This is a genomic window from Pontixanthobacter luteolus (assembly GCF_947494915.1).
In the GTDB taxonomy this organism is placed as follows: Bacteria; Pseudomonadota; Alphaproteobacteria; order Sphingomonadales; family Sphingomonadaceae; genus Pontixanthobacter; species Pontixanthobacter luteolus.
Map to the genome: position 1 here is coordinate 737,342 of NZ_CANLWR010000002.1, position 57,671 is coordinate 795,012.

Annotated in this window: 49 protein-coding genes (2 of these 49 running past the window's edge); 26 read left to right on the top strand and 23 right to left on the bottom strand. The window is 60.2% G+C overall.

Features of this window, described 5'->3' with window-relative positions:
• Positions 1 to 351: the 3' portion of an acyl-CoA thioesterase gene (locus PO778_RS12445; RefSeq protein WP_271439870.1), read on the top strand. 57 nt of this gene lie to the left of the window's left edge; 351 of the gene's 408 nt are visible here — the last part of the coding sequence; its start codon lies off the left edge, out of view; it ends in the stop codon at positions 349 to 351.
• Between the two features lie 2 nt (positions 352 to 353).
• Positions 354 to 1,625, top strand: coding sequence for an NADH:flavin oxidoreductase/NADH oxidase family protein (locus PO778_RS12450; protein WP_271440038.1), 1,272 nt, complete (start codon positions 354 to 356; stop codon positions 1,623 to 1,625).
• A 42-nt stretch (positions 1,626 to 1,667) separates the two neighbouring features.
• Here PO778_RS12450 and PO778_RS12455 read toward each other — a convergent pair whose 3' ends face one another.
• Together PO778_RS12455 and ald are read right to left on the bottom strand one after the other, a co-directional pair.
• Positions 1,668 to 3,389 carry a GGDEF domain-containing protein gene (locus PO778_RS12455; RefSeq protein WP_271439871.1) on the bottom strand — a complete coding sequence of 574 codons (1,722 nt, stop codon included), beginning with the start codon at positions 3,387 to 3,389 and terminating at the stop codon, positions 1,668 to 1,670.
• A 54-nt stretch (positions 3,390 to 3,443) separates the two neighbouring features.
• The gene (gene ald / locus PO778_RS12460; RefSeq protein ID WP_271439872.1) at positions 3,444 to 4,565 is read right to left on the bottom strand and encodes an alanine dehydrogenase; all 1,122 of its coding nucleotides are present in this window, start codon (positions 4,563 to 4,565) and stop codon (positions 3,444 to 3,446) included.
• 241 nt (positions 4,566 to 4,806) lie between these two features.
• Here ald and PO778_RS12465 point away from each other — a divergent pair, with 241 nt between their 5' ends.
• Together PO778_RS12465 and PO778_RS12470 are read left to right on the top strand one after the other, a co-directional pair.
• Positions 4,807 to 6,135 carry an OprO/OprP family phosphate-selective porin gene (locus PO778_RS12465; RefSeq protein WP_271439873.1) on the top strand — a complete coding sequence of 443 codons (1,329 nt, stop codon included), beginning with the start codon at positions 4,807 to 4,809 and terminating at the stop codon, positions 6,133 to 6,135.
• Between the two features lie 85 nt (positions 6,136 to 6,220).
• Positions 6,221 to 7,252 (top strand): substrate-binding domain-containing protein, encoded by a 1,032-nt coding sequence (locus PO778_RS12470; RefSeq protein WP_160730935.1) that lies wholly within the window; start codon positions 6,221 to 6,223, stop codon positions 7,250 to 7,252.
• Between the two features lie 328 nt (positions 7,253 to 7,580).
• On the opposite strand, the gene PO778_RS12475 is transcribed toward PO778_RS12470, so the two are convergent.
• Positions 7,581 to 9,917 carry an FtsK/SpoIIIE family DNA translocase gene (locus PO778_RS12475; protein ID WP_271439874.1) on the bottom strand — a complete coding sequence of 779 codons (2,337 nt, stop codon included), beginning with the start codon at positions 9,915 to 9,917 and terminating at the stop codon, positions 7,581 to 7,583.
• Positions 9,918 to 10,010: 93 nt separating this feature from the next.
• A complete protein-coding gene (locus PO778_RS12480) occupies positions 10,011 to 10,577 on the bottom strand; it encodes a thiamine phosphate synthase (protein WP_271439875.1) in 567 nt (188 codons plus the stop codon).
• On the opposite strand from PO778_RS12480, the gene PO778_RS12485 reads away from it, so the two are divergent.
• Both PO778_RS12485 and PO778_RS12490 read left to right on the top strand, forming a co-directional pair.
• Positions 10,576 to 11,250, top strand: a complete 675-nt coding sequence (locus PO778_RS12485) for a YggS family pyridoxal phosphate-dependent enzyme (RefSeq protein WP_271439876.1) — start codon at positions 10,576 to 10,578, stop codon at positions 11,248 to 11,250. The genes PO778_RS12480 and PO778_RS12485 overlap by 2 nt on opposite strands.
• Positions 11,247 to 11,714 carry a hypothetical protein gene (locus PO778_RS12490; RefSeq protein ID WP_271439877.1) on the top strand — a complete coding sequence of 156 codons (468 nt, stop codon included), beginning with the start codon at positions 11,247 to 11,249 and terminating at the stop codon, positions 11,712 to 11,714. The genes PO778_RS12485 and PO778_RS12490 overlap by 4 nt, the downstream gene beginning before the upstream one ends.
• A 63-nt stretch (positions 11,715 to 11,777) precedes the next feature.
• On the opposite strand, the gene PO778_RS12495 is transcribed toward PO778_RS12490, so the two are convergent.
• The 3 genes from PO778_RS12495 to PO778_RS12505 form a co-directional block, all read right to left on the bottom strand.
• Positions 11,778 to 14,090, bottom strand: coding sequence for a TonB-dependent receptor (locus tag PO778_RS12495; RefSeq protein ID WP_271439878.1), 2,313 nt, complete (start codon positions 14,088 to 14,090; stop codon positions 11,778 to 11,780).
• Between the two features lie 74 nt (positions 14,091 to 14,164).
• Positions 14,165 to 16,924 carry a [protein-PII] uridylyltransferase gene (locus PO778_RS12500; RefSeq protein ID WP_271439879.1) on the bottom strand — a complete coding sequence of 920 codons (2,760 nt, stop codon included), beginning with the start codon at positions 16,922 to 16,924 and terminating at the stop codon, positions 14,165 to 14,167.
• 16 nt (positions 16,925 to 16,940) lie between these two features.
• The gene (locus PO778_RS12505) at positions 16,941 to 18,641 is read right to left on the bottom strand and encodes a class I adenylate-forming enzyme family protein (protein ID WP_271439880.1); all 1,701 of its coding nucleotides are present in this window, start codon (positions 18,639 to 18,641) and stop codon (positions 16,941 to 16,943) included.
• A 159-nt stretch (positions 18,642 to 18,800) separates the two neighbouring features.
• Between PO778_RS12505 and lgt the strand changes: the two genes are divergently transcribed.
• Together lgt and PO778_RS12515 are read left to right on the top strand one after the other, a co-directional pair.
• Complete coding sequence (gene lgt, locus PO778_RS12510) at positions 18,801 to 19,709, top strand: prolipoprotein diacylglyceryl transferase (protein ID WP_438944408.1); 909 nt, start codon at positions 18,801 to 18,803, stop codon at positions 19,707 to 19,709.
• Positions 19,709 to 20,770 carry a class I SAM-dependent methyltransferase gene (locus PO778_RS12515; protein ID WP_160730927.1) on the top strand — a complete coding sequence of 354 codons (1,062 nt, stop codon included), beginning with the start codon at positions 19,709 to 19,711 and terminating at the stop codon, positions 20,768 to 20,770. The genes lgt and PO778_RS12515 overlap by 1 nt, the downstream gene beginning before the upstream one ends.
• 28 nt (positions 20,771 to 20,798) lie before the next feature.
• Here the strand turns inward: PO778_RS12515 and PO778_RS12520 are convergent, their stop codons facing one another.
• The 3 genes from PO778_RS12520 to PO778_RS12530 form a co-directional block, all read right to left on the bottom strand.
• Positions 20,799 to 22,334, bottom strand: coding sequence for an ABC transporter permease/substrate-binding protein (locus PO778_RS12520; protein ID WP_271439882.1), 1,536 nt, complete (start codon positions 22,332 to 22,334; stop codon positions 20,799 to 20,801).
• Entirely contained in the window at positions 22,331 to 23,095 is a 765-nt protein-coding gene (locus tag PO778_RS12525) for an ATP-binding cassette domain-containing protein (RefSeq protein ID WP_271439883.1), read from the bottom strand. Before PO778_RS12525 ends, PO778_RS12520 begins: the two co-directional genes overlap by 4 nt.
• Before the next feature lie 64 nt (positions 23,096 to 23,159).
• A complete protein-coding gene (locus tag PO778_RS12530; RefSeq protein ID WP_160730924.1) occupies positions 23,160 to 24,662 on the bottom strand; it encodes a GAF domain-containing protein in 1,503 nt (500 codons plus the stop codon).
• A 154-nt stretch (positions 24,663 to 24,816) separates the two neighbouring features.
• Between PO778_RS12530 and PO778_RS12535 the strand changes: the two genes are divergently transcribed.
• Entirely contained in the window at positions 24,817 to 25,998 is a 1,182-nt protein-coding gene (locus PO778_RS12535) for an acyl-CoA dehydrogenase family protein (protein ID WP_271439884.1), read from the top strand.
• On the opposite strand, the gene PO778_RS12540 is transcribed toward PO778_RS12535, so the two are convergent.
• Positions 25,999 to 26,763 (bottom strand): hypothetical protein, encoded by a 765-nt coding sequence (locus PO778_RS12540; protein ID WP_271439885.1) that lies wholly within the window; start codon positions 26,761 to 26,763, stop codon positions 25,999 to 26,001.
• A gap of 64 nt (positions 26,764 to 26,827) precedes the next feature.
• Between PO778_RS12540 and PO778_RS12545 the strand changes: the two genes are divergently transcribed.
• From PO778_RS12545 to PO778_RS12555, 3 genes are all read left to right on the top strand, one after another.
• The gene (locus PO778_RS12545; protein WP_160730921.1) at positions 26,828 to 28,438 is read left to right on the top strand and encodes a carboxyl transferase domain-containing protein; all 1,611 of its coding nucleotides are present in this window, start codon (positions 26,828 to 26,830) and stop codon (positions 28,436 to 28,438) included.
• 220 nt (positions 28,439 to 28,658) lie between these two features.
• Entirely contained in the window at positions 28,659 to 29,318 is a 660-nt protein-coding gene (locus PO778_RS12550) for a lysophospholipid acyltransferase family protein (RefSeq protein ID WP_271439886.1), read from the top strand.
• A 32-nt stretch (positions 29,319 to 29,350) separates the two neighbouring features.
• Complete coding sequence (locus PO778_RS12555; protein ID WP_271439887.1) at positions 29,351 to 29,977, top strand: hypothetical protein; 627 nt, start codon at positions 29,351 to 29,353, stop codon at positions 29,975 to 29,977.
• Positions 29,978 to 30,011: 34 nt separating this feature from the next.
• On the opposite strand, the gene PO778_RS12560 is transcribed toward PO778_RS12555, so the two are convergent.
• The 5 genes from PO778_RS12560 to gyrB all read right to left on the bottom strand — a co-directional run bounded on the left by PO778_RS12560 (position 30,012) and on the right by gyrB (position 37,539).
• A complete protein-coding gene (locus PO778_RS12560; RefSeq protein ID WP_271439888.1) occupies positions 30,012 to 31,784 on the bottom strand; it encodes a bifunctional metallophosphatase/5'-nucleotidase in 1,773 nt (590 codons plus the stop codon).
• A 73-nt stretch (positions 31,785 to 31,857) separates the two neighbouring features.
• Complete coding sequence (locus PO778_RS12565; protein WP_438944409.1) at positions 31,858 to 33,042, bottom strand: BaiN/RdsA family NAD(P)/FAD-dependent oxidoreductase; 1,185 nt, start codon at positions 33,040 to 33,042, stop codon at positions 31,858 to 31,860.
• Positions 33,043 to 33,062: 20 nt separating this feature from the next.
• Positions 33,063 to 34,139, bottom strand: coding sequence for an AI-2E family transporter (locus PO778_RS12570; protein ID WP_271439890.1), 1,077 nt, complete (start codon positions 34,137 to 34,139; stop codon positions 33,063 to 33,065).
• 52 nt (positions 34,140 to 34,191) lie between these two features.
• The gene (locus PO778_RS12575) at positions 34,192 to 34,992 is read right to left on the bottom strand and encodes a M50 family metallopeptidase (RefSeq protein ID WP_271439891.1); all 801 of its coding nucleotides are present in this window, start codon (positions 34,990 to 34,992) and stop codon (positions 34,192 to 34,194) included.
• 15 nt (positions 34,993 to 35,007) lie between these two features.
• The gene (gene gyrB, locus PO778_RS12580) at positions 35,008 to 37,539 is read right to left on the bottom strand and encodes a DNA topoisomerase (ATP-hydrolyzing) subunit B (protein WP_438944402.1); all 2,532 of its coding nucleotides are present in this window, start codon (positions 37,537 to 37,539) and stop codon (positions 35,008 to 35,010) included.
• Between the two features lie 98 nt (positions 37,540 to 37,637).
• Here gyrB and PO778_RS12585 point away from each other — a divergent pair, with 98 nt between their 5' ends.
• The 6 genes from PO778_RS12585 (at position 37,638) to PO778_RS12610 (ending at position 45,391) form a co-directional block, all read left to right on the top strand.
• On the top strand, positions 37,638 to 38,339 hold the full coding sequence (locus tag PO778_RS12585) for a ZIP family metal transporter (protein WP_271439892.1): 702 nt from the start codon (positions 37,638 to 37,640) through the stop codon (positions 38,337 to 38,339).
• A gap of 69 nt (positions 38,340 to 38,408) precedes the next feature.
• Entirely contained in the window at positions 38,409 to 39,791 is a 1,383-nt protein-coding gene (locus PO778_RS12590; RefSeq protein ID WP_271439893.1) for an L-serine ammonia-lyase, read from the top strand.
• A gap of 30 nt (positions 39,792 to 39,821) precedes the next feature.
• A complete protein-coding gene (locus tag PO778_RS12595) occupies positions 39,822 to 41,375 on the top strand; it encodes a class I adenylate-forming enzyme family protein (RefSeq protein WP_271439894.1) in 1,554 nt (517 codons plus the stop codon).
• Between the two features lie 504 nt (positions 41,376 to 41,879).
• Positions 41,880 to 43,454, top strand: coding sequence for a glutamine-hydrolyzing GMP synthase (guaA, locus tag PO778_RS12600; protein ID WP_271439895.1), 1,575 nt, complete (start codon positions 41,880 to 41,882; stop codon positions 43,452 to 43,454).
• A gap of 554 nt (positions 43,455 to 44,008) precedes the next feature.
• The gene (locus PO778_RS12605) at positions 44,009 to 44,722 is read left to right on the top strand and encodes an endonuclease III domain-containing protein (RefSeq protein ID WP_271439896.1); all 714 of its coding nucleotides are present in this window, start codon (positions 44,009 to 44,011) and stop codon (positions 44,720 to 44,722) included.
• Between the two features lie 6 nt (positions 44,723 to 44,728).
• Complete coding sequence (locus PO778_RS12610; RefSeq protein WP_271439897.1) at positions 44,729 to 45,391, top strand: endonuclease III domain-containing protein; 663 nt, start codon at positions 44,729 to 44,731, stop codon at positions 45,389 to 45,391.
• On the opposite strand, the gene PO778_RS12615 is transcribed toward PO778_RS12610, so the two are convergent.
• Positions 45,388 to 46,350, bottom strand: coding sequence for an oxidoreductase (locus PO778_RS12615; protein ID WP_271439898.1), 963 nt, complete (start codon positions 46,348 to 46,350; stop codon positions 45,388 to 45,390). The two genes, PO778_RS12610 and PO778_RS12615, sit on opposite strands and share 4 nt — an antisense overlap.
• A gap of 191 nt (positions 46,351 to 46,541) precedes the next feature.
• On the opposite strand from PO778_RS12615, the gene PO778_RS12620 reads away from it, so the two are divergent.
• The 3 genes from PO778_RS12620 to PO778_RS12630 are packed head-to-tail and all read left to right on the top strand — an operon-like array spanning position 46,542 to position 49,085.
• Complete coding sequence (locus tag PO778_RS12620) at positions 46,542 to 47,330, top strand: FkbM family methyltransferase (protein WP_271439899.1); 789 nt, start codon at positions 46,542 to 46,544, stop codon at positions 47,328 to 47,330.
• The gene (locus PO778_RS12625) at positions 47,327 to 48,055 is read left to right on the top strand and encodes a sulfotransferase family 2 domain-containing protein (RefSeq protein WP_271439900.1); all 729 of its coding nucleotides are present in this window, start codon (positions 47,327 to 47,329) and stop codon (positions 48,053 to 48,055) included. Before PO778_RS12620 ends, PO778_RS12625 begins: the two co-directional genes overlap by 4 nt.
• 55 nt (positions 48,056 to 48,110) lie before the next feature.
• The gene (locus PO778_RS12630) at positions 48,111 to 49,085 is read left to right on the top strand and encodes an NAD(P)H-dependent flavin oxidoreductase (RefSeq protein WP_271439901.1); all 975 of its coding nucleotides are present in this window, start codon (positions 48,111 to 48,113) and stop codon (positions 49,083 to 49,085) included.
• 56 nt (positions 49,086 to 49,141) lie between these two features.
• Here PO778_RS12630 and PO778_RS12635 read toward each other — a convergent pair whose 3' ends face one another.
• The 5 genes from PO778_RS12635 to PO778_RS12655 all read right to left on the bottom strand — a co-directional run bounded on the left by PO778_RS12635 (position 49,142) and on the right by PO778_RS12655 (position 52,290).
• Positions 49,142 to 49,549 carry a hypothetical protein gene (locus PO778_RS12635; protein ID WP_271439902.1) on the bottom strand — a complete coding sequence of 136 codons (408 nt, stop codon included), beginning with the start codon at positions 49,547 to 49,549 and terminating at the stop codon, positions 49,142 to 49,144.
• Between the two features lie 13 nt (positions 49,550 to 49,562).
• Positions 49,563 to 49,937, bottom strand: a complete 375-nt coding sequence (locus PO778_RS12640; RefSeq protein ID WP_271439903.1) for a hypothetical protein — start codon at positions 49,935 to 49,937, stop codon at positions 49,563 to 49,565.
• A gap of 123 nt (positions 49,938 to 50,060) precedes the next feature.
• The gene (gene tldD / locus PO778_RS12645) at positions 50,061 to 51,482 is read right to left on the bottom strand and encodes a metalloprotease TldD (protein ID WP_271439904.1); all 1,422 of its coding nucleotides are present in this window, start codon (positions 51,480 to 51,482) and stop codon (positions 50,061 to 50,063) included.
• 17 nt (positions 51,483 to 51,499) lie between these two features.
• Positions 51,500 to 52,030 carry a hypothetical protein gene (locus tag PO778_RS12650; protein WP_271439905.1) on the bottom strand — a complete coding sequence of 177 codons (531 nt, stop codon included), beginning with the start codon at positions 52,028 to 52,030 and terminating at the stop codon, positions 51,500 to 51,502.
• Positions 52,030 to 52,290, bottom strand: coding sequence for a zinc-finger domain-containing protein (locus PO778_RS12655; RefSeq protein WP_160730904.1), 261 nt, complete (start codon positions 52,288 to 52,290; stop codon positions 52,030 to 52,032). Before PO778_RS12655 ends, PO778_RS12650 begins: the two co-directional genes overlap by 1 nt.
• An 88-nt stretch (positions 52,291 to 52,378) precedes the next feature.
• Between PO778_RS12655 and PO778_RS12660 the strand changes: the two genes are divergently transcribed.
• The 5 genes from PO778_RS12660 to PO778_RS12680 all read left to right on the top strand — a co-directional run bounded on the left by PO778_RS12660 (position 52,379) and on the right by PO778_RS12680 (position 57,416).
• Complete coding sequence (locus tag PO778_RS12660) at positions 52,379 to 53,326, top strand: ABC transporter ATP-binding protein (RefSeq protein ID WP_160730903.1); 948 nt, start codon at positions 52,379 to 52,381, stop codon at positions 53,324 to 53,326.
• Complete coding sequence (locus PO778_RS12665) at positions 53,323 to 53,625, top strand: putative quinol monooxygenase (RefSeq protein WP_271439906.1); 303 nt, start codon at positions 53,323 to 53,325, stop codon at positions 53,623 to 53,625. The genes PO778_RS12660 and PO778_RS12665 overlap by 4 nt, the downstream gene beginning before the upstream one ends.
• Before the next feature lie 34 nt (positions 53,626 to 53,659).
• Positions 53,660 to 55,243 (top strand): L-aspartate oxidase, encoded by a 1,584-nt coding sequence (nadB, locus tag PO778_RS12670; RefSeq protein ID WP_271440040.1) that lies wholly within the window; start codon positions 53,660 to 53,662, stop codon positions 55,241 to 55,243.
• Positions 55,244 to 55,245: 2 nt separating this feature from the next.
• The gene (locus PO778_RS12675) at positions 55,246 to 56,187 is read left to right on the top strand and encodes a TraB/GumN family protein (protein WP_271439907.1); all 942 of its coding nucleotides are present in this window, start codon (positions 55,246 to 55,248) and stop codon (positions 56,185 to 56,187) included.
• A gap of 347 nt (positions 56,188 to 56,534) precedes the next feature.
• A complete protein-coding gene (locus PO778_RS12680) occupies positions 56,535 to 57,416 on the top strand; it encodes an OmpA family protein (RefSeq protein ID WP_271439908.1) in 882 nt (293 codons plus the stop codon).
• A 53-nt stretch (positions 57,417 to 57,469) separates the two neighbouring features.
• Here the strand turns inward: PO778_RS12680 and PO778_RS12685 are convergent, their stop codons facing one another.
• Positions 57,470 to 57,671 carry the 3' portion of a DUF6768 family protein gene (locus PO778_RS12685; protein ID WP_271439909.1) on the bottom strand. Its footprint extends 167 nt past the window's final position, so the window shows 202 of its 369 coding nt (coding positions 168-369); the start codon falls outside the window, past its right edge; it ends in the stop codon at positions 57,470 to 57,472.

Consider the following 57,671-nt stretch of genomic DNA (forward strand, 5'->3'; position numbering starts at 1 on the left):
GGTCACGTCAACAATGCGGTGTGGGTGCAGTGGGTGCAGGACATGGCGACCGCACACTGGGATGCGGTCGCTGATCCTGCCCATGCGGCCGAGTTCGTGTGGCTCGTGATCCGCCACGAAATCGATTATCGCGGCAATATCGGACAGGGCGAAACCGTGACCGGGGAAACCTGGATTCCGGATGAGGCCAAGGGCGCAAAAAGCCTGCGCCGGGTCGATTTTCGCAATGCCGATGGCAAGATCATCGTTTCGGCCGCCACCACATGGGCCATGCTGCACCGCGAAACCGGGCGGCTCGCCCGCGTTCGGCCCGAAGTGCTCGCACCTTTCCGCTCCGATCCGGGAGAATAACCATCACCGACACATCGCTTTTCACGCCCCTGACACTGCCCAATGGCAGCACTGTGCCCAACCGCATTTGCAAGGCCGCGATGGAGGAAAACCTGGCCCAGCAGCCTGGCCAGTATCCGGGACAGCGGCTGTTCACGCTGTATGACCGCTGGGCAAAGGGTGGCACCGGATTGATCCTGTCGGGCAATGTCATGGTCGATCCGACTGCACTGACCGGGCCGGGCGCTGTTGTGCTGGAAAAAGGCACCGATCTTGCGCCGTTCAGGAAATGGGCGGAGATCGGCAAATCGGGCGGCGGCCAGTTCTGGTTGCAGATCAGCCACCCCGGACGGCAGCTATACAAGAGCCTGGGCGAAACCGCGGTATCACCGTCGGCTGTCGCGCTGGATCTGGGCAAGTTCTCATCCATGTTCGCGCCGGTACGGCGGCTGGAAGCTGCAGAGATCGAAACGATCATAAACCGGTTTGCCGACACGGCCGAAGCGGCCCAGGAAGCCGGTTTTGACGGCGTGCAAATTCACGGTGCGCACGGATATCTGATCAGCCAGTTCCTATCCCCGCTTACCAATAAGCGGGACGATGAATGGGGCGGCAGCCTGGAAAACCGCGCCCGTTTCCTGATGCGTATTGTGGAGACTGTGCGGGCGCGCGTGAAGCTGTCCTTCGGGGTCGGGCTGAAGCTGAATTCGGCCGATTTTCAGCGCGGCGGTTTCGACGCTGACGACGCAAGGCAGGTGGTCGAGTGGCTGAACGGTCACGGGCTTGATTTCGTGGAGCTTTCGGGCGGCAGCTATGAAAGCCCGGCCATGCAGGGCAATCCGCAGGATGACGCTGGCCCCAAAAATTCGACCGAGGCGCGCGAAGCCTATTTTGTCGATTTTGCGAGAGACATTGCCAAGGTTGCAGACATGCCGATCATGGTCACGGGGGGAATTACCCGGCTGGAAGTAGCCGAGGCAGCACTGGAGCATGACGAGCAAGGCTTCGGCGTTGAAATGCTCGGCATTGCCCGCGCGCTCGCCAGTGATCCGGACTTGCCCAATCACTGGCAAGGCCAGCACAATGCAGATGTCGATCTGCCGCAGGTCGGCTGGTCCAACAAATCCCTGTCAGCCCTCGCGGTAATGGCGCTGACCAAGGCTCAGATCGAACGGATGGCGGCGGGCAAGGAACCCGGCATGGGCGGCTGGCCGGTGAAGGCGCTGATCGCCGACCAGATGCGGGCAGCAAAACGGGCGAAAAATTACCGCAAGTGGCGTGCTGCCCGGTCCTGAAGGGACATCCTGAACCGGCACCCTGAACCAGCAAACTGAGCCTTAGCCGGATGCTGCGCGTCTGCGATCCGGCTGGCGCGGGCTGAACAGACGCAGTTTTTCGAACACCAACCTGTTTCTGCCGCCTTCCTTTGCCTCGTACAAAAGCTTGTCGGCCCGCGAATAGATATCGCTGAAAATGTCCGCTTCCTTGCGGTCTTTGGGCAATACGATCGCCCCGACGCTCGCGGTCAGGATGCGCTCCAACCCGTCGATCTGGCGGGCAACACGCAGGGAAATTGCCTGCCGAAGCTTTTCTGCCCGATCAAGCGAATCGTCGCCTTTCATCACCAGCAGGAATTCTTCACCGCCCAATCTGAAGCCGAGCGATTGATCGTCGGCTGAAAGGATGCCTGCAACCTCCACCAATACCGCATCGCCGCCGGCATGGCCGATAGTGTCGTTGACGGTCTTGAAGTGATCGAGATCAAGCAGAGCAAACGTGTTGAAGCCGTCGGCACGCAGGCTGCCCATGCGAATGTCGAGTGCGCGCCGGTTATACAGCCCGGTCAGCGGGTCGACGCTGGACAGGGCATCAAGCGCTGCGACGCGGTCTTGCGCCTTGTCGCGCTGGCGGCGGATGGCAAGGAACCGGTCGGCCACGCCCAGCGCGGTGGCGAGCGATTCTGTCAGCATCCCGAAAAAGAAGATGGGCAGCGCGTCGTTGGGCGGCGCCAACGGGGTTATGTAGGTGACCAACTGAATGCTGACACCAACGAACAGCGGTGTCCATCCGACCATCTGGAAACGAACAGCACGGCTGCCGCGTCTCCACGCATCGATCATTATCGCCAGTATCAGGATCATCAGCGGTGCCAGGGCAACGCTGTGGAATGACGATCCGAACGGGCGCATGAAGTCGAATGATGCCGCGTGAATTGCCGATGCAATCAGGGCCCATGCGGCCGCATATGGCACCCATCGCCGCATGATCGGACTGATCTTGTCGTATTCGATATAGGAACGGGTGAACATGAACGACACCGCCAGCGCCACCCCGAAGGACATGATCAGGGATCGGCGCCAAACCTCAATCGGCAGGTCGACCATGTGATTGACGAGGCCGGATTGGCTTAGCAGCAGCAACGCGAAAGATCCGATCAGCGCGCTGTGCCACAGCAGGAAGTTCTGGCGCAGGACCCGCCAGAAAACGAGGTCGAAAAACAGCGGGATCAGAATGATCCCGAGCAATCCGGCGATCAGCAATTGATAAGCGATCGAATCCGGATCGAGCGCCGGATCTTCCGCCAGCAGCTTTGCAGCGGTCATCGTGGACAGGTGCAGCGGACGATCGAAGATTACGACAGTCCGGATGCTGCCATCGGCAGGTTGGGGCAGTGCCAGTTTGAAATGCGGGCCGTCGGTCAGGGGCTGCGCATCATTGGCCTTGTGCCGGGAGGTGATCCAGCGGCCCGTCTTGTCCTGACTGGCGAGCGTCACATTGCCGAAATGGCCGATCCGGCTGACCAGAAATTTTGGCTCGCTGGCCTGCACATCGTTCCAGGTCAGGGCGATGCGGTAATTGCCGACCGGGGGGGCACTTTCTTCGCAAGTCCAGGGGCCGAGTTCTGCAAGGTAGTCAGATGCTTGCGCCGATAAAGGCAGGGTTTGCCAGCAGGGGGCAGAGCGGGGTGCCTCCGCCGCATACACAGGGCGCACTGCTGCAAGAATGCAGCACAGCGCGAACGCGAACGCACTCAGCGTGGAACGGGCCCCCCATGTCATGGCCCCGCCAATATCTGCAAACCGGTTAGAACCCGGTTAAAAAATCCAGAAAAATCAGTCCTGGTTCAACACATCTGCGGTCGGCAGATAGTCATGGCCCAATTCGTCAGCCACTGCCTTGTAGGTAACCTTGCCGGCATGGACATTCAGCCCCTCTGCCAGATGCGGGTCGCGGCGCATGGCTTCTTTCCAGCCATTGCGGGCCATGCGCAGGGCGTGGGGAAGGGTCACATTGTTCAGCGCATAGGTGCTGGTGCGGGCCACCGCACCGGGCATATTGGCAACGCAGTAATGCACGATCCCATCAACCGTATAGGTCGGGTCGGCATGCGTCGTGGCTCTAGATGTTTCGAAACAGCCGCCCTGGTCGATTGCGACATCCACCAGCACTGCGCCGGGCTTCATTTCCGAGAGCAGTTCGCGGGTAATCAGCTTGGGCGCAGCAGCACCGGGGATCAGCACCGCGCCGATCACCAGATCGGCCTGGCGCACGGCGTCTTCCAGATTGGTCTTGTTGGAAAATCGGGTGCTGGCACGCGCTTCGAAGAAGGTGCCAACTTTTTCGAGAACTTCGGGATCGCGGTCGAGGATTTCCACATCACCACCAAGGCCGACGGCCATCTGCGCCGCGTTGAAACCCACAACGCCGCCGCCGATGACCACGACCTTGCCTGGCAATACGCCCGGCACGCCGCCAAGCAGAACGCCGCGTCCGCCGTGTTCCTTTTGCAGGGCATTGGCACCTGCCTGAATGCTCATCCGGCCAGCAACCTGGCTCATCGGTTTGAGCAGCGGCAGGCTGCCGCGCGGTCCGGTTACGGTTTCATAGGCAATCGCGGTCACGCCCGATTTGACCAGATCATTGGTTTGTTCGGGATCCGGGGCAAGGTGCAGGTAGGTATAAAGGATCTGGCCCTCGCGCAGTTTCGCGCGTTCTACCGCCTGCGGTTCCTTGACCTTCACCACCATTTCGCACTCGGCAAAAATCGGGTCGGGTCCGTCGACGATCTTGGCGCCGGCGTCGACATATTCAGCGTCGATCGCGCCGATTCCCAGGCCTGCACCGCTTTCGATCCAAACTTCGTTGCCGTCCGCGATTAATTCTCGCGCGCTTTCCGGCGTCAGGCCGACACGATATTCGTGGTTCTTGATTTCCTTGGGACAACCGATGCGCATGGGGGAGAACTCCTGAAATTTCGAAACCGGTTACAAGTGAAACAACTGCGGGGCAAGCGAAGTTCCCGGCTGGCGGCGCTCGGCAGGAGTGTTACGGATAGTCCCGAAACTGTCATATAGCGGACATAAGTGCGTCATGAATGTTTCACTGAACTGTAAAGGTTTGCTCATGTCTTCTCGAAATCGCGCCATGGGTTCGGCGCTTGCGATCGCACTGGGTTGCGGGTGGGTGCAGCCAGCCATGGCTCAAACTGCAAACCAGGCGTCTGTTGCCGAAGAACTTGCTGAAATGCGCGCGCAAATGGCTGCGATGGCAGAGCGTATCAATGCGCTTGAGGGCGAGCTCGCCGAAGCTGACGCCAAGGCCGACTTTGCAATGGCTGCAGCAACCGATGCGGCCACCGCAGAGGCAGAGGAACTGGTGAATGGCGATGGCGCTGCTGACAAGAAGCAGCCTGCAATCGCGTTCAAGGGCGCGCCCGAAATCAAGGGCGAAGGCGGTTGGAGCTTCAAGCCGCGCGGCCGCCTGCAATATGATGCCGGTTTCACCAGCGTGCCTTCCTCAACAGGCCGCAGTGACGGTTTCGGCAGCGAAGCCCGCCGTGCGCGTTTGGGCGTGTCGGGCGATATGCCGGGCGGTTTCGGATACAAATTCGAAGTCGATTTTGCGGGCAACGATGTCGCGGTGACCGACGCACTCATTTCCTACGAAGCAGGTGACGCTGAAATCACCGTTGGCCAGTTCAACAATTTCCAGTCGCTGGAAGAACTCACCAGCTCGCTCCACACCAGCTTCATCGAACGCGCCGCGTTCACCGACGCATTCGGATTTGAACGCCGCGTCGGTGCATCGGCCCAGTTCGGCAGCGGCGACGTGCTGGTGCAGGCCGGTGTCTTTACCGACAATATGGAAGACCTCTCCAACAAGAACTGGAGCGCGGACGGCCGCGTGGTGTTTATGCCAAAGGTCGGCGACACGCAGCTGCACCTTGGTGGTTCGGTCCACTACAGCGACCTCGAAAGCGGCAGCACGGTGCGTTACCGCCAGCGCCCGCTGGTGCATTTCACCGGCGATCGTTTTGTAAACACGGGCGGGCTTGCCGCGACCAGCGAATTCGGTCTGGGCCTGGAAGCCGCCGCGATTGCCGGTCCGCTGCATTTTGCCGCAGAAGGTTTCTGGCAGGAAGTCAGCCGCCCCGGTGCGCTGACCGATCCGACATTCTTCGGCGGCTATGCCGAGGTCGGCTATTTCCTCACATCCGGCGACACACGCGGATACAAAGGCGGCAAGTTCGACCGCACGAAACCGGCCAACCCGGTTGGCGAAGGCGGGGCCGGGTCGGTCCAGGTCAATGCGCGCTATGACTATCTCGACCTGAATGATGGCGGGATACTCGGCGGCAAGCAGAACGGCTTCTTCCTGTCGCTGGTCTGGAAGCCGACCGATTACACCATGCTGCTCGCGAATTACGGCCGATTGAATTACGATGACGCCGCATTCCCGGCTGCGGGCGGAGACACATCCTACGGCGTGGATGTCGTGGGCGTTCGTGCCCAGGTCGACTTTTAAGACGCGAAGCTGACCGGCGTTGTCACAAACGCGTCACACTCAGGCGATAACGGCCAAACCAACATTCACTCAAGGAATAAAACCCATGCGTATCACCACCAAATTCGCACTTGCAGCGGCCTCCGCACTCGCGCTGGCCGGGTGTAACGACACTGCCCCTGAATCGGTTCAGGTCGTTGGCTCTTCCACTGTGTTCCCCTTCGCCAAGGCTGTTGCTGAAAACGCCGCACGCGCCAATCCGGGCATGGCTTCGCCGCTGATCGAATCAACCGGCAGCGGCGGCGGTATCAAGCTGTTCTGTGGCGGCGTTGGTAGTGAACACCCCGATGTTGTGAACACATCGCGCCGCATGAAGACATCCGAATTCGAAACCTGCGCAGCAAACGGCGTAACCGATGTGGTGGAAATCCAGGTCGGCCTCGACGGGATTGCATTCGCTTCGGCCCAAGGCGGCCTGATGATGAACCTTACCCCGGACATCGTTTACCGCGCGCTGGCGGCCAACCCTTATGGTCAGGAACAGACCAGCGAAACATGGGCAGACGTCGATGCCTCGCTGCCTGCTGAACCTATTCTGGTTTACGGCCCGCCTTCGGGTTCGGGCACGCGCGATGCGCTGCAGGAGCTGGTACTCGAAGCCGCGTGCAAGCAGAATGCCGAAATGAAGGCGCTGAAGGAAAGCGACGAAGACGCTTACGACAAGACCTGCACCGAAATCCGTAGCGACCAGAAATATGTCGCTCAGGGCGAACAGGACAATCTGATTGTCCAGAAGATCAGCAGCAACCCGAAAGCAATCGGCGTGTTCGGTTACTCCTATCTCGAAGAGAACGCTGACAAGGTGCAGGGTCTGCCGATGAACGGCAGCGAACCTACCTATGAGAACATTTCCAGCTTCGCATATCCCGGCGCACGTCCGCTGTTCATGTATGTGAAGAAGGCGCATCTCGATGCGATCCCGGGCCTGCGCGAATACGTCGCAGAATGGGCCAAGAGCTGGGACAAGGACGGACCGCTTGCCAAGATCGGCCTCGTCGCTTCGCCTGACGATGTTCGCGCCGCGAACCTTGCCAAGACGACCGAGTTCACAGTTCTGACGGCTGACGAACTGAAGTAATCATAGCCCGGTTCATACCGGAACAGGCGCCGCCCTTGCATCACGCAGGGGCGGCGCTTCGTGTTTCAGGGTGATCGGAAACGGGCGGCGTGGCGGCAGTCGCAGCGATCGCGGCAACCAACAAGCGGGCAGTCCATTGGCGGAAATTCTATTTGCCTGCCCTGATCCTGCCGGTCAGGTGGTATCCGAAACATCGATCGCAGTGATAGGCGCGCAGGGCGACATCTGCCTTCTCCACAGCCTCCCGTGCATCCTCCCGCGTGGGATAACGCCGTTTGGCGGCACAGATGCGCTGGCGGGTGCGCAAGTCAGACCCCTCGCAATCTAACTAGAGTGGGTTGCCATCCTGATCGCGGAAAATCTCTCGCCGGCCAACATGGTTTGCCGGACCGACCAGCCCCTCTTCTTCCATCCGTTCGATCCATTTGGCGGCGGTGTTGTAACCTACGCCCATCTGCCGCTGCAGCCATGAACCGGACGCCTTCTGGTTCTCGATCACGATCTGGCAAGCCTGCCGGTATTTGCGTTCGTTCGGATCATCGCTGGCGGTGAATTCGTCTTCGAACGACAGACCGCCGCCATCTTCCGGTTCTTCCGTCACGGCGTCGACGTAATCCGGCTTACCCTGCGCGCGCCAGTGGTCGGCCACGCTCTCGACTTCCTCGTCCGACACAAATGGGCCGTGCACGCGGACCATCGCCCCGGTGTTGGGCTTGTAAAGCATATCGCCCTTGCCAAGCAGCTGCTCCGACCCCTGCTCACCCAGAATCGTGCGGCTGTCGATGCGGCTGGTGACCTTGAAGCTGATCCGGGTGGGCAGGTTGGCCTTGATCACGCCGGTGATGACATCGACCGACGGGCGCTGTGTTGCCATGATCAGGTGAATACCGGCGGCGCGCGATTTCTGGCTCAGGCGCTGGATCAGAACCTCGATTTCCTTGCCGACCGTGACCATAAGGTCGGCCAGTTCGTCAACGATCAGAACGATCAGTGGCAGCGGTTCGTAGTCCAGCTGCTCTTCTTCATACAGTTCTTCACCGGTATCCGGATCGAACCCGGTCTGCACACGGCGGCCCAGCGGTTTGCCCTTGGCGACCGCGGCCTGCACCTTCTCGTTGAAGCCGCCGATATTGCGCGAATTGACGCTGCTCATCATCCGGTAGCGGCGCTCCATCTCCTCGACCGCCCACTTCAGCGCGCGGACCGATTTGTGCGGTTCGGTAACAACGGGCGACAAGAGGTGCGGGATATCGTCGTACGTCTTCAGCTCCAACACCTTCGGATCGATCAGGATCAGGCGGCATTCGGCGGGGGTGAAGCGGTAGAGCAGCGATAGCAGGATACAGTTGAGACCAACCGATTTGCCCGAACCGGTGGTACCGGCGACCAGAAGATGCGGCATGGCGGCCAGATCGGCGACAACCGGTTCGCCGGCGATGTCCTTGCCCAGAATAATTGGCAGGGCGCCCTTGGCCTCGGCAAAATCCTCGCACGCGGCAAGCTCTTTCAAGGCGACCATCTGGCGGTCGGCATTGGGCAGTTCGATGCCCATCACGGTCTTGCCCGGGATGGGCGACACACGCGCGCTGATCGCGGACATATTGCGCGCGATATCTTCGGCAAGGCCGATAACCCGGGCGGCCTTCACGCCGGGTGCGGGCTCCAGTTCGTACATCGTGACAACCGGGCCGGTGCGCACGGCGGTAATCTCGCCCTTGACGTTGAAATCATCGAGCACGGTTTCCAGCAGGCGCGCATTGCGTTCCAACGCCAGCTTGTCGAGCTTGGGCGCGCTTTCGGCGGGTGGTTCGGCCAGCAGATCCAGGCTGGGTAATTCGAAATCGGCAAACATGTCGCGCTGTTTCGCCTTGGCCAGCGGTGCCTTTTTCGGGGGCCGTGTCGGATCGGTAATAGTCGGTGCACGGCGCGGGGATTCGTCGATCACCGGTTCAGATTTCGCCTCCGCCTTGCGCGCCTTCTTGTCCGGCTTGGGCAGGAATGGAATGCTGGTTTCAGGCAGCGAAGGCCGCCGCTTCAGAAACTCCGGAAGGGTCAGCAATTGCGCCCAGTCGAGCGCGAATACACGCGTCACCAGCGCAACCCCGCCCGCCAGGCTAAGAAGCGCAAGGCCCAGTATCGCCCAGCCGCCCGCGCCTTCGGGCAAGCGCCCGGCAACGGCCTCGATCCCGTTGGCACCAAGCAATCCGGTGATCCCGCCAAGCGACGCTGGCAGCGTGCCGCCAGGTCCGTCGAACGCGAGCGAGAGCACGGTTGCCAGCAGCGCCATGGCCAGCAGCAACATGCCGACGGGTGCCCACCAGCGGGTGTCGTTCTGCACGTCTTCGTCTTCGACATCGCGCCACAGCTTGCGGGCAAACACATACATCAGCGGCAGCAGCAGAATTGCAGGGAGGCCGAACAGGAACAGCACCCGCTCCGATGCCCATGCACCGGCGCTGCCCATCCAGTTTGCCACATCGGTGGATGCCGCTGCGGTGGAGGGGCTGGGATCGGTCTGGGTATAGCTGGCAAGCGCGAGGCCGAGGAACACTGTCCCGCCAAACAGGGCTGCGGCGCCGGTCATCTGCACCGCACGGCGCAGCGAACGCCGGAAAGCGGCGCGCCAATCCGTTGTGTTTGACTTTCCGATGGCGCGGCTGGCCATATTAAACCCCTTTGAACCCGTGAATTTGCACCATGGACTGCGCAGGACTCGTGCGTCAAGAATCCCTGCGACGAACTGCGTAGCGCGGCCTTTCTAGGAGAGGCCGTCTATCGCCGCCCAGCGCGGCCAGCCGAGCCGTTTGGCAGTGTCCCGGTTCATCCCGCCCAATGCGATCACAGGCGCTTTTGCTTTGCGGGCGAGCAGACGGAAACGAACCGGGCCAAGCGGTTTCGCGCCGGGATGCGATGCAGTGGAGAAGACAGGCGAAAGCAGTATCGCATCCGCCCCGGTCCTCTCGGCTGAAACGATCTCCTTGGCATTGTGCGCGGTCGCCAGCTTGAGCAGATCGCCGCCGTGCGGCATCGCTTCAGCCGGGCCATATACCCCGTCGGCACCCCATTTCATCGCCAGAACCGGTGATCCCGAGACGACGACCAGATGCCGCCGTTTGCGCGCGATTTCCTGCAATTGCTGAAATCTCTTTCGCCGCTGCGCCGGGTCCAGATGATAATGGCGAAAGATGAAGCCGGACTGTTCCGGCAGCTGTGCCAGAACCTCGTCCAGGACCGCATCGTTGCGCGCATCACTCAGCAGCCAAAGCTCTGGCAGGGGCCGGGGGGTCTGGTCTTGCGCCACGCGGACGTTATAGCGGCGCGCCATGGACAATACACCCAAATCCTCCGCCAGCCCGCTGGAAACGGTAAATGCAGAAATCGCCAAGACGGCCAGGATCGCCCGCCGCGATACCGATGACATAACCCTGATCGCAGTCAGCAAGACACAAGGGACAGACAAGATCTCGCCGCTACTGGCCGAAGGGCACCGGGTCTTCGGTGAAAACCGCGTTCAGGAAGCGCAGGAGAAATGGCCAGCGCTGAAGCAGGACTATCCCGATGCGCAGTTGCACCTGATCGGGCAATTGCAGTCAAACAAGGCGGAAGATGCCGTCGAATTGTTCGATTGCATCCACTCGCTCGACCGGCCCAGCCTGCTGAAGGCTCTGGCCAAGGCAATGGACAAGACCGGCAAACGGGTGCCGTGTTTCATTCAGGTCAATATCGGTGATGAAGATCAGAAAGGCGGCTGCCCGATTGGCGAACTGTCTGCTTTTATCGAGCAGGCACGCAGCGCAGGTGTTCCGGTCGCCGGCCTGATGTGTATACCGCCCGCCGATATCGAACCCGCACCGTTCTTCGCGTTTCTTGCCAAGCTGGCCGAAGACAACGGTCTGGAAGGGCTGAGCATGGGGATGAGCAGCGATTACCCGGTGGCAATCATGCTGGGTGCAACCCACATCCGCGTCGGCACGGCACTGTTCGGCGAGCGCGGATGACAGGCAGCCCCGCCGCGCTGGACCGGTTTATCGCCGATTGGCGCGAACCGCTGGAACAGCAGGCGGGCGTGTTGTTCGCGACCGGGGCGCTGGATGCGCCTTCGCTGATGCATACCGATGTGGCCGACCGGTTCGTGCAGTCGCAAGGGCTCAGGCCGATTGGCGCGAACTGGGAAATGCTCGACCCGTCGGGCGATGACAGCGCGCCTCGGTCTGCCATAGCATTCTTTGCAGACGCGCTGAGCCAGAACATGGTCTTGCCCAGGCGCAGCTGGCTGGGCGAAGGACGGGCCAGGCAATGCGGCCGCGAATTTCTGGCCTGCTTCGAACCCCGTTCCCGTACGATCCTGACCAACCGGATGGATTTTGGATGGAATCCGATTTCAGCCGCGAACGTCGAATGGGCATTCATCGGTTTCGATGATCAGAAGATCGCGCTGCTCCTGCTGGCGGCACAGGACTGAATACAAAAAGGGCGCCCCGATCGGGACGCCCTCTTCGATTGCAATTTGCAGTTTGCAGTTGGATCAGAACTGGAAAGTCATTTCTGCGCCAACCTGACGACCCTTGCTGAGCGGCGAAAGAGTGCCGCCAGCCGGGTTTTCGTCGAACGGACGGTTCACGCCGTTGGACAGCGGGCCGCCGAATGGCAGCTGTGTGTCACCACCGGCCTGAACGCCGTCGAGCAGGTTCTTGCCGTAAACCGAGAACGCCAGACCGTCGATCGGGGTATTCCAGGTCACGTTAGCGTCGAGGCTGGTCATGTCCTGAATGTAACCGAAATTGTTGTCGGTATAGGCGAATTCATCGCGGTACTGCAGGTTCACGCGGCTGACGACCGAGCTGCTGCCGAGATCCAGTTCGTGGATCGCGCCAACGCCCCAAGTCATGTCGGGAACGCGCGGCAGCTTAAGCGCCAGATCGTTACCGTCGATCACGCCGTCACCCGAAATGTCGAATGCGACAGAATCGTATTCCGCGTTGATGATGCCGATATTGGCGGTGAACAGCAGGCTGTCCGAAACGCGCATACGGGCTTCCGCTTCAACACCAAAGATTGTTGCGTCGGCAGTGTTCAGAATGAACTGCGAGACACCGGCGGTTGCCGACGACTGGTTCACTTCGCGCTGCATGTCGGAAATCTTGGTGATGTAAGCGGCTGCGTTCAGCGTCAGAGCACGATCGAAGGTCTGGAATTTACCGCCGATTTCATAGTTATCGACGCGCTCTTCATCAAACGCGAAGTTGCCGCCGGTTGCCGGCACGACCACGTTTTCGAACACGGTCGCGTTGGTGATACGGAAGTTGTATCCGCCCGAACGATAGCCGCGGGTCCAGTGTGCGTAGAGCTGGCTGTTGTCGAATTCGTACTGCAGGCCGATTTTCGGCGACCAGTTCGACCAGCTTTCATTGTCGGTGAAGCCGTTATTCTCTGTCGGGATGAACGGGTTCGTGCCCGTGGTCGGGCAGGTGCCATCAACCACCGAACATGCCGGACGCGGGCGGACATAAGTGACGCCTGCGTCTTTTTCTTCACGCGACCAGCGAAGACCGGCAATCACGCTCAGCGCGTCGGTCAGGTAGAACTGGCCCTGTGCGAAGGCACCGATGACTTCGTGATCCTGCTGACCACCACCGTAGAAAGTCAGCGGGCTGAGCGGAGGAAGATCGCGGGTTTCAGTGTAAGCAATCGACTGGTCGAAATAGAAACCGCCAACGGTCAGTTCGAGACCGTCGAAGCTCATGGCATAGCGCAGTTCGTTCGAAATCTGCTCCTGCTCTGTTTCCGTGCCGGAGTGGAAGCCGAAGATCGGCAGCGAATCGATGTCGCCCTGTGTGACGGCGGAATATTCGCGGTAGCCGAAGATGTTGGTCAGGGTGCCCGGACCAACTTCGAGTTCAGCGGTCAGGCTGCCGGTCCAGATTTCGTTCGCGTAGAAACCTTCTTCGTCGATCGACATGTCGAATGTGTCACGCGAAAACAGGCCGCGGTTCTGGCCCGAAGGTCCATCGCCATCGCTCTCGAAATAGTCGAGCTTGCCGGTCAGTGTCAGGTCGCCGAAGCGGCCTTCCAATGCGCCGCGGAAGATCTTTGTTTCCGCTGCGCCGTGGTTGGTGTTGTTGAACAGGTTGGTGAAGTAACCTTCATCCTTGTTGTAATACGCGCCCAGTTTGAACAGCAGCGTATCTTCAACGATCGGGCCGGAAACGACACCGCTGACGGTGTAGTTGGCGCCGCCGCGGCCGCCATCGACGAACGGACCGTCAACGGCTGCACGGAACTTGCCCTGGAATTCTTCGGTCGGGTTGCCGGTGTTCAGCAGAACCGCGCCGCCGGTTACGTTGCGACCAAACAGCACGCCTTGCGGACCGCGCAGGATTTCAACGCTGTCGAGGTCGAACAGATCGAACACGACGCCGCCATTGAAGCCGAGGTATACACCATCGACAAACACGCCGACGGTCGGATCAATCGACGGGATCGAGCTGTTGATGCCCAGACCGCGGATCGAGAAGTTCGCGGTACCACGGCTGGTGCCGACCTGGTCGAGCGAAACGTTAGGGGCGGAATATGTCAGCGACTGCACGTCGCGAACCTTGAGTGCTTCGAGGCTTTCCGCATTGAACGCGGTAATCGCGACAGGTGCATCCTGCACGTCTTCGGCGTCCTTGGTTTTGGTGCCGGTAACAACGATTACGTCGAAGCTATCCAGTGCGCTTGCGCGGCCTTCGGACTGCTCTTCCTGGTCGTTGGCGTCCTGCGCCAGAGCGGTCTGCGGCATAAGCGCCATGCCCGCACCGAGCAGAGCAAGGGCGCGCAAAGAGGAATAAGATTTCACGTAGAATTCTCCCTAGATTGAAACGTGTCGCGGGGCCTCTAGGGAAAATGTGTTAAAACACAACCGCCATCCGACTAAACGCTTTCCAGCTCCGCCTGGCGTCGGTCGCTTGCAGCGTCGAGCAAGGCCTTCTCAACCGATGCAAGCCGTTCTGAACTGGTGATTTTCTGCCCCAGCAAATCGGTCACGTAAAATGTGTCTGCGGCGCGTTCACCATAGGCTGTAACGTGCGCGGATTGAACGATCAGCTGATTTTCGAACAGTTCCCGGGCTAGCCTGTTGAGCAGCGCGGGACGGTCGCGGGCGTTCACCTCGATCACCGTAAAACGATTCGACGCGCGATTGTCGAAGATGACCCGCGGCTGGACCACGAAAGCCTTGGAGCGCGAGATTGGCAGCGGCCGTTTCGCGAGCTGCGGTGCCAGTTCAATCCGGTTGGCCAGTGCATCGCTGATGCTCGTCTTGATGCGGCCCAGCTGACGTTCCTCCCGGAATGGTGAACCTGATGGATCCTGAACCAAGAAATTATCGACCGCCCAACCGCTTTGCGTGGTGTGAATGCGGGCATCGATGATGTTGCCGCCAGCCAGATGGATACCGCCGGCGATGCGGTAAAACAGCCCGGGGTGGTCGGCCGCGATAACGCTGACCAGCGTCGCACCTCTCGCGGCGTAGTATTCGCAGTGGATCGACAGCTGTTCTTCGAGCCCGCGAGCCACCTTGTACTGCACCAGATTGCGCGAGATCACGTCTTCGGGCTCGGCAATCCAGTAGGCATCGCCAAAGAATTTGCCGACCTCGTCGACCAGTTCGCTGCGGTCTGCCAGTTCTTCGGCCACCACCGCTTTCTTCGCGGCAATGCGTTCCTTGCGCCCGTGTCTGACATGGCCAAGCCGCAAGCGTTCCTGCGCATTGTCATACAGTTCGCCCAGCAGCTGGCCTTTCCAGCTGTTCCATGTGCCAGGGCCGACCGCGCGGATATCGACAGCGGTCAGGATCATGAGGTTGCGCAGACGCTCCAGGCTCTGCACCTCGATCACGAAATCCTCGATCGTTTTCGGATCGGTCAGATCGCGTTTGAAAGCAGTGGCGCTCATCAACAAATGCTGCCTCACCAGCCATGCGACCAGCGACGTTTCCTGATCATCCAGCCCGAAGCGCGGGCACAGCTTTTCCGCCACATCCCCGCCCAGCACCGAATGATCGCCGCCGCGGCCTTTGGCGATATCGTGCAGCAGCACCGCCACATACAGGGCGCGCCGTGAATTGACGCGGTGAATCAACTTGGCGGATCGTGGGTGATCCTTTGTCAGTTCACCCTTCTCGATCCGGTTGAGCAGGCCGATTGCGCGGATTGTATGTTCGTCGACTGTATAATGGTGATACATGTCGAACTGCATCTGCGAATTGACCTTGCCGAAATCGGGCACGAAGCGTCCGAAAACGCCAGCCTCGTTCATCCAGCGCAGGACCATTTCCGGGTCATTGCGACCAGCCAGCAGGTCCAGAAACAGTGCATTTGCACGCGGATCGTTCTGGATGTCGGCCTTGATCAGCGCCGAATCCCGATCCGCCTGGCGCATCGTTTCCGGGTGGATTTCCAACCCTTCAGACTCTGCGATCTGGAAAATCTCGATCAGGCGGACGGGGTCATCCTGAAACCATTTGTCGCCCGGCGCGGCGATCTTGCCGCCATAGACGCGGTATCCCTTGAGCATACGCGGCCGTACGGTGAACCCGGCAAAGAAACCCTTGCGGGCCCGCTTTTGAGCGAATTGTTCGTCGATATGAGCCAAGAATATGCCGGTCAGGCTGCCGACCCGTTTGGCCTGGATGAAATAGAACTGCATGAAGCGTTCGACTGCGCTCTTGCCGGTCCGGTCGGCAAAATTCATCCGGCTGGCGATTTCCCGCTGCATGTCGAAAGTAAGCCGGTCTTCGGCGCGGCCGGTGATGATGTGCAAGTGGCATCTTACCGCCAGCATGAACCCTTCGGCGCGGCGGAAAGAACGATATTCCTGTGGGGTGAACAAGCCGACATCGACCAGTTCGGATGCGCTGCGAACCTTGTGAATGTATTTCCCGATCCAGTACAGCGTGTGCAGGTCGCGCAAGCCGCCCTTGCCGTCTTTCACATTGGGTTCGACCAGATACCGGCTGTTGCCCAGCCGCCTGTGCCGTTCGTTCCGCTCCTGCAGCTTTTCCGTGACGAACGTCTGTTCGGTCCCGTTGACCACTTCAGAATAAAAGCGCCGACCGGCCTCTTCATACAATTCGCGGTCGCCCCAGACATAGCGGCCTTCGAGCAATGCTGTGCGAATGGTCAGGTCGCTCTTGGCCATCTTGACCATCTCGTCCAGAGTGCGGCTGGAATGGCCGACCTGCAGGCCCAGATCCCACAGGAAATAGAGTATCGCCTCGATCACCTGTTCGCACCACGGGGTGCGGCGCGACGGCGTCAGGAAAGCGATGTCGACGTCTGAATGGGGCGCCATCTCTGCGCGGCCATAGCCGCCAACCGCCGTCACGGTCATGCGTTCGCTGGCTGACCGATTGCCCGGTGGGTAGACGTTTTCGATCACATGGTCGTGGATCAGCCTGACGATCTGGTCGATCAGGAAAGACTGCCCGCCAGAGCATTCGTGACCGGAAGACGGCTTCTTCGCCAGCCGTTCTGCCAGTTCGTCACGCCCGGCATCGAGTGCAGCGCGCAGCAGATCGATGATCGGCTGACGCGCTTTCTCGCCATGTTCTGCCACCAGCGCGGCAATATCCCCACTCAGCTTTTTCCGATCAATGATCTTGCGCTGCTTGGGGATTTTCGCCTGGTTCAATGGTTATCCTGCCTGATTACGCTGACATCTCGTCCGCATACATGGTGCGCACGGTCCGCTTGTCGATTTTCTGCGTGCCGAGACGCGGCAACGCTTTGTCCGACTGCCAGATATGCTCAAGCAGCGGCACTTTGAAGGGGGCCAGCTTGCTGCACATGAAATCGCGCAGTTCCTCCGGCGTCATCGAATGGCCGGGCTTCATGTAATAGACTGCAGCCGGGAGTTCGCCCATCCGTTCGTCAGGCAGACCGAAGACCGAACATTCCGCCACGCCTTCGTGAGCGTAAATTCCCTCTTCCACCTCGATGCAGGAAATGTTCTCCCCGCCGCGGATGATGATGTCTTTCTTGCGGTCAACGATGAACAGATATTCGTCTTCGTCCAGATAACCCAAATCACCCGTCCGGAAGAAACCATCGCTGGTAAACGCCGCATCGGTCGCTTCGTCATTCTTCCAGTAGCCGCGGAAATTCGCCACCGTGCGGAAGCAGACTTCGCCGACCCGGCCCTGCGGCAATTTGTTGCCGTCATCATCGAGGATCGCGATTTCGACCAGCGGGCGGCTGGCCCGGCCCGTGCTGCCGGGCTTGGCGAGATAGTTTTCGTTGAAATTGCCGCAACCCACGCCGTTGGTCTCGGTCAGGCCATAGCCAAGCAGCGGGAAGCCTTCAGGGAAGGCTTTCTTGATCTTGGTGACGTGGTCAACCGGACGCGGAGCGCCGCCGGCGGCGAAACTTTTGCACGAAGAAATATCGAACTGGTCGCGTTCCGGGTGGGTCGCGATTTCATAACTCATCAGCGGCACGCCGACGAAATAGCTGACCTTTTCAGCTTCCATCAAGCGCAGCGCCTCGCGCGCATCCCATTTTGGCATCAGCACCAGTTTGCGGCCAATGCCGAAGCTTTGCAGGAACAGCGGAACTTCGCCGGTTACATGGAACAACGGAACCGCGATCAGCGCACAGGCCTGCGCGCTCACATCTTCGCCGCGGCCTTCCATCAGCATCTTGGCCATCGCGCTTTGCGAGATGTAGCTGAAGACGCCCTGGACTACCCCGCGGTGATCGGACCATGCACCTTTCGACTGGCCGGTCGAGCCCGATGTGTAAAGAATCGTCGCGAGATCATCTGGACCCAGTTCGCCCAGCATGGCCATGGCGGTGTCGCCTTCACCCCAGATCGGTGCCAGCCCGTGCGACGGCGGGCCATCATGTCCGAACACGACGATCTTCGCACCGTGATCTGTTCCTTCGAGCCGTTTGGCACGGCCTTCATCGGCCAGCACCAGTTCGCATTCGGCAAGGCGGATGCCATAAGCCAGCTCGTCACCGGTCCAAAAGCCATTGAGCAGTGTCGCGCAGCCGCCCGCCATGATCACGCCCATATAGGCGATGATCCAGTTGGCAGAATTGCGTGCGGCGATCCCGACCCGGTCGCCTTTCTTGACCCCGTGATCCTTGGCAAGGCCGGCAGCGACATGTGTCGCGGCAACCCAGCATTCACCGAATGTCAGACGAGTGTCGCCGTCGACCAGGAATGTCTGTTCCTTGTTCTCGTTGCAGAAGTGGGCAAAATAATGCGCCAGACTTGGCGGCGCATTTTTGAACGCGGGCATTTTCACGCCGAATTGTTCAAAGTCGACCGTTTCGAAAACCTGACCGGGTTTGATCAGTTCGTCCATGATCGCGTTCAGATCATTGTCCAGTTCTGTGGGCATCCTGTTTTCTCTCCTCTTGGCGGCGGCTGATCACGCCATCTTTTAGTGTGGACCGGCAACAGCGGACTTTCCCCAAAGCCCTGCCTATGCCAATAGCCATGCTGATTTGACCCGCACGGAATCCAGTTTCACCGTGCTACTTAGGGGGTAAGGCACTTGCTGTCACTATTGGCTGCCACGGCAGCTTCGGAAACCGTCGGACCGGCAATTCAATGGGCCGATCTTGGGCTTACCGAAGGGATTGAACTGGGGTTTTTCACCCTGCGCTGGTATTCCCTCGCCTATCTCGGCGGGATTATTTTTGGTTACTGGCATCTGTCGAAGATGATCAAGGCGCCGGGCGCACCGATGGCTCAGCGCCACGCGGATGATCTGTTTTTCTATTGCACCCTCGGCATCATTCTGGGCGGACGGCTGGGCTATGCGCTGTTCTACAAACCGGAACTGTTTGTCGGTTTCGAAGGGGACGGATTCGTCAGCTGGGAATTGCTGCGTCTGTGGGACGGCGGAATGAGTTTCCACGGCGGATTGATCGGCGTCCTGCTCGCGATTGCGTGGGTTAGCCGGCAGGGCAATCTGTCGTTTATGCGCGTGTGTGACTACATCGCCGTCAACGTGCCGATGGGCATGATGCTGGGCCGTCTGGCCAATTTCGTGAACGGTGAACTGTGGGGCCGCACCACCGATGTGCCATGGGCCATGAGCTTCCCCGAAATTTATAATGGTACCTTGATTGCCGGGCCGCCGCGCCACCCCTCGCAGCTTTACGAGGCTGCATTGGAAGGTTTGGTTCTGCTGATTATCCTGCTGTTGATGTTCTGGAAGACACGGGCGCGTTACCGGCCCGGCCTGCTGGTCGGGATATTCACTGTCGGTGTTGCCGGCGGGCGCTTCATCGTCGAGTTCTTCCGCGAGCCCGATGCACATCTGGCCGAGTTTGCGGCGAATACCGGCCTTTCGATGGGCCAGTGGCTGACCATCCCGCTGATCCTGCTGGGGCTGGTCGTGACTTTGGTCGCCTTGCGCAAGGAACCGCTCGCTAGCGGAGGAGCGAAGGCCGCCGACTGATGGACGAACGCGAGCAAAGCCTTGCGGATATTTACCGCCGTTTGATCCGGAACACCGGGCCAATCTCGCTCACCCAGTTCATGGGAGAGGCGAATGCCCGGTATTATTCGGGCAAGGACCCGCTGGGGAATGCTGGTGATTTCATTACCGCGCCGGAAATAAGCCAGATGTTTGGCGAGCTGATTGGCTTGTGGCTGGCGGATCTGTGGATTCGCAGCGGGCGCGACGAACTGGTTCACTATGTTGAAATGGGGCCGGGGCGCGGAACTCTGGCGAAAGATGCCCTGCGCTCGGCCAAGAAATACGGCTTTGCGCCCCGGGTGCACTTTGTCGAAACATCGCCAGCGCTCAAGGATGTGCAGCTTAAATCCATGCCTGGCGCAATCTGGCACGATGATCTTTCGACAATCCCGGTCGAAGGGCCAGTCATGTTCGTCGCCAACGAATTTCTTGATGCATTGCCGATCCGGCAGTTGGTGCGCGGGCCGGAAGGCTGGCGCGAGCGGATGGTCGGGCTGGACGGTGATCAGTTCGCTTTCGTTGCGGGCGGACAGAACATGGACCCGGCAGTCCCGATCGAATTCAAGAATGCCGAAGAGGGCGCTATCCTGGAAACCTGCCCTGCGGCGGCGGCGATTCTCTACGAAGTGGCAGGCCGTTTGTCGGAGCAGGGCGGGGCTGCGCTGTTCATCGATTACGGTCATTCAAAGCTGACCACAGGATCTACATTCCAGGCGGTGTGCAATCACCGCAAGGTTCACCCCTTCGCCGATCCGGGCGGCGCAGACCTGACCGCGCATGTCGATTTTGCCACGCTGGCCCGCATCGCCCAGTCGCGTGATGTGCACCATATGGGCACGGTGACGCAGGGGGCATGGCTACGCGCCCTGGGCATCGAAACCCGTGCCAAGAGCTTGGCCGCGCACGCGCCGCAATATGCCAATGAAATCCAGCAGGCGAAGGATCGCCTGATTGCCGACGATCAAATGGGCAGCCTGTTCAAGGTCATGGGGCTTTCGGCACCCGGCTGGCCGGTAGGGGTGGGATTTGAGAACGGCTGATCGGCTGCCTCGCTGAACAACCAGCAGGCTAAAGCCCGATTTCTTCCGCCAATTGTACAGCCGCCTCGCGCGGGGATTTCTTGTCCTCCAGCCGGTCGACGGCAAAATTGGCCCGGCGCATCGCGTCCACGTCGATAGCGCCGACCAGCGGCTTCAACGCTGCCAGCAAATCCGGGTTTTGCGCCGCATCGGGCGATACGAGGACCAGCGCATCATAGGATGGGAAGGCGCCCTTGCTATCCTCGACAATCACCAGCCGGTCAGCCGCAATCCGCCCATCCGACGTGTAGGCGGAAATGACATCGGCCTCGCCCCCGGTCAGCGCATCATACATGAATGTGGAGGTGAAATTGCGCTGGTTAGCAAACCGCAAATCATAGGCATCGCGAACTGCGATCCATTCGGGCCGCTCGAAAAACTCCACATCTGCACCGATCGTGAGTGACGGCGCAGCGCGGGCGAGATCCTCGATCGTGCGGATGCCGAGCTGCGCAGCGCGCTGTTGCTGCATCGCCAGCGCGTAGGCATTTTCAAACCCCAGCCTGCCCAGCACCAACGTGCCGGTGCTTTCCTGTTCCCAATCCGCAATCGTCCGGAAAATCTCCCCACGCCCGGGATTGTCGGTCCGCCCCAGCTGGTTGGTCCAGATCGTGCCCGTATAGTCGAACGAAATGTCGATCTCGCTCGTGGTCACAGCATTATGGACCACGGCGGAGCCAAGCCCGTCGCGGTATTCGACCCGGAAACCCGCATCTTCCAATTGCCGCCCGACCAGCTGAGCCAGAATGTACTGTTCAGAAAAGCTCTTGGCCCCGATTACGATGGTGTCGCCGCCGCTTTCTTCGCGCAGCGACCAGGCGGACCCTGCAACCCCCGCCAGCGCAGCGGCGATGCCGGCCCACACCATCCACTTGCGCCGTTTCGCGAAACCGCTTTCGACCATGCCGAGCAATGTATCGACCACGATCGCCAGCCCAGCCGATGCGATACAGCCCGCCAGAACCAGCGCCCAATTCTGGGTTTGCAGTCCTGCAAAAATCGGATCGCCCAGGCTCGGCTGACCGATAGTGGTGGAAAGCGTGGCGGCGCCGATGGTCCAAACCGCAGCGGTTCTGATCCCCGCCATGATATAGGGCGCGGCCAAAGGCGCTTCGACGAGGCGAAGCTTCTGCCAACCGGTCATGCCGACGCCGTCCGCTGCCTCCAGTACGCCGGGGGCCATATGTTCGCGCGCAGTGACTGCGTTGCGCAGGATCGGCAGCAGCGCATACAGCGCCAGCGCGAGCAGCGCGGGCAGGAAGCCGAGTGTCGGCAGACCTGCGCCAAAAACCGCGCGCAGGCTCAGCAGTATCGGGAAAAACAGCGCCAGCAATGCGAGCGCGGGGATGGTTTGCACAAGACTGGCGAAAGTCAGCACGGCGCGGGACACTGTTTGCGAACGGCCTGCCCAGACCGCCAGCGGAAGTGCGATCAGGATGCCCAGCGCGATGGCGGCGGCGGCCAGCAGGACATGTTCCGCCAGCTTGTCGCCCAGCCCGATCAAGGCACCGAAAATCTCGCTCATCGTGCCAGTTCCGCCAGCGCTGCGGCCTGATCTCGCGGCACGGCGACAAGTTTTTGGGCGATCAATCCGCCCGCACCGTCCAGCAACTCATGCGGTGTGCAATCGGCTTCAATACGCCCTTCCGACATGACGAGCACGCGGTCGGCCAGCAGCAGCGCCTCTGCCATGTCGTGCGTTACCATCACCGTGGTCAGCCCCAGCGTGTCGTGCAGTTTGCGCACCCGGCCGCCCAGCGCGTCGCGGGTAACCGGGTCCAGTGCGCCGAACGGTTCGTCCATTAGAAGAATGTGCGGATTGCCGGCCAGCGCACGGGCGACCCCGATGCGTTGCCGCTGGCCGCCGGAAAGTTCGTCCGGCATTCTGCCGGCATAGCTTGCATCCAGCTCAACCCCGTCCAGCAATTCGCCGATACGGCTGGCAGACAATTTGCTGCCGGCCAGTCGCGGCCCGATACCGATATTCTCGCCGACGTTCATGTGCGGGAACAGCCCCACGCCCTGAAAAACGTAGCCAATCCTGCGGCGGAGCATTGGCGGATCGGCCTCGCGGACATCCTCTCCTTCGAGCAGGACGCTGCCTTCATCTGGTTCCACCAGACGGTTGATAGTCTTGAGCAAGGTCGATTTGCCGGATCCCGATTCGCCTACAAGCGCGACGAATGAGCCAGCTTCGATGTCCAGCGATATGCGGTTCACCGCCACCACTTCGCCAAAGCGCTTGGTTGTTTCGCGAAAAGAGAGAGCGGGCTGCGTGGATGGCACCGCGCGACCCTATGGCCTAGCCCGGACCAGGTCAAAGCCGGATCAGGTCAAAGCCAGATCGGGCTCAGATCGAATCGACTGCGATGTTGAGTGTGGCCACAAGCCCGTCCGGCGTGAATTCGCGCGATAGCGAACCGTTCAACTGTCCGCTGACCGTGGCTTCCACCAGGCGTGATCCGAACCCTTCGGTTTCGGCCTTAACGACTGGCGGGCCATCGTGTTCTTCCCACCTTATGGTGATCCGCCCATCTTCTACGTCGGTGGTAATCCTGACCCTGCCGTTCGTTTCGGAGAAGGAGCCGTATTTCGCGCAATTGGTCGCCAGTTCGTGGAACACCAGCGCGAGCGGCGTTGCCGACCTCGACCGTACCGGCACATCGTCCCCGTTCAGCGACAGGCGCTGGCCCGACCGATCGCCGTATGGGGCGAGCAGTTTGCCGATCAGCCCGTGCAGCGTGTCCTGCTGCGCATCCTGTTCCTGCGTGGCGTAACTGTGCGCGCGGCCCAGAGTTTGCAGTGTGGCGCTGAGATCGGCGGCAAAGCTACCGGTGTCGTCATGCTCTTTCTTCTTGAGCGTGACCAACCCGCCAATGACCGCGAAAATGTTCTTGATCCGGTGGGTCAGTTCGTTGGTCAGCAATTCGCGCGCATCGGCTGCCCGGTGCGCGTCGTCGATATCGGTCACCGTGCCGAACCAGCTGATGCCTGTTTTGCTGCGGACCGGGATGACATGGGACACAGCCCAGCGCCAAGTACCGTCGTTATGCTTGAGCCGGAATTGTCCTTCGTACGGCTGCTCGGCAGAAAATGCCTTGTACCAGTCGGTGAACAATGGCTCGTGATCGTCTTCATGGATCACCGCGCGCCAGTCATCGGCAGTCTTGGGATCGCCAGCCCCCACGATTTCGCCGAACCTGGCGTTGACGTAATCGAACTTCCCGCCCGACGTAATCGAAAATGCGATGTGCGGCAGGCTGTCGATCAGCGTTCTCAGCCGCTCTTCGCTTTCGGCAATCTTTGCTGTCTGTTCAAGATTCTCGCGGCGGTGGCGCAGTCTGCGCATCACGGCAGCGGCGAATACCTGCAGGCCGTCCTTTTGCAGATCAGTCAGCCCCTCGGGGCGCGGTTTGGTATCGATGACGCACAGCGAACCAAGCGGCGCACCTTCATGCGAGATCAGCGGGGCGCCGGCATAAAACCGGATATGCGGATGCCCTACAACCAGTGGGTTGGCTTCGAACCGGTCATCCTCCAACGCGTCAGACACGATCATCGGTTCCGGTTCCAGCATGGCATGTGCGCAGAATGATGTCGGGCGCGGTGTTTCACGTTCTTCCAGACCTGCACGGGCCAGGAAGCGCTGGCGTTCAGATTCGACCAGGCTGACCAGAGCAACCGGAGCATCGCACAGACGCGAAACATAATTGGTTATTTCCGACAGCTCAGGATCATCTTCCAGCGCGTCGAGGCCATAGGCGGCGAGCACCGAAATGCGCGTTTCTTCGCCGCACATCGCTGGCGCGGGGGGCTCACCTGCAGGCCACGGCTTTAGATAGTCTGTCTTCATTGCGTATGGCGCAACAGTAACGGTATTATGCAGCCATATCAACGACTTTGCCAATCTGACCAAATGACGCGAAGGTCCATTGATTTATTTGAATTATCTCCCGTTTGCGGGCTTGGCCGCGCTCCGCTATGCGCGCTGACAACAAGGAGTTCTTATGCGCGCTACACCCGATTTCGATTTCCAGCTTGGCGAAACTGCCGAAATGATTCGTGAAACCACCGCCCGCTTTGCCGATGAACAAATTGCCCCGCTGGCCGAAAAGATCGACCGTGAGGATTATTTCCCGCGTGCCGAATTGTGGACTGCAATGGGCGATCTGGGTCTGCACGGAATCACGGTGGAAGAAGAAAACGGCGGGCTTGGCCTCGGCTATCTGGAACATGTCATCGCGGTTGAGGAAGTCAGCCGGGCCAGTGCCTCGCTTGGCCTCTCTTATGGCGCGCATTCCAATTTGTGCCTCAATCAGATCCGCCGCTGGGGCAATGATGAGCAGAAGGCGAAGTATCTGCCCGGACTGATTTCTGGCGAGCATGTCGGCAGCCTTGCCATGAGCGAAGTGTCTGCGGGGTCGGATGTAGTTTCGATGAAGCTCAAGGCAGAGGCTGCGTCGAAAGACGGGCAAGAGGGTTTTGTGCTCAACGGAACCAAATTCTGGATCACCAATGCGCCGGAAGCGGACACTCTGGTGGTATATGCCAAGACCGATGGCAGCGCCGGATCGCGCGGTATCACGGCATTTCTGATCGAGAAGGGCGATGCGGGTTTTTCCATCGGCCAGAAAATCGAGAAAGTCGGCATGAAAGGCTCGCCCACGGCAGAGCTGGTGTTTGACGATTGTTTCGTGCCGGAGGACCGCGTGATGGGGCCGGTCAATGGCGGCGTCGGCGTGCTGATGAGCGGGCTCGATTATGAACGCGTCGTGCTGGCCGGATTGCAACTGGGCATCATGCAGGCGTGCCTCGACACGGTCATCCCGTATCTGCGCGAGCGCACCCAGTTCGGCAAACCCATCGGCAGTTTCCAGCTGATGCAGGCCAAGGTCGCCGACATGTATGTCGCGCTGCAATCGGCGCGCGCTTACACCTATGCGGTGGCCAAGGCGTGCGATGCGGGTAACACAACGCGCTTTGACGCGGCGGGCGTGATCCTGCTGGCGTCGGAAAATGCGTTCAAGGTGGCCGCGGAAAGCGTGCAGGCATTGGGCGGCGCGGGCTACACGCTGGACTGGCCGGTCGAACGCTACATGCGCGATGCCAAGCTGCTGGATATCGGCGCAGGCACCAATGAGATCAGGCGGATGCTGATCGGGCGCGAACTGATCGGGGCTGCGGGCTAGTTAACCCTCGGGCTGACGCCCGAATGCGGGTGCCCACTCGAACGGTTCGTTCTGTGAACGGATCTCGTCTCGGGTGAGCACGCGCGGCGGCAGTTCGAACCGGGCAGGGTCGATATCCTGGGATGACACTTCGGACAATTCGAGGTGACTGATGCGTATCGGAGTTCCTCCCTTCAGCAAATCGCGGACCCCTTGATCGTAAAGGCCAAGACCGCCGAACAGGCCGGTTAGAGACAAGCTGCGCAGTGCGCCGAACCGTCCTTCGATCAGCTGCGCAAAAGCTTTGCCGATTGGCCGGAGGCTCCCGTCCTCGGTAACCACCAGCTCCGGCCGCCCTATTTCATCATCGTAATCGCGCTGCGCGTATCCTTGCCCTTTCCAAGTTCCGACCTTCACCGTCCCGGATTTTACCAGTTCGATCTCCGGCAATTGGGCGAGTATTTCGAGCGAGAATCCGCCTGCCTGCCCTGCGTTTTCGATCACGGCCTCGAGGTCATCCAGCCTTTCGGCATATGGCCCGTCGATCCCGCGTGCGACCGCATAAACTGCCCCTTCGCGGATGAGAAAATAGCTCGACCGGCCAGACAGGTGCAGGCGGGCATGGCCTTCATCGCTGACTTCGATCGTCATCGCGAAATCGACGGCGCGGTCAATCTCGTCTTCGTACGACTCGACTTCGTAAAGCGCTGAGATATCCGCGCTTGCCGGAACCGAAGTAGCGCCCAAGGTGGCGGCACAGATAATTGCCGGATGACGAAACTTCATTTTGCGAACCCTTCAATCTTGGCCTGAGGTTGCAACATGTTTAGGGCGGCTTCAAGGAGAGAAAATGACCGCACCCGTTCTCACATCTACGCTCGACCGCGAGACCCCCGACGCCAAGGCACGTTTCGAGCATAACAAGGCGCTCGCCGCAGATTTGCGCGAGCATGTCGCCAAGGCTGCACTGGGCGGTAGCGAGGGCAGCCGAGAGCGCCATATGTCGCGCGGGAAACTGCTTCCGAGGGAACGCGTCGAGCGGCTGCTAGATCCGGGATCACCCTTCCTTGAAGTCGGCCAACTCGCCGCGAACGGCATGTATGGCAAGGACGATATCGCTGCGGCAGGGATGATCGCGGGCATTGGGCGGGTGTCGGGCCGTCAGGTGATGATCGTGTGCAATGATGCGACGGTCAAAGGCGGCACGTACTATCCGATGACGGTCAAGAAGCACCTGCGCGCGCAGGAAATTGCTATGGAGAACCGCCTGCCGTGCATCTATCTGGTCGATAGCGGCGGCGCGAACCTGCCGCATCAGGCAGAGGTCTTTCCTGACCGCGACCATTTTGGGCGCATCTTCTTCAATCAGGCCAATATGAGCGCGCAAGGTATCCCGCAGATCGCCTGCGTGATGGGGAGCTGCACCGCGGGCGGCGCCTATGTGCCCGCAATGTCTGACGAAACGGTGATTGTGCGCAATCAGGGCACGATCTTCCTGGCCGGGCCGCCGCTGGTGAAGGCGGCAACGGGCGAGGAAATCAGCGCAGAGGATTTGGGCGGCGGCGATCTGCATGCGAAGAAATCGGGCGTGGTCGATCATCTGGCCGAAAACGACGAGCACGCGCTGACCATCGTGCGCGATATCGTCAGCCATCTGGGCGACAATTTCGCGCAGGCGCAAAACATCGAACTGCGCGACCCGCGCCCGCCCAAATTCGACGCGGAAGACCTTTATGCCGTCGTGCCCGATGATGTACGCGCACCTTATGATGTGCATGAAGTGATCGCGCGGCTGGTCGACGGCAGTGAATTCCACGAGTTCAAGCAGCACTACGGCTCCACGCTGGTCTGCGGGTTCGCCCACATATGGGGCATGCCGGTCGCGATCCTCGCCAATAACGGCGTGCTGTTTTCCGAAAGCGCGCAAAAGGGCGCGCATTTCATCGAACTCGCCTGTCAGCGGCGCATCCCGCTGCTGTTCCTGCAGAACATTTCCGGCTTCATGGTCGGCGGGAAATACGAGGCGGAAGGCATCGCCAAACATGGCGCGAAACTGGTCACAGCCGTTGCCACCGCGACCGTGCCGAAAGTAACGGTCGTCATCGGCGGCAGCTTCGGCGCGGGCAATTACGGCATGTGCGGCAGAGCATATTCCCCGCGTTTCCTGTTCACCTGGCCCAATGCGCGTATTTCGGTAATGGGCGGCGAACAGGCGGCATCGGTTCTAGCCACTGTCCACCGCGATGCGGACAAATGGGACGAGCGCGAAGCGGAGGCGTTCAAGGCGCCGATCCGCCAGAAATACGAGGATGAAGGCAATCCCTATTACGCCACCGCGCGCCTGTGGGATGACGGCGTGATCGACCCGGCGCAAACCCGCGATGTGCTGGGCCTCGCCTTCGCCGCCACGCTGGAGGCGCCAATCGCTGAAAAACCGCGGTTCGGCGTGTTCAGGATGTGATCATGGATGCCATCATCGCGGGCGAAGAAAAAATGGTGGACCCGTCGCCTGAATGGGTGGGGAAAACGCTTTAGCAAGTAAGCCGCGCCGCCAATGAGAATGACCGCTTCGCCGAGACTTTGCCCGGTGCATCAGTGCGTATCCCGCTTGAACAGAATTTTGCGTGCGTCCTCTCGCATTCCCCTACGTAACTGCTAGGCAGATGGCATTGGGAGAGAACATGTCCGACACATCGCCGAGCCAGCCGGTTCGCCAACGATCCGTCTTGTCGCGGATCGTGCGGCGGATAATCATCTGGCTGTATCACTGGAAGGGCTGGAAGCTGGACGGCCACCTGCCCGACCTGCCGAAATTTGTCATTGCTGGTGCGCCGCATACGTCCAACTGGGATTTCGTGTTTTTCCTCGGCGCGACCGAGGAAGAGGGCGTCCATCCCAACTTCATGGGCAAGCACACCCTGTTCAAGGGTTTCATGCGCAACTTCATGCTCGACATGGGCGGCATTCCCATCGACCGGACCAAACGCGCCAATGTGGTCGATCAGGTCGCCGCCGAATTTGCCCGGCGCGATCAGCTCGCCTTGGTGATCGCGGCTGAGGGCACCCGCGCAAGCGACGGCACCTGGAAATCCGGGTTCTATCATATTGCCATGGCCGCAAATGTCCCGATCGTACCGGCCTGGGTCTGCAACGACGATATGATGCTGGGTTTTGGTCCGCCGATTTACCCGACTGGGGATTACGGCGCAGATCTGGCTAAAATAGCCCAATTCATGCTGTCGAAGCGCCCCGAATATGGCAGGTACAAGGTGCTGGAACAGCAGGCCCGCCAAATACAGGCGGAACAAGAGGTTGAGTCCCCGGCGATCGACCCTAAATAGCCCTCACCGCCAAGTGCGGCAGGGAAGGTTCGATGACGCGCGAAGATGCAGAAAAAGAACGCAGGCGGCTTGCCGCTCTGGCGCTCGAAGTAACCGAACGCCGCGGTTCCGAGGTGACGCGCGTCACTCTGGCGCATGAAGCGCAGGTTTCGCGTGCCCGGATCGAGGCGATTTTTCCCGAAGAAAGCGACCTGTTCGACGCCATCGTCGAAGACTGGTTCGCCCCCGACATCGAAATCATGGAAGAGGTGCTGGCGTCAGACCTTCCGATCCGCCGCAAATTCTATGAATTTTACGCCCGCCGGTTCGTGCGCGAACAGGAACGCTACCGCCGCAGCCCCGATACGTTCGCGCTTTACTGCGAGCTGGGCACCGCCCGTTTCGAGCAGGTGCGCGGATATATCGATCTGGCCGATCACTACCTCAGCGAACTGGTCGCGCAGGCGCAGGCCGAAGGGTATTTCGAAGGGCTGAAGATAGACCGCGCGCTGACGCTGATTAACCAGATGGTGGTCTGCTACACCTCGCCGCAGATGCTGATGATGCTGGAAGACAGGCTGCAGCTGGACAAGCTGGCGCAGATTATCGACACCATGTTTGCCGGGCTCAGCGCGCAAGATGGCGGCGCCCGCGGCGTAACCGGCCTGCGTCCCGCCTGAAACCGATTGTCTGGCCGAACGCCGGCGGCCCTGATCAGTCTGCCGGCGTGAGATCCTGCATCCTTCCGATCGAGGGCAAGGGCGTGATTTCCTCCTGCGCTAGGTATGCCTCCATCACGTCCAGATCGACCGGACCGTTCACGACATCTGTCCCCTCTTCAAATACCGTGAAGCTGTCGCCGCCAGCGGCCAGAAAGCTGTTCATGGTGACGCGGTAGGTCGCAGCGGGATCGATGGGCGCGCCGTCCAGCATCGCTGAAACCACCCGGCCACCCATGGGCCGCGACATATCCCAGCTCATCGTGAAACCTTGCGAGGCGGAGAATGTCTGCACGAAGCCCTGATCGTCGAATTGCTGTTCCAGCAGGGCCAGCAATTGCGTCCCGGTAAAGCTTTTCGTGACCAGCGTGTTGCCGAATGGCTGGACGGTGTAGATGTCGCCGAAGGTGATCGTGCCGTCATCGGCAGGGCGCAATCCCGTGCGGATACCCGAATTGTTCATGAAGGCGATCTGCGCGCCGGCATCTAGCGTGCCGAATAGCTGGGCATCCGCGATCAGATTGCCCAGCGCGGTTTCTTCGGTTGACGGGCCGGGATCATCAGCCGGAGCCGGGATTTTCCCTACCGGGCGCTGTGCCGCCGCGCTTGAGGCGGACACGTATTGCGCGACATAAGCGGCAACTTCGGTGTCGGGTTGGAATATTTCCAGCGATGCGTCGGCCGCATCATCCTCACCCGCGATTTGCACGACGATGTTATCGGCCGATTTGCTCAGGACCGTGCCGCTCACCGGATCGACCGTCAGCGTGATGTCGGTCAGCATGGATCCGCCATATCCGGCGCTGGTAACCAGGAATTCGCGCTGCGGGTCGATGGCGGAAAAATCGCAAACATAGGCGCGGTGTGTATGGCCCGAAATAACCACATCGACTCGCGGATCGACCTGTTTCAGAATGTCGATCAGCGGTCCGGAAACGCCGCCGCAGCTTTTGTCGTTATAGCCGACTTCGGTGTAAAGCCCCTGATGGATCGACACCACGATCAGGTCGACATCCTGCTTCACCAGCTCAGGGACGACTGCGTTGATCGATGCCGCTTCGTCGGCAAAGGTCAGCCCTGCGACCCCGCTCGGGGTGACGAGGGTCGGTGTATCTTTCAGCGTCAGGCCGATGACGCCGACTGCCAGTTCAGCGGCGCCTTCGCCAAAGCGGCGCACGCCGTATGACGGAAACAGAGTGGTCCCGTCGGGCATGATGACATTCGATGCCAGAAAACGGAATTCAGCGCCCGGATACGGGTTTTCCACCTGACATGGCTCGCGCAGACCGGTTTTCTCGCAGCCGCCTTGCTGAATGCGTTTCAGTTCGCGCCAGCCGCGGTCAAATTCGTGATTGCCGACTGCGTTGAAATCCAGCCCGATCCGGTTCATCGCGCCAATGGCCGGTTCATCGAGAAAGATGGAAGAGGCAAGCGGGCTGCCGCCGATCAGGTCGCCCGCTGCGATAACCAGGCTGTAATCTCCGCCCTCACGATATTTGCGCACCGCCGATGCCAGATAGGCCGCGCCAGCCGCGTGCACTTGCCGCGTCTCGCCAGCATTGTCGGTTACGTTTATCGGTCTGCGGATCGGTTCGATGTTGCCGTGGAAATCATTCAGCCCGACGATCTTGAGAGTCGCTGGTTCCGGCGCGGCAAGCGGCGCTGCATCGGGCAATGTCGAACAGGCCGACAAGGCAAGGGCAGACAAGACGGCGGCAATCGATGCGCGGGGCGATATACGGGGCGATGTGCGGGGCAAAAATGTCATGAAGTGTCGATGGTGCTTCAAGATGACGATGTAAAGACCGCGCCGCCTTTCAGCCAGCCTGTCAGACAGCCAGTCAGATCGCCTGCGCTGCGGCCTCTGCAGATGCCCATGCCCATTGAAAGTTATAGCCGCCCAGCCAGCCGGTGACATCGACCGCCTCGCCAATCGCGTAAAGGCCGGGTTGCTTCCTGGATTCCATCGTCTTTGATGAAAGTTCGGCAGTATCGATTCCCCCCGCAGTGACTTCAGCCTTGGCAAACCCCTCGGTCCCGTTGGGGCAAAATTCCCATCGGGCAAGCCGGGCTTCTGCCTGCCGCAGTGCCTTGTCCGGCGTGTTGCCAAGCTCGGTTTCGATGCCGATCCTTTCAGCCAGCGTAGTCGCCAGCCGATCAGGCAAGTCTTCCTTGAGGCGGGATTTCAGGGTGCTTCGCGGCTGCTCGTTCTTGGCATTGAGCAGCCACCCCTCGCCGTGCTGCGGCAGGAAATTGATCGCAATCGGCCGGCCATGTTTCCAGTAAGACGAGATTTGCAGGATCGATGGGCCGGAAAGACCCCGGTGCGTGAATAGTGCCGCTTCGCGAAATTGTGTCTTGCCGCAATGCGCATCGACCTGAGCCGCGACGCCGGACAGATCGCGGAACAGCACATCTTCGCCGCCCAGCGTCAGCGGGACGAGCGCAGGCCGGGGCTCGACCACTTTCAGACCGAATTGGCGCGCAAGGTCATAGGCAAATCCGGTCGCGCCCATTTTCGGGATCGACGGCCCGCCGGTCGCAATGACCAGAGCGTGCGCACCGAACAGTGTACCATTGGCAGTTACCAGATAGGCACCGTCTTCGTACGCCACATTGGTTACTTCGTGATCGCACAGCAGGTCGACCTGTCCGCCGAACTCGGCCGCCTTTTCGCATTCGGACAGCAGCATCGCGACAATCTGCTTGGCACTGTCATCGCAGAACAACTGGCCCAGAGTTTTCTCGTGCCAGGCAATTTCGTGGCTTTCGACCAGATCCAGGAAATCGCGGGGCGTGTAACGGCTGAGCGCAGACTTGGCGAAATGGGGATTGGCGGAAAGGTAATTGGCAGGCCCCGCGCCGATATTGGTGAAATTGCACCGGCCCCCGCCTGAAATCAGGATTTTCTTCCCCGGTTTGGCGGCGCGTTCGAGCACCAGTACGCGCTTGCCGCGCTGCCCCGCGCGTGCGGCGCAGAACAGGCCGGCAGCTCCGCCGCCAAGGATGATGGCATCATAGGTCAAGCGATCAGCCACAGGTCACGCTATAAAACGGCCGCTTCGGTTTCGCGCTGCTGCCTCGCGATGGTCCATCCGGCAAGGAACAGGCCGCCAAGCAACGGGCCGACCACGATTCCTGCAAGGCCCATCAGGCCAATTCCGCCCAGCGTTGTGATCAGGATGATCCAGTCGGGGATGCCGGTATCCCGCCCGACCAGAATGGGCCGCAGGACATTGTCGGCCATGCCGATCACCAGCACGCCGGAGGCGATGACCACCACCCCCTGCCAGATCGCCCCGGTGGCGAGCAGGTAAATCGCAACCGGTGCCCATACCAGCGCAGGGCCAAGTGCGGGCAGCAGGGAGAACACTGCCATCAGCAGGCCGAACAGCATCACCGATGGCATCCCGACGATCCAGAAAGTGATCGCCCCGAGTGCGCCCTGAACCAGCCCGACGACCACCGATCCCTTGATCGTGGCGCGAACGATGGAGAGGAATTTTTCCGCCAATTCTTCTGCAATCGCGGGTTGCATCGGCAGCCCTGCCACGACAGCCGCTCCGATCTTCTTCCCGTCGCGAAGCAGGAAATAGGTGACGTAAAGTCCGACGCCGAATGCCAGCACAAACCCTGCGGCGCTGCTGCCGATGGCCACAGCGCGCTGGGCGATCATGCCGGTGCTTTCGCGAGCAAAATCCTGCGTGCGGTTTATAAGCCCGTCGAGATTGCCGAGGCCAAAGCTTTCCAGCGCGGACTGGATGCCGCCGGGCAATGCGTCAAACACCTGCGTGAACCACGCCGATACATCGATATTGCCGTCGCGAAAGGCAAAGAACACCGCAACCGCTTCTTCGATAACCACACTGCCGATCAGGAATGTAGGCAGGACCACGGCAAAGGTAATGATCAGCAAGGTGGCAATTGCCGCCCTGTTCGGGCTGTCGCCGCAGCGGGGTAGCATCCATCGGTATAGCGGCTGGAACATGATCGCAGCCAGCGCGGCCCACAACAGTGGGCGCGCAAAAGGCAGCACCACGAGGATGACACCCAGAGTGACCAACGCAAGGAACAGGATGAAACCGCCTCGTTCGATGCCGATCTTGCTTGTCTGATCCGTCATTGTTGGCCCTCCCCGTTTATCAGCCTGCCCCGCGCTTCTTTGCTGCGGGTCGTCAATGGACTGTCCACCGCGTGTCCCGCTTGCGCAAGACACGGTACAGGCTGGCACCAATCATCAGCAAGCCAATCAGGATCAGCCCGCTTGCCCAGAACCAGTGCGGCAAATGCAGCTGATCTGCAATCGCTGCGGTATCGGATTTCTGATGCGATCCGCCAATCGTTCCGCCGACCGAAAACAGATAGCGCCACTGCCCAAACATGCTGATCGCCGCATTCACGCCCAGAAACTGCACTGCAAAGCGGCTGATTTCCGGAGTGGCTTTCTGCGCGGTGAAAAGGATCGCGGCACCCATCGGCAGCAGGACCAGCCAGCCGACCAGGCTCCTGACCCAGATTGCAGTCGACAGGATGATCACGAAACCCAGCGTGTACAGCGCCAGCCGCCGTGCCCGGTCGGTTTGCGAGGCCAGAATCAGCAGTGATCCGAAAATCGCCGGACCCAGCGGTCCGCCCATGCTGATGAGTGCCTGCGACAACGCAAAGGTGTCTGGCGGCGACATTGTAAGAGCGTATCCGCTCCCGCTGGCGAAGATTACCAACTCCTTGAATTCGTGCCCCAGCAGGATTGCCGTCAGCCCGTGCCCCATCTCATGAAACCACGTGGTCAGGATCATGAACGGATAGATTATGTAATTGCCGAGCGGCAGTTTTGGCAGAACGATGATGATCGCTGCGGCCAGTGCCAGCCACAGTGGATGGTTCTCGGATTTTTGCCGCGACATGCCGAACTTCGCAGGCGTGACCGTATTCCGGCCGAACGGGTTGCGCAGCCGCTCCGACAGGCGTTTGCTCATACCCGGCGCCTGCCTCTAAACGTCGAGATTGGCGACGTTGAGAGCGTTGTCCTGAATGAATTCACGGCGTGGTTCGACGACATCGCCCATAAGCCGGGTGAAGATCTCGTCGGTAACGTCCGCATCCTCCACCTTGACCTGCAGCAATGCGCGATTTTCCGGGTCCAGAGTGGTCTCCCACAGCTGTTCCGCGTTCATTTCGCCCAGACCCTTGTAGCGCTGACTCGACAGGCCCTTGCGGCCTGCGGCGAGCACTGCGTCCAGCAACTGCGTCGGGCGGGTGATTGCGTCATCACCGCTCACCTCGACCGCGTCGCTTTCCTCGCCGTCTTCGTCGGTGTCGGCGCTGCCCTTTACGAGGCGCGAAGGCGTTTCGTAGACATCGGCGTTTTCGCTTGCGAGGCGATGCAGTTTGCGTGCCTCCGCGCTTTCAACGAAGGCAGCTTCGACTTCGTGCACATCGGTGACGCCGCGCCACAGGCGGTCGAGACGAATGCTGCCATCCTCGCGAAGCTGCGCCGACCATCTTGCCTCTGTATCGCCCATTTGCAGCCGCCGGGCCGCATCTTCGAGCGCAGCCTGCCGCGTCTCGCGGTTGATATCTGGAGCAAGCGCGCCGGCCAGTGCCAAGGCTTCGATCATGCCGTAATCATACTTGTTCGGTACAAACGCCATCAGGTTGCGAATGCGCAGCGCGTGTTCCACGAGCGCTTCTAGCTCGGTCCCGGCTCGCGCACCGCTTTCGCTTTCCAGAATGCGGCCTTGCAGCCCGCCTGCGACCAGATAGCGGTCCATCGCGGCCTGATCTTTAAGGTACACTTCGCTGCGCCCCTTGCTGACCTTGAACAGCGGCGGTTGGGCGATGAACAGGTGACCATTCTTGATGATCTCCGGCATCTGGCGGTGGAAGAAAGTCAGCAGCAGGGTCCGGATATGCGCACCGTCGACGTCAGCGTCGGTCATGATCACGACCTTGTGATAGCGCAGCTTTTCGATGTTGAATTCATCGCGGATCCCGGTGCCCATCGCCTGGATCAGCGTACCGACTTCCTTCGACGAAATGATCCGGTCGAAACGTGCGCGTTCGACGTTCAGGATTTTACCCTTCAGCGGCAGGATCGCCTGGTAATGCCGGTCACGCCCCTGCTTGGCACTGCCACCTGCGGAATCGCCCTCCACCAGGAACAGTTCGGACTTTGCCGGATCGCGTTCCTGACAATCGGCCAGCTTGCCGGGCAGCGAGGCGATATCCATCGCGCCCTTGCGGCGGGTCAGTTCGCGTGCCTTTTTCGCAGCTTCGCGGGCAGCGGCAGCGTCGATGATTTTCTGGATGATGATTTTTGCATTGGCAGGATTTTCTTCCAGCCATTCGGTCATCTTGTCGCCCATCAACCCTTCCAGCGGGCCGCGAACTTCGCTGCTGACGAGCTTGTCCTTGGTCTGGCTGGAGAATTTGGGATCGGGTAGCTTGACTGAAACAATCGCGGTCAGGCCTTCGCGCATGTCTTCACCCGAAAGCGTGACTTTCTCTTTCTTGAGCATGCCCGAACTGGCGGCGTAATTGTTGAGCGTCCGGGTCAGCGCAGTTCGGAACGCGGCAAGGTGGGTTCCGCCGTCGCGCTGCGGGATGTTGTTGGTGAAACACAGGACGTTTTCATAATAGCTGTCGTTCCATTCCAGCGCGACATCGATGCCGATGCCGTCTTTTTCAGCCGAAATGGCGATCGGTTCCGGAATGAGCGCGTGCTTGTTCCGGTCGAGGAAGCCCACAAATGCGGCAATCCCGCCTTCATAGAACAGGTCGTGTTCCAGCGGCTCTTCACCGCGCCTGTCACGGATCAGGATGCGTACGCCCGAATTGAGGAACGCGAGTTCGCGGTAGCGATGTTCGAGCTTGTCGAAATCGTAGGTGGTCACGTTCTTGAACGTGTCTTCGCTGGCCATGAATGTGACGCGCGTGCCCTTCTTCAGGCCGTTCTTGTCGCCATTGCTGTCAACCGGCGGGGCATCGCCGCGAACTTCCAGCGAATTGACCGCGTCGCCGTGCTCGAAGCGCATCCAGTGCTCCTTGCCGTCACGCCAGATCACCAGTTCGAGCCATTCCGACAATGCGTTCACGACCGATACGCCAACCCCGTGGAGGCCGCCGGACACCTTGTAGGCGTTGTCGTCATTGGTGTTTTCGAACTTACCGCCGGCGTGCAGCTGGGTCATGATAACCTCTGCCGCCGAAACGCCTTCGCCCTTGTGCATGTCGACCGGGATGCCGCGGCCGTTATCTTCGACCGAAACCGATCCGTCGGGGTTCAGTTCGATCAGAACAAGGTCGCAGTGACCGGCCAGCGCCTCGTCGATTGCGTTATCTGAAACTTCGAACACCATGTGATGCAGGCCGCTGCCGTCATCTGTATCGCCGATATACATGCCGGGCCGTTTGCGGACCGCGTCGAGGCCTTTCAGCACCTTGATGGAATCGGCCCCGTATTCGCCCATCTGGACGACTTTTTCGGGGGGCATGTTCTTGGGAGTTTCAGGTGTTTCGCTCATCCTTGATATATAGGCGTTGCGGAGGGTTATAGGAAGGTCCGAAGGCATCCTTCCACAGCCTATTGACCGATCCTGGGATTGCCCGGAATAACAACAACATGATGATGACACTTCTGGTGGTCGGGGTGGTGACCGGCGCGTTGCTGATCGGTGCGGCCTGGGGTGTCTATGGCAGGCTCGGCCGGAGGACCGAAAGCTTCCTCGTGGCGCTTGCGGGCGGAGCCTTGCTGCTATCGGTAACGAGCGAGCTGATCGAGCCTTCGCTCGAACGAAGCCCGCTGTGGATCGGCGCGGTTGGCCTGATGGCGGGCGCATCGCTGTTTGCCCTGATCGAATATTGCCTGGACACATATGTTGCGAGCGAATCAGGCGGCGGGCTGCTGGCCGCAATTGTCGCAGACGGGATACCCGAAAACCTTGCGCTCGGCGTTGCCTTGATCGCTGCAGGGCCGATGGAAACCGCAGCGCTTGCTGGCTCGATCCTGCTCTCCAACCTGCCAGAGGCAGCGGGCGGAGCAAAGGAAATGCAGAAGAGCGGCCGGTCAAACGTGGCCACGTTCGGAATGTGGGCCATGGCTGCGGTTGTGCTCGCCGCAGCAGCGATCGGCGGCAACGTGCTGCTGTCGGGAGTGTCCGAAGACTGGCTGTCGGGTTTGCGCTGCTTTGCTGCAGGGGCCGTTGTTGCCAGCCTGGCAATGGAGGTATTCCCCAAGGCATACCGCGAAAAATGGCACTGGGTCGGGGTGGCGACGGCGCTTGGCGTGATGATGGCATTCGGACTGGGGCAGCTGGGCAAGTAAGATACCCGTGCAGCTGGTTTCAAATGAAACCGGTTGACGCAGGGCAAGCACCGGCGCAACGAAGACGGCATGCTTTCTGTGCTCGATATTTTCCGGATCGGGATTGGCCCCTCCAGTTCGCATACGGTCGGCCCGATGCGCATATCTGCCATGTTTCTGAAGGCGCTGAAGCGGTCGGGCAAGCTGGACCGTGCCGAACGTGTGCATATCGAATTGCAAGGCTCATTGGCGCTGACCGGGGTGGGTCACGGTACACCCAGAGCTGCGATCCTGGGGCTGATGGGGCACAAGCCGGAGACTTTCGATCCGGCCGTGGCCGAAGCGCAGATGGCACGCCTGGAAAATGAAAGCATCCTGCCGCTTTGTGGGAAGCGCGATATCGGCTTCGACAGCCGTGCCGATGTGGATTTGGCCGGACACATCGTGCCTGCGCTGCACCCCAACGGGATGCGTTTACGCGCGTTCGACCGCCAAGGGGAGCTGCTTTCGGACCGGACCTATTATTCGACCGGCGGCGGCTTCATCGCGACCGAAAGGCAGCTGAAAAACCCGCCGAAAAACGACCGCATTACCGTTGGCAGTGCAGTGCCGTTTGCTTTCGGATTGGCGGCTGAATTGCTGGCCCTGTCTGCCGAGCATGAATTGCCGATCCATGAAATTGTGCTGGCCAATGAAGACGCGATGCGGCCCCGCGCGAAAACGTGCTCGGGCATCGACAATATTGCGCAGGCAATGGACGATTGCATTGCGCGCGGCCTGCAGCAGACCGGTATCCTGCCCGGCGGATTGAATGTGCGTCGGCGCGCGCCTGAATTGTGGGCCAAGCTGGACGGCGCGCCGCAATCGAACGAACGCGAACAATTGTTCGATTGGCTCAATTGTTTCGCCATGGCAGTGAACGAAGAAAACGCCGCCGGGGGCAAGGTGGTGACCGCGCCCACCAATGGCGCAGCGGGCATCCTGCCTGCGGTCATGCGGTTCTACTGCCTTGATGCCGAAGACCGTGCGTGCCGTGACAGCAGGCGTAAATTCCTGCTGACTGCTGGCGCGATCGGGCTGCTTTACAAACAGCGCGCCTCGATTTCGGGTGCAGAGATGGGCTGTCAGGGCGAAGTCGGTGTTGCCTGTTCGATGGCAGCGGGCGGGCTCGCGGCATTGTGGGGCGGATCGCCAACGCAGATCGCCAGCGCCGCCGAAATCGGGATGGAACACAATCTTGGCCTGACCTGCGACCCGGTGGGCGGGCTGGTGCAGGTCCCCTGCATCGAACGCAATGCGATCGGCGCAGTCAAGGCGGTGAACGCCGCGCGGCTGGCCTTGCACCGCGATGAAATGACCCTCGTTTCGCTCGACCAGGTTATCGAGACGATGCGCCAGACCGGCCTCGACATGTCGACTAAGTACAAGGAAACCAGTCAGGGCGGACTGGCGGTAAACGTAATCGAATGTTGATTGCCTGAGCGGTCCGGTTAGGGTCCGGACATGACTCAGGAAAACATGCTCGAGAAGCTCAGCGCGCCTTACGGTACTTACCGGGAAATCTTCCGACTTTGGGCTGATATTCAGCCAGACAAACCCGCGATGCGCGACGATGATGTCGAACTGAATTGGCGCGAAATGGTGGACCGGATAGAGCGTATCGCATCGCGCCTCCAGGAAACCGGCCTGCAGCAGGGGCAATCGGTCGCCATCCTTGGCACTTCGACTGTCAACTACGGTCTGGTGTTCCTCGCCGCTGTCCTCGCCGGCGGTGTGGCGGCCCCGCTGACGACCAGCGCCAGCCCGCAGCAGCTTGAAGGGATGGCAAAGGATTCTGGCGCACGGCATCTGTTCATCGACCGGGCCAAGCTGACCGAACTGGGTGATGATTTCATGGCTGGCCTCGACCGGATCGTTCTGGACGAGGAGCTGGACGCATGGATGGGGCCGGAAGGCGCGAAGGCATCGCCTTTCGTTCCGCGCGGAGAAGAGCCTTTTAACATCATCTATTCCAGCGGGACCACCGGCATTCCCAAAGGGATCGTGCATTCGCACCTGATGCGCTGGCGGCAGTTCGCAGCAACCGCAGCATCCTATCTCGCGGCAAACCGCGAGGTGCGTTCGCTGACATCGACACCGCTTTATTCAAACACCACCATGGTCGCATTTCTTTCTGCCTTGCTGGCTGGCGGCACGGTGACGATCATGGGTAAATTCGGCACGAAGAAGTGGCTCGAGCTGGCCCAGCGTGACCGTGTAACCACCACCATGCTGGTCCCGGTTCAGTACCAACGGCTGATGGATGAGCCCGCCTTTGACGATTTCGACCTGTCCAGCCTGCAGATCAAATACTGCACCTCCGCGCCGTTTTCTGCCGAGCTGAAAGCGAAAGTGCTAAAACGAATGCCTGGCGGGTTGATCGAGATTTATTCGATGACCGAAGGCGGCGTTGTCTGCCTGCTGCAAGCGCATGAGCATCCCGACAAGCTGCATACTGTGGGTCAGCCGGCACCGGGCAGCCAGCTGAAGGTGATGGACAAGCAGGGCCGGCTGCTGCCCCCGGGTGAAGCAGGCGAGCTGATCGGACGCGGCCCGGCGATGATGAGCGGTTACAAGAACCGCCCTGACAAGACATCGGAGGCACAGTGGATTGATCCGGACACCGGCGAATGGTGGATGCGGATGGGCGATATCGGCCGGGTCGACGAAGACGGTTTCGTCGAACTCGTCGGGCGCGAGAAGGACATGATCATTTCCGGCGGTTTCAACATCTATCCGGTCGATCTGGAAAACGAGCTGCTCAAGGAAGGGGGTGTGAAAGAGGCTGCCGTGATCGGCGTCCCAAGCCGCAAATGGGGAGAAACCCCGGTCGGCTTTGTCGTGCTGGAAGGGGAAGCAGAACCCGCGGCAGTGCAGCAAGCGGTCAATGCACGGCTGGGCAAGACCCAGCGTCTGGCGCAATTGCATGCAATCGATGAAATGCCCCGCAGCCACATCGGCAAGCTGCTGAAAACAGAATTGCGGGCAGAGGCAGAGCGGATTGGCTTGCCCGACTGACGTGTGCTTGCGGGAGCGTTGGGAGACGCGGCTGCCTAAAGTTTTAAGGGGGACTGAAAGGCAGCCGCGTCTCTGATCGCTTTCGCCGGTTGGATGGCGGGCCGGTTGGCCGGGCATCCTGCTGCACTCGCGGGCAGCTTCGACGAGAGCCAGAAGATCCGACGCGAGGGAGGAGGAGTGCGCCTGGATGTCCTGTCGTCACCGGGGGCAGTATAAGGGAGAGGAGGACCTGACCGCCGGTTCGACCCTTGTAATAATGTTGCGCCTAACTTTACACAAATGAGAAAAGGTGTAGCAATGTTGCGCTTTTTGCAACTTGGCTGTGGGGTCTCGTTGTCCTTGCGATTGGCCAAAGCGTGACTGCCACTGCGCGTTCATCCACCGGCGCCGCTTGCCGTGGGCCTGACCGGCATGTCGTGCGCCCCTGAAACAGGCCACATGGTCCGTGCAGGATCGCTCGCGGGCGCTTGCCAGCTTCCCCGCGCCGTCTTATCGCCACGCGCCATGGACCAAGCACATCTCCCCGATTCCATCCTCATCGTCGATTTCGGCAGCCAGGTGACCCAGCTTATTGCGCGGCGCGTTCGCGAGGCTGGCGTCTATTCGGAAATCGCCCCGTTCAGCATGGCGGAAGAGGCGTTCAAGCGGATGAAGCCAAAAGGCATCATCCTGTCAGGTTCGCCCGCAGGCGTCCCCGACGAAGGATCGCCCCGTGCGCCGGAGATCCTGTTCGAGGCCGGGGTCCCGATCCTTGGGATTTGCTACGGGCAGCAGGTCATGAGCCACCAGCTGGGCGGCGAGGTCCGGCGCGGTCACGAATCGGGTGAGGGCGGCGAGTTTGGCCGCGCTTATTTGACCGTGACAAAAGAGTGCGCCCTGTTCGATGGCCTCTGGAAAGTAGGCGAGCGGCATCAGGTATGGATGAGCCACGGCGACAAGGTCACCCAGTTCGCGCCAGGATTTGAAATCGTTGCCACCAGCGACGGCGCGCCGTTCGCGGTTATCGCCGACGAAAAGCGCAAGTTTTACGGCACCCAGTTCCACCCTGAAGTCGTCCACACGCCCGACGGTGCAAAGCTGCTCGCCAATTTCGTGCGCCATGTGTGCGGTCTGGCCGGTGACTGGACGATGGCCGAATTCCGCAAGACCAAGATTGAGGAAATCCGCGCGCAGGTGGGTGACGGCAAGGTCATCTGCGGCCTTTCCGGCGGCGTCGATTCGGCAGTTGCGGCAGTGCTGATCCACGAGGCCATCGGCGACCAGCTGACCTGCGTTTTCGTCGATCACGGATTGATGCGCATGAACGAGGCAGAACAGGTCGTGACCCTGTTCCGCGACCACTACAATATCCCGCTGGTCCACGTGGACGCCGAAGAACAATTCCTGGGCGGGCTGAAGGGTGAAACCGACCCTGAGAAAAAACGCAAATTCATCGGCGGCGCATTCATCGACCTGTTCGAAGCAGAGGCGAAGAAGGTCGGCGGCGCAGATTTCCTCGCGCAGGGTACACTCTATCCCGATGTGATCGAAAGTGTATCGTTCACCGGCGGCCCGTCGGTCACGATCAAGAGCCACCACAATGTCGGCGGCCTGCCCGAACGCATGAACATGCAACTGGTCGAACCCTTGCGCGAATTGTTCAAGGATGAAGTCCGCGATCTGGGCCGCGAACTGGGCTTGCCCGATGTCTTCGTTGGCCGTCACCCGTTCCCCGGCCCGGGCCTTGCGATCCGCATTCCCGGCGAAGTGACCAAGGAACGTTGCGACATCTTGCGCAAAGCGGACGCGATCTATCTGGAAGAGATCCGCAACGCCGGATTGTATGACGCCATCTGGCAGGCATTTGCCGTGCTGCTGCCGGTCAAGACCGTCGGCGTGATGGGCGATGCCCGCACCTATGACAGCGTCTGCGGCCTGCGCGCGGTGACCAGCACCGACGGTATGACGGCAGATGTCTATCCCTTCGACGCCAGCTTCCTGACCGGGTGCGCCACCCGCATCGTCAACGAAGTGCAGGGCATCAACCGCGTGGTTTACGACTACACCAGCAAACCGCCGGGAACGATCGAGTGGGAGTGATTTTTGAAGCGGGAAGAGCAGGTCTCTGAAGCTGTCGCGCGGCTTGATACCGCAGCCAGTGAACAGCAGGATCTGGCTTGGGCCAAGTTGCGACCTCTCGGGTTTGGCGTGGTGCGATTTATGCGGCAGGCTTTCCCTCATTTCAGAACATGGCAAGGGCGAACTGCTCTGGTTTACTACGCAACACGCTATGCGCGGATCGCGGATGAAGCAGTCGAACTCGGATTGGCTGCGACCGAAGATCGGTCGTATATGGTAAGGTACCGTGCCTGCGGATTGCTTGCCTATTCTCTCACGCCCGAAGTTCTACCGGCACTCGAACGTATGGGATCCGATCCGAGGCCGCTGGTCGCCCAATCGGCGCATGCAGCCTGCAATGCGATCAAGGCGCAAAATCATCACCTGTTCGCTGATCGCAGCCTATCGGGACGCACAAGTTGGATTGTAAATGATGGTGACTGCGGACCAAATCATTCAATCCCGCCGCTACCCTCAAAGTGGACAAGGTGGCGTCTGGGCATCCGCCCGGCGGGCGGCGATAGCCTCTAGCATATATGCAACTTCCGCTGGGCCCCGATCCGCGCACTGAAACCTTGCGGCGCATTCAAGCCGCGTTGATCGCGCGTTTTGGCCGCATCGTCCGGCCTGACGGCAAACGCCGTGCGCCTGAATGGGTGCTGGTGCACGGAGTGATCGGCGCGCAGACCAAGACGGCGGCATCCAATGCCTCCACCGATGGATTGCTGGCTGAATACGGTTCGTGGGAAGCGGTGGCGGCGGTGCCGGTGAAGGATCTGGAAGCGCGGCTGAAGCGGCAGACTTTCCCGAAAGTTGCGGCGCAGCGGCTCAAGGATTGTCTGGGCGCGATCATTGCGGAAAGGGGTTCTGTTGACCTGCGCCACCTGTCCAATCTCGACCTTGAAGACGCGATGGCGTGGCTCGAACGGCTGCCAGGTGTTGCGCGCAAGAACAGCGCAGGGGTGATGAATGCCAGCAGTTTCGCGCGCAAGGTGATGGTGATCGACGGGCATCACCGCCGGATCATGCAGCGTATGGGAATTGTCCCGGCAAAGGCCGACACTGCCAGAACCTATGACGCGTTGATGCCGGTCGTGCCCGATGAATGGTCGGCCGCTGACATGGACGAACATCATTTGCTGCTGAAAAAACTCGGCCAGACATTCTGCCGGCCGCGCCAGCCGCAATGCGCCGAATGCCCAGTTCGCAGCGACTGCGAAACAGGAACCGGAACGCCTCTCGCTCGCTGAAACGGCATGGCCGTATTGCTCGATAGATCTCAGGTGGACGTGGTTTACCGGCGCCTGGCAAAGGCGATGCCGGGCCGCACCAAAAACGCCAAGGGGCCAAAGGGGCAGCCGGATGCGTTTCGTTCGTGCATTTCCTGTATGCTTTCCGCCCAGTCGCTGGACCGCAATACGGCCAAGGCCAGCCACGCGCTGTTTTCACTGGCGACCACCCCGCACGCGATGCTTGAACTGGATGACCGGGACATTGCTGCGGCGATCAAGCCGTGCGGGCTTTACAACAACAAGACGCGCAACATCCGCGCCTTTTGCGAGGCGTTGATCGGGGAGCATGGCGCAGCGGTGCCGGACACGCGCGAAGGTCTGCTGTCACTGCCGGGCATCGGCCGTAAATGTGCCGACATTGTCCTCAGTTTCACCTTCGGCAAAGACGTGATCGCGGTCGACACCCATGTCCACCGCGTCTGCAACCGGATCGGTCTGACCGATGCAAAGACGGCGGACAGGACCGCGCAGCAATTGGAGCAACGTTCCCCGGAATGGGCACTGCGAGACGGGCATTTCTGGCTGATTCAATTCGGTAAACGGATTTGCACTTCCCGTGCGCCGAAATGCGAAACCTGCCCGCTCAGCGATCTTTGCCTGTATTATTCTGAAAGGCAGAGCGGTTAGGGGCGAAAAGTGACTCCGGTCATTTCCTCGGACTTGTCCCACAGCGCCTGGGCCAGGGCTTCGTCGCGTACATGGGGATGCACGCCGCCCATTGGCATATCATCGCCAGCAGGCGCAGCGATGTCGCAATTCTCGCAATAGACGCCGCCCATGCCCTCAAGCAGAGGCGATACCGCGCACCACACGCTGGTCGCCGCTCCTTCCTCTACCGATTTGAACGCCTCGTGGACGTTGCCCTCGTCGTCATACCAGCCCATTGCCCGCTGTTCTTCAATCGTCAGATGGCGCTGCAAGGGCGTGGCGATACCGCCGGGATGAACCGCGAATGCGCGCACTCCGTGCGGCTCACCAAATTTGTCGAGCTGCAACGCAAACAGCGCATTGGCCGATTTCGCCTGACCATAGGCGAGCCATTTGTCGTATTCGCGGGTCTCGAAATTGGGATCGTCCAGATCCAGCCCGTTGAGGCGGTGCCCGATCGACGAAAGCACCACCACGCGCGCACCGCCTGCTGCCGCTAGCAGCGGCCAGAGACGCGCAGTCAATTGGAAATGGCCGAGATGATTGGTCGCGAACTGGCTTTCATAGCCGCGCGCATCGCGTGCCAGGGGGCAGGCCATGATCGCTGCATTGTTGATCAGGATATCCACCCGGTCCATCTGCCCGCCAACAAGATCTGCGAAACCGTTGATCGAATCCGGGTCCGACAGATCGAGCGGAAGGATGGTGATGTTCTCGCCCATTTCGGCCAGCACTTCGCGTGCCACGTCAGGCCGGCGCGCACCGACAATTACCTGCGCGCCGCCGCTGACCAATGCGCGCACGGTTTCTGTCCCGATACCCGAATAGCCCCCGGTCACGATGATGTTCATGCCGGACAAGTCGATGCCGTCTGCGACTTCCATCGCGGTGGACCGATACCCGAAGGGTGACGATAGGGGCTTCTGTTCGGACACCATGGCATTTCCTTTGCTCAGCAACCCGGACATGATCCGCCCGCGCGGCGGCGAAATCAACCCGCTGGGTACAAATCCTCCTGCCCAAAGAATCACAGCCAGCATCCAGTCTGGTGAAACCGGGCCAGTTCGGGCAAAGCGGCGGCGTGACTCCGGATCTTGCACAATTTCCGAACGTAGCCGCCAGCGCGCGGGTGGAAAGGTTTGTCTTCCATGACGAACTGCGCTTTGCCGGGAAGGTGGTCACTTTCCCGCAGGTCCATACTGGCCGCAAGTTGCAGCCCACCGCATGGTTCGAAGAAACAATTGGTGACGGACGGTTGCACGAACCGCGAATGGTCGACTGGCTGGTGTGGCTTTCCGGCGAATTGGCAGGGCGGAAGGTCCGCTTTTACGACATTGGCGCCTTGTTCGGATACTTCACCGCGATTGCAGGTGCGTTGTTCGCGGGTGCAGAAATCGTCGCTATCGAGCCGGAGGCTGAGGCTGCAGATTTCATTCGAAAGACTTTAAAGGCCAACAAGCTGGACGGCGCACAGGTTCAAGAGGTGATGCTGGATAATACCCGAGGATCACACCGCTTCGCGCAGGCCGGGCATCGTTTTACCCGGTCCGAAACCGGCACTGAATTTCGCACTTGCACACTGGACGACATCCTGTTGCCCGAGCGCAAGGACACCGCCGAAATTCTGAAAATCGATACCGAGGGGCATCAGGCTGCGTTTTTGCCGGGGGCGAGCGGTTCCTTGATCCGGCGGCAAGCGGTGTTGCTGCTTGAGTTCGACAGACCGGACAAACTTGCACGGTATCACACCACCAATGCCGATCTGGTCGAACCGTTTCTAGCGCAGGGTTACCGCCTGTACTGGTGCGATCACCGGATTCCCGGCGCGCCGATAGAACGGCTCGATCGCATTGGCCCGCAGCATGAATGCAATTCGATGGCAGTCCTGCTGCCGCCCCCTGGGGATCAAGCGCTGTGATCCTGCTTCACGAACCGGCGCTGATATTCCTGAAACCGCACAAGGTTGCCGGAACATCTTTTGAAATCGCCCTGTCAAGTTTTGCAGGGCCGCGCGACATTATTACGCCTTATGGCAAGGTAAGCCGCGCAGACGAGCTAACGCGGCGGGAACGCGGATACGCTTCGCCGCAAAACTATGCCTATCCATGGTACCGCCTGCCGTTTCTGCCGCGGTCCGAATGGCAGTTTGCCTATTCCCGGCGGCAACTGCCCAAACGGTTCCGCAACCACTTGCCCGCGGCGCAGGTCAAACAGCGTCTGGGGGAAGAAATCTGGAACAGGTCGCTCAAGGTTTCGATCGTTCGCAGCCCGTTCGACCGCGCTGTTTCCGCCTATTTCTGGCGGCGCAAACCGGGTGAGGATTTCGGCGCCTATCTGGACCGCGACCTGAGATATCTGCGCGCGAATGACAGGCATTACCGGATTGGCGGCGAAAACTGCATCGACGTGTATCTGCGCTATGAGAATATCGGCGATGATATTGCTGCGTTGGAAACGCGATTGCCGGAACTCGCGGGACTGGGCACGATATTCGCCAGCCTCAGCGCCAAATCGGGGCATCGCCCGAAAACAGCCTCTGTCAGGGAGCTGTTCGCATCTGCTCCCGGCTCGGTGCAGATGATGGAAGACAATTTTCAGTTCGAGATAGACAGATTTGGCTACCGGTTGAAGGATTGCCATTGACTCGGGCAGCCCACTGCTCTGCAACCGGACAAAATCAGAAATTGGAGGAATTGCCATGAAAACCGCCATCACCGAAATGTTCGGAATCAAGCACCCGATTATCCAGGGCGGCATGCATTATGTCGGCTTCGCTGAAATGGCGGCGGCTGTTTCGAATGCGGGCGGGCTTGGCATCATCACTGGCCTGACGCAGAAAACACCGGCGGACCTTGCCAACGAGATTGCGCGCTGCCGCGACATGACGAACAAGCCATTCGGCGTGAACCTGACATTCCTGCCCACGGTCAACGCGCCCGATTATCCCGGCTATGTCCGCGCGATTATCGAAGGCGGGGTCAAGGCGGTCGAAACCGCAGGCAACAATCCGGCGCAAGTGCTGCCTTTCTTCAAGGAAGCAGGCGTAAAGGTGATCCACAAATGCACCAGCGTGCGCCATGCGCTGAAAGCCCAGTCGATCGGCTGCGATGCAGTTTCCGTCGACGGGTTCGAATGCGGGGGGCATCCGGGTGAGGACGATGTGCCGAACTTCATCCTGCTGCCGCGCGCGGCGGACGAGTTGGAAATCCCGTTCGTATCATCGGGCGGCATGGCCGATGGCCGTTCATTGATGGCATCGATCGCGCTTGGCGCATCGGGCATGAATATGGGCACCCGCTTTATCGCGACCAAGGAAGCGCCGGTTCACGATAATGTGAAGGCAGCCATTGTCGCCGCGTCCGAACTCGATACGCGGCTGGTGATGCGCCCGCTCCGCAACACCGAACGAGTGATGAAAAACGATGCGGTCGAAGAATTGCTGCGGATCGAAAAGGAAATGGGCGACGACCTGAAGTTTGAAGACATCATCGAACAGGTTGCCGGTGTCTATCCATCAATCATGATGGAAGGCGAAATGGACAAGGGGGCGTGGAGCTGCGGCATGGTTGCCGGACTGATCAACGATATCCCGTCATGCCAGGAACTGATCGACCGGATCATGGCCGAAGCAGAAGAAATCCGTCAGCGCATGAACGCAATTTCACAAGACTAAAGCGAGGGCGGGGCTGGGCAATGCGCCCGGCCCCGTGGCTGCAATCGCGGCTGTCTTCAATCCGCTTTTCGGTATGGGATGAAGTCGGTCAGATTGATCGTGCCGCGCGGATGACCGGATCGCGAATCGACGGTCCTCACAATGTCTGTCTTGCAGAGCCGTGTGTTGGTGTTGCGAGTTACAAGCGTATCCCGGTCATCAATGTATTTCGCGTTTGAGGGTATGTTCACCCACAGCGTATTGCCGCGCTTATAGACCAGCGCGGTACCATCAATGACAGTCAGGCGCACACGCGGGAAAGTCGGAATGCAGCTTTCGGGCTCACCCGCGACACGTCCTTCGAGCATCTTGGCCAGCTTTGCCTCGCCCTTGGTCGGTTCCGCGTGATCATCAGCCAATGTCGCGACCGAAGTGCCAGCGGCGGCAATCGCTGCGGCGGCGATGATGGTTTTGAATGCTCTCATGCTCTTTTTCCGTTCAGTCGCCATTATCCGGCTCTTCCGCCTTGGTGTATGGGATAAACTCCGTAAGTGTCACGACCGGGCCGGGCATCAGCATGGTTCGGTCACGAAATTCCACCTGGTCCAGCTTGCACAGGTTCGAACCGAACGGTTTGAACACCGGCAAATCGAAATTGCTGATGAACCGGGGCGAGCTGGTACGATTGACGTAAATCGTCTTGCCATCGCGGAAAACGAGTGCCGTCCCGCTAATTACCTGCAACCGGTCGCGTTGCGATTGGTGGAGGCATTTGACAGGTTCGCCAGCTACGCGCCCTTCGAGAACCTTTGCGAGTTCAGCTTCTCCGCGGTCCTGTTTGGGGCTGTCTTCGGCTGCAGAAACTGCATGCAAGCAAGAAAGTGCTGCAGCAATTGCTGCCAACTTTGCGAGTCGTGTGGAAACAGTTTTCATGATGGTGCCATTATATCGTGTTGCAATGAACACCGCCTGACTCCGGCCAATTACCGCTCAGCCCTAAGCAGTGCCGCCAACTGTAAGGCCGCCAACCAGCAATGTCGGTTGCCCCACGCCTGCCGGAACGCTCTGGCCGCCTTTGCCGCAGGTACCAATACCGTCATCGAGCGACATGTCGTTTCCGATGCCTTCCACCTTGGTCAGTACGTTCGGACCGTCACCGATCAACGTGGCCCCCTTGATTGGGATGCCGATTTTGCCGTCTTCGACCAGATAGGCTTCGGTGCAAGAGAAGGTGAAGCGGCCGGACACGATATCGACCTGCCCGCCGCCAAAGCTCTTGGCGAAGATTCCCTTCTTCATGCGCGAAAGCAGCTCTGCCGGGTCATCCTTGCCGCCGCGCATGAAAGTGTTGGTCATTCGCGGCATCGGCGCGTGCTGGTAGCTTTCGCGGCGGCCATTTCCGGTCGGCGCAACTCCCATCAGGCGCGCGTTAAGCCTGTCCTGCATGTATCCTTTCAGGATACCATCTTCGATCAGAACGGTTTCTTCGGTTGGCGTGCCTTCATCATCGATGCTCAGCGAACCGCGGCGGTCGGCGATGCTGCCGTCATCCACTATTGTCACGCCGGGCGCGGCCACCCGCTGCCCGACGCGGCCTGAAAACGCGCTGGTACCCTTGCGGTTGAAGTCGCCTTCCAGCCCGTGACCAACGGCCTCGTGCAGGATGATCCCGGGCCAGCCAGGGGCCAGCAGTACCGGCATTTCGCCCGCCGGAGCATCGACGCTGGCGAGATTGACGATCGCCTGACGCACTGCCTCGTCGACGGCGTGGTTCCATGAATCTTCTGTCAGCAAGCGGTCATAGAGATAGCGCCCGCCAGACCCATAGCTGCCGCGTTCCCGCCGCCCGTTCGCTTCGGCGACAATCGACACGTTCAGCCGCACCAGCGGGCGGATATCCAATGCGCGGAAACCGTCAGCACGCACGATCTCGACCACGCTCCAGCTGGCCGCCAGCGACGCGGTGACCTGCGAAACGCGCGGGTCGCGGGCGCGGGCCGCCTGGTCGATTCTTTCCAGCAGCGCGACTTTCTCCGCAAAGGATACTGCGTCAAGCGGGCTGGCATCGGTATAGAGCCGCTGATTGCTGCGGCGCGGCATCGGGCTTGTGGTGCCGGTTGCAGGGTCGAGCAATTGCAGCGTCTCGCCCGCACGGCGGATGGCGCCTGCACTGATTTCGTTGGCATGGGCAAAGCCGGTCATTTCGCCCGACACACCGCGCAGGCCAAATCCGGAATCGCGGGAATAATCAGCGGTTTTCAGCCGTCTATCGTCGAAAGTGAAGGCTTCGCTGGCGCTGTGCTGCAAATACAGTTCACCGTCATCGCAACGCGATAAAATGTCGGATGTTATGCGCTGCGCCTCGTCCGGCGTCAGGCTGTTGCCATACAGCAGGGTGCGGGGATCGGAAATTGTCATATGCCCAACATAGGGCGCTATCGGCTAATGGATAGCCCTATGCGGTAAGTGAGGGGTGCCGGATCCCGGCTATAACTGCGCAGGCTTAATACCAGGTCCGTTTCATCAGGGTCGTTGCCATCGCCGGGCAGGGTCAGCTTATCCCGCTTCAGGATTTTTACGTCGGGAAGGCCGGCGGAATAGACCGCACTGCTAAGCTGGGTGGACAGGCAGGTTTCCAGACGCTGTTTGAGCATCCGGTAATCTCCGTCCGCCTCGCGTTCGCTTTCGAACAACCAGTTGCAGGACAATTCGAAACCTCTACCCGGGCCGTCAATTTCGCAATTGGCAGCGCGGCTAATGTAGCTCTCATTCCCGCGGTGTCTCACTTCAAGAGTGCCATCGCGGGCAACCACCAGTGAAAGACCGGCCAGCGAATTCTGGGTCGCGGCGGCCATGGCTGTGATTGCGCTGCATTTGCTGTTTGCGGCGTAAGCAGGCGCGCCAGCCAGCATCAAACCGGCTGGCATCAAGAGAGTGATCACAAGTGCCGGTAAGCGGCCTTGCATCAGCGGTGGCCCGGATCGGCGCCTTCCGAAATATCCGGCAGGCTTGCCTGGTCGGCGCCATCAGCCGGGCCGCCTTCCAGCACGAAACGGCGGTCGCAATATCCGCAATCGACATAGCCATGCTCGTCAATCTCAAGATAGATTTTCGGATGGCCGAGCGCGGCGGGGCGGAAATTGTCGCCCCCACGAATGTCGGTTGCACCATCGCACGCGACGCGGCGCGTATCGACCTTGATCACTTCTGGCGGCGGAATGTTCATAGCGCACGCCGATAAGCTGTCACGGGCGGCATGGCAATATTGCAGTTAGGCTTTGCGGATGCGCCCGCGCATGATTAGGGCTTCTGGCATGAGCGAGCCAACTGCAATTCAGATCCGTGATGTCGTCAAACGCTATGCCGGAGACAAGGGGCAGGAAGGCAAGCTGGCGCTGAAAGGGGTCAGTTTCGATGTGCCGCAAGGCGGGATTTTCGGTTTGCTCGGGCCCAATGGGGCGGGCAAGTCGACTCTGATCAACATCCTCGCGGGGTTGGTCACGAAGACCAGCGGAACGGCCAGCATCTGGGGTTTCGACATTGATGAGCAGCGCCGCAACGCGAAGCGCGCGATCGGCATTGTCCCGCAGGAAATCGTGTTCGATCCTTTTTTCACTCCGTATGAAGTGCTGGAAAACCAGGCCGGTTTTTACGGCATCGCGAAAAGTCTGCGCCGGTCGGAGGAATTGCTCAGGGCAGTGCACCTTGCTGACAAACGCGATGCCTATGCGCGGACGCTGTCAGGCGGCATGAAGCGGCGCCTGCTGATAGCCAAGGCGATGGTCCATTCGCCGCCGATCCTGGTTCTTGACGAGCCAACGGCGGGCGTGGACGTGGAACTGCGCCGCCTGCTGTGGGAACTGGTCACTCAGCTCAATGATGACGGTGTCACGGTCGTCTTGACCACTCACTATCTGGAGGAAGCAGAGCAGCTTTGCGACCGGGTGGCGATCATCAACCACGGTGAACTGATCGCCAATAAGCCGACCCGCGAAATGGTCGATATGGCGCGCGAAAAAATCGTTGCCGTCACTGTTGAAGGGGAAATCAGCAAGGCGCCCGAGCATCCGCTGTTTGGCAAGTGCGAATTGACCGGAGAGAAAACCTTCGAAATTACCTATCACAAGGACGAGGCGACTGCGGGGCAGGTGCTGGCTCTAGTGCAGGAACAGGGCTTCACGATTGAAGATGTGACAACCCGCGAGGCGGACCTTGAAGATGTGTTCGTCAGTCTGACCAGCGTGCAGGAAGGCGGCGCATGATGTTGCTCGTCATCGGAACAGTCAGAATGCCGCCCGAAAACGTAAGCGAAGCGCGATATGCAATGCGCGAGATAATCGAGGCCAGTTTGGAAGAGGAAGGCTGTGCGGCGTACTCCTATTCCGAAGACGTGCTGGAGCCCGGTCTCGTCCATGTCATGGAGGCGTGGCGCGACAGGGAGGCACTGGATGAACATTTCGCCTCGGACCATCTGGCTGAATGGCGCGCCAATTGGGACCGCTTCGGAATCCACGACCGTGACCTGCAGCTGATCGAAGCTGGCAAGGCGCAGAAGCTTTGAGAGACGAGTTAAGAGACAGGGCCCAATGAGCAATATGCCGACAAATTATGACGTCCTCATCATCGGGTCCGGTGCAGCCGGTCTTACCGCGGCACTTGCGCTGGCCGAACACAAGAAGGTGCTGGTTCTGGCCAAGGGCGGGCTGGATGGAGGGTCTACCGCCTGGGCACAGGGCGGCATCGCGGCAGTGCTGGATGCAGGCGATACATTCGACAATCATATCCGTGACACTATGGTTGCCGGGGCCGGGCTTAATCGGCGTGAAACAGTAGAGTTTGTTATTGAGCGAGCGCCGCGCAGCATCGAGCGGCTGATCGAACTTGGCGTGCCTTTCAACGAGGATTCGGGCGACCTCCACCTGACGCGAGAGGGCGGCCATTCGCACCGCCGGATCGTGCACGTCGACGATGCGACTGGCTGGGCCGTGCAAGAGGCGCTGCTCAACGCCGCAAATGCCAATCCCAACATTACCATGTTGCCGGGCCGCGCCTGTGTCGATCTGATTACGGGCCGCCATGAACAGGATTATTCCGGCGCGGGCCGTGTCTGGGGTGCCTATGCGCTGAACCAGAAAACCGGTGAGGTGGAATCCCACACCGCGCGGGCCACCATCCTTGCCGCCGGCGGTGCCGGGCGTGTGTATCAGTTTTCGACCGCGCCGCGCGGCGCAACAGGCGACGGGATAGCGATGGCCTGGCGCGCGGGGGCGCGGGTTTCCAACATGGAAATGATGCAGTTCCACCCGACCTGCCTGTACAATCTCGAGGTCAAAAACTTCCTGATCACCGAGGCTGTTCGCGGCGAAGGCGGGCATCTGCTGCATCCTGAAACGGGCCACCGGTTCATGGCAGATTACGATCCGGAACGGATGGAACTGGCCCCGCGCGATGTCGTGGCGCGGGCAATCGACGATCAGATCAAACGCTACGGCCTTGATTATGTGCATCTCGATATCAGCCACCAGCCGCCCGAATTCGTGAAGGAACATTTCCCGACGATCCATGAAAAGCTGACCGGCCTCGGCATCGATATGACGCGCGAACCGATTCCGGTTGTCCCGGCGCAGCATTACACCTGCGGCGGGGTCTTGGTCGGCCTTGATGCGCGGACCGATCTGCCGGGTCTGTGGGCCGCTGGGGAAGTAACCGAAAGCGGGCTACACGGCGCAAACCGGCTGGCATCCAACAGCCTGCTGGAATGCTTCGTCTTTGGCGAAGCGGCGGCGCGCGACATTCTGGGCCGGTGGGATGAACTGCTGGAAGTGCCCGCGATCAAGGAATGGGATGAAAGCCGCGTGACCGATTCCGATGAAGAGGTCGTCGTCAAACAGAACTGGACGGAAATTCGCCGCTTCATGTGGAACTATGTCGGTATTGTCCGCACCACAAAGAGGCTGGAGCGGGCGCGCAACCGGATCGAGATGCTGGGCAAGGAAGTGGAAGATTATTACGGTTCTTTCCGCGTCACCACCGACCTGATCGAATTGCGCAATCTGTTGCAATCGGCAGAACTGATCGTCCGCTCCGCGCTGGCCCGCCACGAAAGCCGCGGACTGCATTACACGCTCGATTATCCCGAAACCGCCGATGTGGCGCGTGATACGGTCTTGGTGCCCTGAAGATGAAGAGTCTTCGATATCTGGCAGCGCTCGCGCTCGGTGTGTCAGTACCGGCTGCTGCGCAGGACGCGCCGCCGCAAGATGGCGAAACCTTGAACGAGATCGTGGTCACCGCGCAGCGTTCAGGCGCGCCGATGTGGACTGCCGAAACCGATCGCGGCACCGTGATTCTGGTCGGCGAAATTCGCGAAGTGCCCAAGTCGACGCCGTGGTATCCAGACCGGCTCGAACTGGCGACCCGGCGGGCGCAGCGCGTGACCCTTGGCATCAAGCCGAAAATCTCGCCCGGCGACATATTCCGGCTGTTGTTTGCGGGCGGCAAAATGACCAAACTGCCCAAGGGCACCGTAGCAAGCGATTATCTGGATGAAGATCGCCGCGCGCGTCTGGCTGCGTTGGAGAAACGCTACGATCAGGATTACTCCCGCAAAAGCTTCCTGATCACATCTTTCGACCTGCTTTCACGCAGGGTCGGGCTGACCCGCGACACGGGCAAGGACGCATCCGATGTGGTCAAGAAAGCGGCGCGGCGCGCGGATGTGCCCAGCGAACCCGTCGGAACCGTTCGCGGCGAAGACTTGCTCGATAGCTTGTCAGAAGCCCCACCGGAATCGCATCTCCCATGCCTCGATGCTGCGATGGCGGCCGCCGAGCAAGGGCCCGATCTGGTCGAACAGCGCGGATTGGACTGGCGGGCATCCGATATCCCGGCAGTGATGAACAACCCGCTAGAAATCGCTCTCAGCCGCTGCTGGCCATGGACCGATGCGGAAGTGGCGACCGAGCTTCGCGGCCAATGGCTCGCTGCGATCGGCGAGGCTGCTGGAAGCGAAGGCGTGACATTGGCGGTCGTCCCGCTCCGCATGCTGGCAGAAGAGGGCGGTGTTCTCGACACCCTTGTGAAGGACGGCTTTAGCGTTGATGGCCCTGCCTGGCGCGAGTGACGCTGCCGACCTGCACCGCAGCCGGTAGAAGAATCGCAGCGCGGCGCACGCTTTGCGGCGTAAAGGGGAGCGGTTCGCGCGCGTTGGCTTCGCACCTGCTATCTGCAGCACGGCGGATTATCACGGTTCATCGCATCTCGCCCACCGATCAGCCGCAAATGGCACAGGACCCCCGGAACCGTTCATTTGCCAGCGAGGTTGGCGCTACCAGTCACGGCATCCATGCGTCGCACTGATGTGACGCTGACAGACAAAGGGGGCTTTGTAAGCTGGCTGATGCAACAGGGGGCAGCAGGGAATTGCGGCGGACATACAGTGCCAGCTGACACCTTTGAAGGAGTAGAATTATGAGTATCAAGACAACAAGCCCGAAGATTGCGCTGCTCTGTGCCGCGCTCGCCCTGCCGACAACTGGCGCTCTGTTCGCGCAGGATATGGCCGCAGGTGACAGCGACGTTCTGACCACGGTCTATGGCACCCCGCCAGCCGATCTTTCCGGCCTCGAGGAAGGCCCTGAAGTCGAAGGATTCATCACTGCCCGCAGCGACAACCGCGTCGAGGTCATGACCTCTGGCGGGCAACGTGTTGCTGTGATGGTCGGCGAAGCGACGGAGATCAAGGCGAGCGGCGGCTTCCTCGGCCTGGGCCGGACTTCGCTTGGCGAAAACGATCTTCTCAACGGCCTGCCGGTCGAAATCGACACGGTCCAATGGGGCCGCGGGCTGGTCGCCAGCAAGATCCAGCTGAGGAACAAGGATCTCAAGACTGCGTCGATGATCCGCAACGGAACCGTTCAGGGTTTTGCTGAACAGACTGCCGCAACGGAGGCGCTACGCGGCCGCTTGGGCGATATCGATCAGTATAACGTGAAGGGCACCACCAACGTCTATTTCGACACCGGCATGGCATCGCTTTCGCCGCAGGACAAAGCGAATCTTTGCGCCACCGCCGCAGAAGCGGATGGGATGGACAATGCGCTGATGCTGGTCGTTGGATACACCGATTCTACGGGCAGCCAGGAATTTAACCAGCAGCTGAGCGAAAAGCGCGCTGGCCGGGTGGTCAATTACCTTCAGCAGGCCTGCGGCTGGAAACCCTACCGAATGCTGACCCCGACCGGCATGGCAGAAGCCGATCCCGCTGCGCCGAACGACACGGCGTATGGCAAATCGCAAAACCGCCGCGTGGCGGTGAATATTCTCGTCAGCAAAAGCGTCGACGGGATCTGACTTTATCGGGGGCGGGCCATTTCCCGCCCCCGATCATTCTCCGCGAAGCAGGCTTAATTTTCGCGTCGGGCCAGCTGCAGTTCCAGCCGCTTCACTTCCCGGATCACACGGTTTGCTTGCAGCGTCGGCCACATCAGCATTTTGGTTTGCGCCGCGAGGATGAGGAGCGTCGCAGACGGCAATCCCCAGCGCAGCGCCTCCAGCGTATCGGCTGCGTTGAAAAACCGGATTGCGGCATAGACTGATGCTGCAAAC

Excerpts from the sequence above, each read along its gene's own strand:
- PO778_RS12455 (WP_271439871.1), bottom strand. The coding sequence starts at position 3,389 with ATGACATGGGGGGCCCGTTCCACGCTGAGTGCGTTCGCGTTCGCGCTG.
- ald (WP_271439872.1), bottom strand. The coding sequence starts at position 4,565 with ATGCGCATCGGTTGTCCCAAGGAAATCAAGAACCACGAATATCGTGTC.
- PO778_RS12465 (WP_271439873.1), top strand. The coding sequence starts at position 4,807 with ATGGCTCAAACTGCAAACCAGGCGTCTGTTGCCGAAGAACTTGCTGAA.
- PO778_RS12470 (WP_160730935.1), top strand. The coding sequence starts at position 6,221 with ATGCGTATCACCACCAAATTCGCACTTGCAGCGGCCTCCGCACTCGCG.
- PO778_RS12475 (WP_271439874.1), bottom strand. The coding sequence starts at position 9,917 with ATGGCCAGCCGCGCCATCGGAAAGTCAAACACAACGGATTGGCGCGCC.
- PO778_RS12485 (WP_271439876.1), top strand. The coding sequence starts at position 10,576 with ATGGACAATACACCCAAATCCTCCGCCAGCCCGCTGGAAACGGTAAAT.
- PO778_RS12480 (WP_271439875.1), bottom strand. The coding sequence starts at position 10,577 with ATGGCGCGCCGCTATAACGTCCGCGTGGCGCAAGACCAGACCCCCCGG.
- PO778_RS12490 (WP_271439877.1), top strand. The coding sequence starts at position 11,247 with ATGACAGGCAGCCCCGCCGCGCTGGACCGGTTTATCGCCGATTGGCGC.
- PO778_RS12505 (WP_271439880.1), bottom strand. The coding sequence starts at position 18,641 with ATGCCCACAGAACTGGACAATGATCTGAACGCGATCATGGACGAACTG.
- PO778_RS12515 (WP_160730927.1), top strand. The coding sequence starts at position 19,709 with ATGGACGAACGCGAGCAAAGCCTTGCGGATATTTACCGCCGTTTGATC.
- PO778_RS12520 (WP_271439882.1), bottom strand. The coding sequence starts at position 22,334 with ATGAGCGAGATTTTCGGTGCCTTGATCGGGCTGGGCGACAAGCTGGCG.
- PO778_RS12530 (WP_160730924.1), bottom strand. The coding sequence starts at position 24,662 with ATGAAGACAGACTATCTAAAGCCGTGGCCTGCAGGTGAGCCCCCCGCG.
- PO778_RS12535 (WP_271439884.1), top strand. The coding sequence starts at position 24,817 with ATGCGCGCTACACCCGATTTCGATTTCCAGCTTGGCGAAACTGCCGAA.
- PO778_RS12540 (WP_271439885.1), bottom strand. The coding sequence starts at position 26,763 with ATGAAGTTTCGTCATCCGGCAATTATCTGTGCCGCCACCTTGGGCGCT.
- PO778_RS12545 (WP_160730921.1), top strand. The coding sequence starts at position 26,828 with ATGACCGCACCCGTTCTCACATCTACGCTCGACCGCGAGACCCCCGAC.
- PO778_RS12550 (WP_271439886.1), top strand. The coding sequence starts at position 28,659 with ATGTCCGACACATCGCCGAGCCAGCCGGTTCGCCAACGATCCGTCTTG.
- PO778_RS12555 (WP_271439887.1), top strand. The coding sequence starts at position 29,351 with ATGACGCGCGAAGATGCAGAAAAAGAACGCAGGCGGCTTGCCGCTCTG.
- PO778_RS12560 (WP_271439888.1), bottom strand. The coding sequence starts at position 31,784 with ATGACATTTTTGCCCCGCACATCGCCCCGTATATCGCCCCGCGCATCG.
- PO778_RS12570 (WP_271439890.1), bottom strand. The coding sequence starts at position 34,139 with ATGACGGATCAGACAAGCAAGATCGGCATCGAACGAGGCGGTTTCATC.
- PO778_RS12575 (WP_271439891.1), bottom strand. The coding sequence starts at position 34,992 with ATGAGCAAACGCCTGTCGGAGCGGCTGCGCAACCCGTTCGGCCGGAAT.
- gyrB (WP_438944402.1), bottom strand. The coding sequence starts at position 37,539 with ATGAGCGAAACACCTGAAACTCCCAAGAACATGCCCCCCGAAAAAGTC.
- PO778_RS12585 (WP_271439892.1), top strand. The coding sequence starts at position 37,638 with ATGATGATGACACTTCTGGTGGTCGGGGTGGTGACCGGCGCGTTGCTG.
- PO778_RS12590 (WP_271439893.1), top strand. The coding sequence starts at position 38,409 with ATGCTTTCTGTGCTCGATATTTTCCGGATCGGGATTGGCCCCTCCAGT.
- PO778_RS12595 (WP_271439894.1), top strand. The coding sequence starts at position 39,822 with ATGACTCAGGAAAACATGCTCGAGAAGCTCAGCGCGCCTTACGGTACT.
- guaA (WP_271439895.1), top strand. The coding sequence starts at position 41,880 with ATGGACCAAGCACATCTCCCCGATTCCATCCTCATCGTCGATTTCGGC.
- PO778_RS12605 (WP_271439896.1), top strand. The coding sequence starts at position 44,009 with ATGCAACTTCCGCTGGGCCCCGATCCGCGCACTGAAACCTTGCGGCGC.
- PO778_RS12610 (WP_271439897.1), top strand. The coding sequence starts at position 44,729 with ATGGCCGTATTGCTCGATAGATCTCAGGTGGACGTGGTTTACCGGCGC.
- PO778_RS12615 (WP_271439898.1), bottom strand. The coding sequence starts at position 46,350 with ATGGTGTCCGAACAGAAGCCCCTATCGTCACCCTTCGGGTATCGGTCC.
- PO778_RS12630 (WP_271439901.1), top strand. The coding sequence starts at position 48,111 with ATGAAAACCGCCATCACCGAAATGTTCGGAATCAAGCACCCGATTATC.
- PO778_RS12635 (WP_271439902.1), bottom strand. The coding sequence starts at position 49,549 with ATGAGAGCATTCAAAACCATCATCGCCGCCGCAGCGATTGCCGCCGCT.
- tldD (WP_271439904.1), bottom strand. The coding sequence starts at position 51,482 with ATGACAATTTCCGATCCCCGCACCCTGCTGTATGGCAACAGCCTGACG.
- PO778_RS12650 (WP_271439905.1), bottom strand. The coding sequence starts at position 52,030 with ATGCAAGGCCGCTTACCGGCACTTGTGATCACTCTCTTGATGCCAGCC.
- PO778_RS12655 (WP_160730904.1), bottom strand. The coding sequence starts at position 52,290 with ATGAACATTCCGCCGCCAGAAGTGATCAAGGTCGATACGCGCCGCGTC.
- PO778_RS12660 (WP_160730903.1), top strand. The coding sequence starts at position 52,379 with ATGAGCGAGCCAACTGCAATTCAGATCCGTGATGTCGTCAAACGCTAT.
- PO778_RS12665 (WP_271439906.1), top strand. The coding sequence starts at position 53,323 with ATGATGTTGCTCGTCATCGGAACAGTCAGAATGCCGCCCGAAAACGTA.
- nadB (WP_271440040.1), top strand. The coding sequence starts at position 53,660 with ATGCCGACAAATTATGACGTCCTCATCATCGGGTCCGGTGCAGCCGGT.
- PO778_RS12675 (WP_271439907.1), top strand. The coding sequence starts at position 55,246 with ATGAAGAGTCTTCGATATCTGGCAGCGCTCGCGCTCGGTGTGTCAGTA.
- PO778_RS12680 (WP_271439908.1), top strand. The coding sequence starts at position 56,535 with ATGAGTATCAAGACAACAAGCCCGAAGATTGCGCTGCTCTGTGCCGCG.